Here is a 57,671-nt window from a genome sequence, read left to right on the forward strand (position 1 = left end):
CGAACATCATGACTTTAATCCAGTCAGCCAAGCTGAATGGTCTTGATCCGTATGCCTATCTCAGTGATGTGTTGAAAAGGCTGCCAACACATAAAATGAAAGATATCGAAGCGCTGCTGCCGCATAACTGGAAGCCTGCTTGAGTTCAAGTGGGCTTCACTGGATGCTTACTTTAAAAACGAGTGCCAGCCACTCGTTTTTTTCATCAAAACATAAGAGAATTTGCCTTTCTTAGAATTTTGCATACACTGAGCACGATTCAAATTGACTACAATTAAGATTATGCAAATAAGTTCATGGGTTCGTCTTGTTTTAGCCCTTATCGGTTCAATTCTGTTCTTAGATGGCGCTATTCTAATCGCCTTTAAAAAGATTCATATTGGAACAGTACTACCGCTACTACTTGGGCTATTTTTTTGTCTCTATGCTTATTTCTATTATCATATCGAACGTTTCTTCTTCTATCATTTTCGTCTGCATTCAATTTGGCGCTTCGGCTGGTTGTGCTTTTGGATTTGGGTCGTTAGCTTAGGCTATTTCTTTAATTACATTTCAGACAATAATACCAAAACTCAAAATATCCCTACGGTTAAAGCCATTATTGTGTTAGGCAGTGGCGTTGAAAATGGACAACCTTCTGCCACATTGGCGAAACGCTTAGACCGTGCTGCCCCTGTAGCTTTAGCACAACCTCATGCCAAATTAGTCATGACAGGTGGTATTGATTTTGGTGAAACTGATAGTGAAGCGATTGTCATGTCACGTTATGTACAGCAGCACTATCATATTCCTGCCTCACAGATCATCTTGGAAGATAAAAGCACGAGTACGGAGCTGAATCTTAGAAATAGCCAACACTTATTACAGACACAACAGATTGACATCCATCAACCGATCGCGATTGTAACCAGCGATTTCCACACATTACGCGCCGCCGCGATCGCAAAGAAACAAGGCTATCGTAATATCATTATGCTTGGCGCAACGACACCAGTGACCACACGCTATAATGCATGGTTAAGAGAATACTTTGCTTATGCCAGTGGTTGGCTTCTGAATGAATATTGATTGGGGTTGTCCCCCAATCAATTTATCTCATTTAATTGTGTAGACGAATATCTCTAGGCAAAGGTAACTTTAACTCAGCAAATACATCTGGTCGTTGTAAATAAATTTGGTAAAGGAAATTTTTTACATCCAATAAAAAAGTATCAGGTGAAACCAATAGATTGTTACCCTCTGGGGTAAGGTCTAAAGATAGAATCGTATTATTTTCTTTTAAAAAAGGAATCATCTTTTCAATGAAAACCCACAGTGATACTTCCTGAATCTCGTATTTAGCCCAATTATCTTTAATCAATAATTTTGCCAAACCTTTATTTTGCCAAATCGATAATGCGTGTTGACCAGATGGGGTTGAACATAAGGCCCACCCATCATGATAAAGCGCAATAACTTGCCTTTGTATAATAATATTTTGAATAAATTGACGATAAATATCTTTTGGTGAGGAACTAGAATTTGTTGTTTGTGATTTCGACGCAGCCTTGCGTTGATATGGATTTTTCATAAAATATTCAATATTAGAATCATTATTGACGCTAATAATAAAACAATTCTATATAAATTACAAGGATTTGAACTAGAAGAGAAATTATGGTGGGCGCTGACGGGATCGAACCGCCGACATTCTGCTTGTAAGGCAGACGCTCTACCAACTGAGCTAAGCGCCCTGAGCGAGAGTAAACTCGTATCAGAGATCAAGTATAAGTATACTTGTTAAAACAAACATTCTCAAAAAAGGTATTAAGAGAATGGCGCAGCGGACGGGGCTCGAACCCGCGACCCTCGGCGTGACAGGCCGATATTCTAACCAACTGAACTACCGCTGCACTGCTTACTTCTATTAAGAAGTATATGTCACTAATTATGGTGGGCGCTGACGGGATCGAACCGCCGACATTCTGCTTGTAAGGCAGACGCTCTACCAACTGAGCTAAGCGCCCTGAGCGAGGTAACAAATTTAAAGCAATGCTTTAAATATTGTTTAAGTATCAAAGAATATAAACTCTAATTTACTTAACTCTATCTATTCTTGCAATCTTAAAGTGGCGCAGCGGACGGGGCTCGAACCCGCGACCCTCGGCGTGACAGGCCGATATTCTAACCAACTGAACTACCGCTGCACAATAATCTTGCAATTATAGGGTAAAACGATATTAAAACTTAAGTGGCGCAGCGGACGGGGCTCGAACCCGCGACCCTCGGCGTGACAGGCCGATATTCTAACCAACTGAACTACCGCTGCACTTGAGTTTTAACGTAAAGGCTTGGTGGGCGCTGACGGGATCGAACCGCCGACATTCTGCTTGTAAGGCAGACGCTCTACCAACTGAGCTAAGCGCCCTTAACGTCTTCATCGTTTGTGAGGTGCATTATAGAGAATCTTTACAGCCTGTCAAACGCTTTTGCCATTCTTTTCTGAAAAAAGCGTACGAATGATTAAAAAATAAGTAATTCATTGAAAAAATCAAGATTTTCGTATTTTATTTAAGCACTTATTCATATTTTCATCATTCATTTTCTAAAGTATGTTCTGAAATATAAACCAGCGCCTGCTCAGAAATTAGCTCAAATAACTCAATAATCTCATCATTCTTCATCCGAATACAGCCATGTGACATCGGAATGCCCATCGGTTCTGTATCAGGCGTGCCATGAATATAGATATATCGTTTAAATGTATCGCAACCATTTCCATGATTGAATCCATCTTCTAAACCATCCAACCATAAAATTCGTGACAAAATCCAATCTCTTTGTGGAAATTGTTGTGCGAGTTGTTGGTTATACACTTCCCCTGTCGGCTGACGTGCAATAAAGACCGTATTTTTCTTTAGGTCTGCACCAATCTTTTGTGCGACTTGATGCCAACCTCTTGGCGTCTTACCGCTATTCTCTTGCTCACCAATACCATTCTTGCCAGAAGAGATCACATAAAATTTATTGTGCTTTGGCAAATGTAGAATTTGTTGTGCTAAATCTATGACGATGTCTGCCTGATCAAGGGTATAAGTCATTTTTATCTCAACAGATGATAGAACACAGATATTTCAACATACACCCAAAGCTTTTTCTTGTATTTTTCGGTAGTTTTGATTGTTGATTGATTTTAAATATAAAAAACAAAACAGCATAGTAAGATCAAACATGCTGTTTTAGATCAGCAAAAGTAGTGTTTTAATCAATTCTCAGCGCTAAGGATTGCTTTTCTTAACAACGTAACTCACGGCATATGGGTCATATTTGGTGCGAGGTCTTGCCATTAAGGAAAAACTTTAAGTTTGTTTATCCTCGTCACTCGCGGCATAGCTGCTCGTCTTGCGCTCGGACAAAGCGTTGCTTTTCTTAACTCGCCACTCGCAGCATAGCTGCTCGTCTTGCGCTCGGACAAAGCGTTGCTTTGTTTATCCTCGCTCAGGCTCGGGTCTTAACCACAACCACACAGAAACAATAAACATAGTGAGATCTGTAAAAATTTTGACAATGAATGGTGCGTTGGTAAACAGCATTAAAATACCACTCATTAGCATCATAATACTGGCTATCCATTTTGCTTTACGCGGTACTGTCCCATGTTCACGCCAATTGCGTAAGGTCGGTCCATATTTAGGATGATTCAAGAGCCAAGCATCCATTTCAGGCCATCCTTTCGATGCAGCCCATGCTGCAAGGATTAAAAACACAGTAGTTGGCATGCCTGGTAAAATTGCTCCAATGATTCCTAAAACAATAAAAATCACAACTAAACTACGCCAGAACAATGTTTTCATTGAGTAATTAACCAACACATGTTTACAACCATGCTAGTATAAATTGTTTTTATTGCTCTTTCTTAAACTTAACTTATTATTTCCATGATTGAGTAACAGCATGTCGAGCCTAATGAGTACGACCCTTTTTTTTGAACCTTGGTTGCAGTTTAAGAATCCTATAGTACGTCACTTGGCTTTTTGCATCGCCAGTCCAAATATTTTAGCTCGAATCCCGCCAGATTTAGTGATAAAGCATACTTTTGAGCTCCATTCTGATCAAATCTGGCAAACTCATTATGAACGCTATGAAGAACGCTTAAAGCAACTTGATCAACATCCGCAAGCCCTCATTGATTTTCTTGCTCAACTCAAAAGTACTCGCCTTGGGCTACGATTCGAGAACTTACTTTGGTTTTGGTTATTAGATGATGAGTATCATCCCTATCAACTTTTAGGTCATAGCATTCAAAAAATTGCAGGAGCGATTACGCTAGGTGAACTAGATTTCCTTATTTTAAATCAAGACACACAAGAAATTGAACATTGGGAAGTTGCACTAAAATATTACCTAGGCGAAAGTAACTTAGCCTTAGCGCAATGGTATGGGCTAAATCGAGAAGACACATTACAAAGAAAATTGAAGCATTTCACTCAACGTCAATTTCAGTTTACGGATGCAAATCATCATCAGATTCAACGAAAATTTGCAGTTATGAAAGGGCAATTATATTTGCCAACTGATTTGAATCAGTTGGCACTCCCTAACTGGGTCAACTCGTCCCGACGTTTGGGATTATGGGGAACTAATATTCCCACAACAGATTACTATCGATTACAACGTCATGAATGGTTATGTCCTAATCAGCAAGCATCCTCAAAAAATGCAACATGGTGGACAAATGGTCTTTATTATCATGACACACCTAGTCCCTCTTTTTATATGTTTCGCCAACCCTCTTTATTATTCATTAGATCTTCTTCATCAGATTATTTTTTATAAAGTAACATTTTATAACACTTCTACTATCAAATCATTATGTTTATTTTCTGCTTTTTTTCTTAGCCTCTAAGAACATCATAATTACATTTAAACGGAGAAGATGATGAAAAAAATCTTAGTTGCTTCAATCATGACTGCTTTTGTTTTAACTGGTTGTAATACATTTAAGGGTTTTGGGCAGGATGTATCTAAAGCGGGTGACAAAGTTACTCAAACTGCTGAAAAAACTCAGGATAAAATGTAATTTTAGTGAACACCCTTCGCAAAACCTTATCTAAACATAGATAAGGTTTATTTTTGCATACCTTTCTCTATCATATTCCCCTATTATATCGGTTCAGATTTCACCAGATTTAACCACATCTCGCATGAACCATTCCGACACTCTTGAACTTAGTTTACAGCTCCTACGCCAACCTTCTGTCACCCCTGTTGACCATGATTGTCAAAATATTATGGCCGAGCGTTTAGCAAAAATTGGCTTTAATATCGAAAACATGCGTTTTGAAGATGTTGATAACTTATGGGCACGCAGAGGCACTACAGCACCTGTTTTTTGTTTTGCAGGTCATACAGATGTCGTTCCTACAGGCCATTTAGATGCTTGGAATTCAGATCCATTTTTACCAAGTATTCGTGACGGTAAATTATATGGTCGTGGTTCAGCAGATATGAAAACAGCACTGGCTGCAATGGTGGTTGCATCTGAACGTTTTGTGGCGAAGCATCCGAACCATAAAGGTTCTATTGCATTTTTGATTACATCTGATGAAGAAGGTCCTTCAATCAACGGGACAGTGAAGGTCATTGAAACTTTAGAAGCACGTAACGAAAAAATGAACTGGTGCTTGGTAGGCGAACCATCGAGCACACATCAATTAGGTGATATCGTCAAAAATGGTCGTCGTGGCTCTTTGAATGCGATTTTGACTGTTCATGGCAAACAAGGACATGTGGCCTACCCTCATTTAGCAGAAAATCCTATTCATTTAGCATCGAAGGCTTTAACTGAACTGTGCGATACTGTTTGGGATAATGGCAATGAATATTTCCCTGCGACCTCTTTCCAAATTTCAAATATACAAGCTGGAACAGGTGCAACCAACGTAATCCCAGGCACACTAAAAGTTACTTTTAACTTTCGCTACTCAACTGAAGTGACAGCTGAAATTCTCAAACAACGCGTACTTGAGACTTTGGATAAATATAATTTAACTTACGATATTCAGTGGACACTATCAGGTTTACCTTTCCTCACCCCTGTTGGTGAATTAGTGAATGCTGCAAAAACAGCGATCAAAAATGTGACTGGTGTTGAAACTGTTCTATCGACAAGTGGAGGAACTTCAGATGGCCGCTTTATTGCACCTACGGGCGCTCAAGTTCTAGAATTAGGCGTATTAAATGCAACAATTCACCAAATCAATGAACATGTAAATGTCGATGATTTAGAGCCACTTGCTGAGATTTATGAGCAAATTTTAGTTGAATTACTTGCTTAACATACAAGTTGAGGCAATAAAAAAGGAACTCTTTTGAGTTCCTTTTTTATTTATAACCCTAGTTGGGTTTGAATATTTTGTAGATGAGGGACATAAAACTGTTTTTCCCCAATCTTGACATATTTAAATACGTTATTGTCATCAATGTCTTTTTCTTCATCTACAATTTCAGAAATACGTAAACGAATGGATTCAGGCATTTCATTACAAACCAAAGCAAATCGTTCTGAAACATCATCACCTTCAACCACCAACGCTACCCCATTTTTATTTGCTGGATCATTTACAGCATAAATAGGAAGTTTGAGATCATGCCATTCAACATGATCAATATTGGTTTGTGTATCCATCGCTGATAACACGATATTCTGCGGTAGCAGCATTGGAACTTTTTCATGACATTTAATAATATAAGCATCAATAAACCCTGTTGATACCGTAATTAAATGTTGTAACTCTTGTTGGTCAATTTGCCCCAAACCTGAGTTTGCGCTTTTTTTTACCATTAATTCTTACCTCATGAGCGCACTGTTAGTAAACTTTCAATATTTTCCAAGAGTGTTTCTTCTTGGAATGGTTTACCCATATATTGATTTACACCAAGTGATAAAGCACGTTCACGATGCTTTTCACCCGTACGTGATGTAATCATGATAATTGGTAAATCGCGATGTAATTCATGATGTCGAACAAGGTTTGTTACTTCGAAACCGTCCATACGCGGCATTTCAATATCAAGTAACATCAAGTCTGGCTTAATGGTTTCAAGCTGCTCAATCGCATCCACACCATCTTTCGCAGTCACAACATCATAACCTTGACGCTCTAATAGACGCGAAGTTACCTTTCGTACAGTTACCGAGTCATCGACGATCATAATCAAGCGACGTTCATCATAGCGCTGCTTGGTATAAGTTTCATCAGCCTGTTTACTACGTGCTGTAGACTGTGCTTGTCGAGCAATATTTTGACCGTCTAAGATCAAACATACCTGACCATCACCCATAATCGTCGCACCAGCAATCACCCCGATGCTTGAGAACTGTTGTCCAATAGGTTTTACAACAATTTGTCCACGAGAACCAATTAACTGATCAACAAGTAATGCTGTTGTTTGCCCCTGCGCACCTTTAACCAACAATACAGGCAATGAATGAACAACGCCATTTAAACGAGGAATCGGCTGCCCAGCAACAAATTCAGATAAATAACGTAAACGATAACTTTCTTGATCGATCTTGAAATAATCGTCTTTACTTTCAAAGTATTGTTCTAATGCCGCAGGTGAAATACGAACAATACGGTCAATTTGTGCAAGTGGGAAGGCAAACTGTTGATCGCCTGCTTTTACCATCAAGGCATCACTTACAGCTACTGTAGTCGGTACTCGAATGGTAAATGTTGTTCCTTTACCTAAAACAGAGTTAACGCTCACATGACCGCCAAGCGCTTTAATATCGCTCTGAACAACATCTAGACCAACACCACGCCCAGAAATTTGTGTAACTTGTGCAGCCGTACTAAAACCTGGATGGAAGATAAATTGCAGAATTTCTTCATGGTCAAGTTTCTGCTCTTTAGTCATTAAACCTGTTTGAATCGCTTTATCTTTAATGCGATTCACATCGATACCTTTACCATCGTCACTAAATGTCACAACAATATCAGTACCCTGACGACCAATATCTAAAGCGATATGTCCAGTTTCTGGTTTCTTCGCTTGTAAACGTTGCTCTCTGTCTTCAATACCGTGGTCAATCGCATTACGCAACATATGTTCAAATGGCGCAACCAATTTTTCCAAAATACTACGGTCTAATTCACCCTCAGTATTGTTAACAATTAATTCTGTTGGTCGGTTTAAAGTCGATGCTGTTTGACGAACAATACGTTGTAAACGTGGTAATAATCGAGAGAAAGGTACCAATCGGGTACGCATCAAACTTTCTTGAATTTCTGCTTGAATACGAGATTGTTGTAATAACAAACCTTCCGTATCACGGATCTTCTCAGAAAGTGTGGTCTTAAAGTCAACCAAGTCCGACGCGGATTCCGCAAGAGATTTTGACAACTGATTTAAAGATGAATATTGGTCCATCTCTAATGGGTCGAAATCTGCATAGCGAGAGTTCTCACCACCATGACGTGCGATAATTTGACTTTCTAACTCACCTTCCATTCGGCGTAACTGATCTGCCAAACGTTTGATCGCAAGCTCCATCTCCGTTAATGTACCGCCCAATTGACCAAGGTCCATTTCGATACGCGAACGGTTAATCGCATTCTCACCTGACAAGTCAATCATTTTCTCAATGACGTCAGCGGAGACACGAATCATCTCATTATTTTGTTCAATACGTTCGGTCGTTTCCCACTCACCTAACATTGATGGAGGTTCTGTACCATCACCTTGAACAAACTCCATTGTATATTCTGGAGTGAAAATATCTTTAGCTGAGAGCTTTTGTGGAAGTTGTGCTGAAACATCAACAAACTCCATATTCTCTAAACTTTGCTTTAAGCCGTCAAAGTTTGCATACTGACGTTTGAAAATCGCATCACTCAACCAAGCCAGTGCTGTATTGAGAAGATTATCGTAAACATTTGAATTGAAATGATGTACACCAAACTGTTCAAATGCATTCTCGAGATGATAAGCAACAATCGCAATTGCATCTAACTCAGCCATACGTGCACCACCTTTTAAACTGTGGGCATTACGTTGTAACTGTAAGAGCAAACTACGATTACCACGTTGATCAAACCATTGTCTTAATAGAACTTTGGCTTGTTCAAGTAGTTCTTCTGCTTCTTCTAAGAATGTTTGCTCAACAAGAGAACGAACATCATCATCAAGAGCAACTTCATGAACAATTTCAGCATTTGAAGTATCTTCTAGAACTTCTTCAGCTTCGACCAATGAGAATTCATCAATTGATAAGTCCGTGAGATCATCCGTTTCGATCACAGCGGCAACATGATTTTCGGCTACAGGCTCAAAAGTAACAGATGATGACGAAGTAAAATCAATAGATTGATCTGCTTGCTGAAGCAACTGAAGTACGTGTGTAGCTGGATAATCGACTTGTTTATCACGAATAGTTTGAATTCGATCTGCAATATCATCTTGTACTGCACGAATGATTGCGATTAATTGTGGGTTCGGTTGTAACTGCTGATTGATTAATTTCTCATAAATTGTTTCCAATTCATGTGCAATTAAACCAATATGACCTGCTTGAATCATATTTGAACCACCTTTTAAGGTGTGCAAATATCTCATCAAGTTTTTCAATGCACCTACATTTTGTTGATCAGCTGTCCATGTATTTAGATCAGCATCAATACCAACCAATAACTCATCAGCTTCTTCAAGGAAGATATCTAACAAGTCTGGATCAAAGTCACGATTTGAATCACTTGATTGCAAGCTTTGTTTATCTAAAGCGAATTGTGCAGCTAAATCACCCACATCAACAGCATGATGTGTTTGAGTTCTTAACGTATTTACAAAAACAGTCGAATCAACCGTGGTTTCCACTGTGGCTGTATTCAAACTATCCAATTCTTGAACGTCATCAACAGGAATAACCATTGATGCAACACTTGCTGAATCTTGGTTTGCTAATACATTCAACGCATGTGTAGCTGGATAATCGACTTGTTTATCACGAATAGTTTGAATTCGATCTGCAATATCATCTTGTACTGCACGAATGATTGCGATTAATTGTGGGTTCGGTTGTAACTGCTGATTGATTAATTTCTCATAAATTGTTTCCAATTCATGTGCAATTAAACCAATATGACCTGCTTGAATCATATTTGAACCACCTTTTAAGGTGTGCAAATATCTCATCAAGTTTTTCAATGCACCTACATTTTGTTGATCAGCTGTCCATGTATTTAGATCAGCATCAATACCAACCAATAACTCATCAGCTTCTTCAAGGAAGATATCTAACAAGTCTGGATCAAAGTCACGATTTGAATCACTTGATTGCAAGCTTTGTTTATCTAAAGCGAATTGTGCAGCTAAATCACTCACATCAACTTTATTACTAGACGGCTCAAATTCAGTAATAGATGCTTCAACCAAACCTGCTTTTTGCTCAGTTACAGGCGCTTCCAAGAACTCAATATTTTGCTGTGTAAATGAACTCAATTCATTTAATATAAGTTCATGTGCCTTTGTCAAAGTCACACGCTGCCCTGCAGCCAAGGTATCAAACAATTGAATGAACTGTTGATGTACCTGATAATACAGCTCAAAAGCATAATCAAGATTCAGTAAATCTGGCTTAAATAACAGATCTTGATAACTAGAACGTAACAAACTTGTATATTGATACATACCAATCGTCGCATGATGATGGGTATGTTCTAATAAAGTTTCAGTTTGCTGACTTAACAGTTGAATATATTGAGGAAATTCAGTACGTGCACGCTTCTCAAAATCAAACTCAACGTCAAGAAGATCATTGATATTCAATTCTAGTAATTGTGAAACTAAACCTTGTGGACGTAAAGATTCGCCTTGTTTTTCTTCTAATTGGAAATCGTAACTATCCCATGCAACATTGAAAGTATTATAAATTTCTTCAAATTTCTGTTGCGAACCTTGGTGTTTCAACGTGTGCAAATAGTCACGAACAAACTGTGCATAGTGTGTCAAAAGTGCCGTTTCATCAGAACTTGAATCAAGCTCTTCTTGCAATAATGTTTTGAATAAATTCTCAACTTTCGAACTTGCTTCAAACACATGCTCAACATGCGCCATAGCAGAACTGCCACGTAGAGTATGAAGCGCTCGAATTAGCGTATTATAATTATCATTTGTCGGACGATCATTTAGTAAAAATTGATCGATCGTAGTCAAATGATCTTCTGCTTCTTCCAAGAAAATCGATAATGTTTCTTTAATTAACGCTTCATCATCTAGCGGATGACCTATAAATACAGATTCTGAATCTGCGACATCAACAGTCTTCTCTTCTACGACAGTATCCACATTTACGGATATCAATTCGAGACCAGTTTCAGCGTTATCATTCAGCATATTCGATAATTGTAATAACTCAGCTAGCGCTGGTTCTATACTAAGTTGCTGCTGTAGTTGCTGACCTAATAAAACCAAAGGTTTTAAATCTATCTGATGTTTTTGAACCAATTTAAAATCATGTACAAGTTTAAAGCGGTAGATATTAAAAACCGCTTTTACATAATGTTGAATATCTGAATTCAACAACACTGTCCCTGCAAGTACTCGATTTAAAGTATCTTCAACCGTCCACGCCAATTCACCTGAAGATTTGGCGCCAACCATCCTTCCAGAACCTTTTAAGGTATGGAAATGTCGACGAATATCTGTGAGCACATCTTGTTGATTTGGCTGTTCAATCCATTGACCGATTAATGGCTCTAATTCAACAAAGATTTCATCTAATTCTTCAATAAAAATTTCAAGAATTTCTGCATCTTGCTCAAGATAACTATCTTCAGGAAGCGTCATCGTTTCAACTAACGTTTTTAATATTTCTTTCATAGCGGCTTCTTTCGTTTTTATCCACTAATTGTGGCTAAAAATTACGTGTATCTATCACACAAGATGTAGCTCCATGTCAGTCATCATCTTGTAGAGATATTCTACATCTCTTCAAAAAAGGGAAAGGACAGATATGCTCTGCCTCCCCTTTGCTGCTTATTCAGGTAGCTTAAAGTCAGTTACAGATTCACGTAATGATTCAGCCATATTTGCCAATTCAGAAACCGAACGAGCTGTATCAAACGTTGCTGTCGTCGTTTGTGACGTAATTTCTTGTACAACATTCATCGTTGTTGCAATGTGACTTGCTGATGCAGACTGAAGTTTTGCTGCATCAGAAATGCTCGCAATTAATTTAGCCAAATCACCAGATACCGTTTGAATCTCATCAAGTGCAATACCCGCATCTTTTGCCAAGTTCGCACCACGAACAACTTCTGACGTCGTTTGTTCCATTGAAATAACGGCTTCGTTCGTATCTGTTTGAATGGTTTTTACTAAGCTTTCAATCTGTTTCGTTGCTGATGCAGAACGTTCTGCAAGACGTTGTACTTCGTCAGCTACGACTGCGAAACCACGACCTGCTTCACCAGCCATAGATGCTTGAATCGCTGCGTTTAATGCCAAGATGTTGGTTTGGTCGGCAATATCGTTAATTAGGGATACGATGTTACCAATCTCTTGAGATGATTCACCTAAACGTTTAATACGCTTTGAAGTTTCTTGAATTTGTTCACGAATGTGATCCATACCTTCGATCGAGCGGTTTACAACTTCTGCCCCATTCGATGCAATTTGTACAGATCGTTGTGCTACTTCAGCAGACTCTGATGCATTCGAAGATACTTGGTCAATCGACAATGCCATTTCGTTCATCGCTGCTGATGCACCTGCAATTTCTTGCGCCTGATGTTCAGAAGCTTCTGCTAATTGGTTGGTAATATCTTGAGTATCTTGAGTATAACGAGCAACTTCTTGAGATGTTTCAGTGATTCGAGATACAAGGTCACGTAATTGATCGATCGCGAAGTTAATCGAGTCAGCAATCGCACCAGTAAAATCTTCTGATACTGTTGCATATGAACGTAAATCACCATCTGCTAAGTCGGCAATTTCATCTAGTAAACGTAAAATTGCATTTTGGTTACGGTCATATTCATCTTGTAGACGAGTTACACGCTCTTTATCTGTATTACTACGTAAAGCAAGTAATTGTAGTGCAGAGAAAATCAATAGACCTAACGCACCAATTAATACAACACCCGCAATAACGTTACCCCAGCCACCCTCTGCTTTATTAGATAAATCGTTTAATGACGTTAATAAGGCATCAGATTGAGAAAAGATTTGCGAAGATGCTTGGCGTACGCGAACAATTTGGTTTGCGTTTTGTAATACTGTTGCTGCCGCTGATTTCAATACTGCATCATAATCAGATTTAATACTATCTACAGACTCACGTAAATCAGGAGACGCAATACGATCTACACCAAGTTCTGTACTACCATTTAACTGTGCATTTAAATAAACACCAAAGGTATCAATATCCGCTCCAAAGTCGTTTGCCGAAACGTTTGAGTTATCGGTACCAACTAAAACAGAGTTAATCGAACGTAAAATACGTTCAGCAATAAACACTTGGTTTTTCGTGATAATTACCTGACTACTTGGCATGTTCTCACGAACCATCTGATCAACCATCAAGTTATATTCAGCCTGAATTTCAGGAATCGTTTCACTGATCGAGATATTTGTATCGTATAATTGATTGATGACTTTTTGTTGTGAAGCAATTAACTCAATGTTCTTCGAAACACTCGTCCAAAGTGCATTTGCTTTTTTATACTCCTCTGAACCAGTACCATATACACTTTCAACCGTCTCTAAATTCTCAGCAAAACGCTTTTTAGATTCAACTAAACTTTTCATTGCTTCAGGTGTACCAGATGCCGTTGCCTCAGTTGCCTGACGAGAAATCATCTGAGATAACAAGCGTAACTCACCCAAACTACGAGTTAACTGGTTATGACGAGGAACACTCACGAATAAATAAATTAAGAGGATAACTGCAAGAGCTAAAGCACCAATCGCACGGTATAGAATTGGTTTCGACTTTTCAGTTTCACCAAATAAGCGAGAAAACTGATCAATTTGCGTTCGAGCATTCTCTAAAAATGCGCCACCACTCTTAAGACCAGTACTATCACCACTACTACCATTTTTCTTTTTAAGTTTAAAGCCCATGTCAGCTTCTCCCCTGAATACGCGTTTATTTTCCGTAGCGTATCAAATTAGTTTATAAATTTTATTGATGCATTCATATATTGAGGATTTTGCAACAACCGACTCAGTAAAAACACATGCCATTGCTGATTATGTTGATGGAAGTATCCCTGACAATAATCTTTCAATTTATCATCTAGATCAGCACTTTGTGAAAAGAAACTCTTTTTATTAAAGTGCTGAATCCCAAGAACTTGGTCGACAACCAAACCCACATAATGGTCTTGATGGCTAATGCATATTACTTTTTGTGTTGGTGAAAACTGACTCCGTTGTCCTGAAATAAAATGTGTTAAATCAGAAACTGAAAGCAATCGACCACGAATATTTGCCAAACCACGTACCCATGCCTGAGTATTAGGAACAGGGGTATATTTTGGAGGATAAATCACCTCCGAAATCTCCCCTAATGGTGCAACGAAATATTGCCCTAACATCTCAAATGCGATACCAGACCAACGGCTGACTTCATTTTGAGTTGAAGCATATTGTTTGTTGCCTCGCTTGGATAAGCGAAGCAATTCGATAAATCCATTTGCTGCCATACCCTATCCCGTATTGAGTAATGAAAAGGCTCGTACGAATTAACTTAATAATTGTTTAATCACATCAATGAGCTGTTGCTCATCAATCGGCTTGGTCAAATAATCACAAGCACCTTGACGCTTACCCCAAACACGATCTGTTGCCTGATCTTTGGTACTTACGATCACAACAGGAATATGCTGCGTGTCTTTACCTTTGCTAATTTGGCGTGTCGCTTGGAAACCGTTCATTCCTGGCATTACCACATCCATTAATACGAGATCTGGTAGTTCTGCTTGCGCCATTGTGACACCGTCAGCGCCATTGGTTGCTTCTAAAACTTCATAACCGTGTTTAGTCAAAATTTCTCTAAAGCGAAATGTTTCAGTAGGTGAATCATCTACAATAAGTATACGAGCCATTTTTTCCTCAATTTAAATTTTATGCGCTAACGTGATTACGAATCGCATTTAACAGCTCATCTTTACTAAATGGCTTAGTTAAATATTCATCCGAACCCACAACACGCCCTTTAGCCTGATCAAACAAACCGTCTTTGCTTGACAACATAATCACTGGGATATTTTGGTAATTTAAAGAATTTTTAATCAGTGCACAGGTTTGATAACCATCTAAACGAGGCATCATGATATCGACGAACACGATATCAGGATTTGCTTCTGCAATTTTTGATAATGCTTCAAAACCATCAACAGCGGTGATCACCTCACAACCTTCTCGTTGTAAAAGCGTTTCAGCTGTACGACGAATCGTTTTTGAATCATCAATCACCATTACTTTCAAATTTTGAAATTTATCTTCCATTTAATTGTCCTGCCCCATTCACTCAATACAAATTATGGTTGGTTTAATTTGTTTTATACACATCAGTTGATATTTTTAACATATCTTTACTTGCATTATCAATGAAGTTTTTTGAACCAACCTATCAGTTTTCACCAACAATAACAAATTTCTCACACTTTTCGTCAAATTCCTAAATTTTTTGTATACTCACTATTTTTAATTATCTAAATAGCTACTAATATACAACTGATTATTATTTAAAAATAAGTGATTTAGTTAACTTTTTCCGGGGAATGTAATGACTGGTTCGTTAAAGTGCGGTTTCGGCATTAGCCACTTTACAACGATTGCTCGTAATTACATTTGCGCGTTTTTTTTATTGATTTTTTGCAGTTCAAGTTTTGCAGCCACAGAGCAACCCAAAGCTGTATGGTATCGTTATTATGATAAAAATGGTGTTGCTAATGTGAGTACATCAGTTACACCTGAACATATTCGTTATGGTTATGAAGCACTTGATCGTAATATGCAAGTGATCAAACGCAACCGTGCTTATAACGCAACAGTAGATGTACAACAATCTTCTCGTCGCGAATTTATTGCACGTCAACGCGAACAAGATATGAGATTAAAACGTGCTTATGGAAATACAAAAATAGCGGCAACAAAAAGAGATCAAATTTTGGCTAGTTTGAAAAAGCAACTTAATTATCAACAACAACAATTACAACAGCTTCAACAAGACAAAATTGGATTTAAGCGACAAGAGATGGAATATCATCGTAAGGGAGAAACGCCCCCCGCTCAACTCAAAAATAATTTAGACAATAATGCCAAGAATATTGAAAATGTAAAAAGAACAGTAGAAAGTTTACGTAATGCATATCATAAAACTGAAACAGATTATGCTGATATTATTAACCGTTTAAAAAATATTGAACAAAAAACACAATAGACTTAGAATTTTTCTTGCATGGTCTCTCAAAAATATTAATCCTAACTTTTCATAGTTTTAATTCATTCAGCTTGCTTTAGATTACACGAAATTCAATGATTCATGTCATAATGCCAATTGCTTAAAACCGAGTAGATAATTTTGCTCGTTTGAGTATTTCTAAATAACACTTAACTTTAGGATAGTTTCCATGCGCGCAAGCCGCTTTTTATTTGCAACGTTAAGAGAAACCCCAAATGATGCTGAAGTCATTTCGCACCAGCTCATGTTACGTGCGGGGATGATTCGTAAATTAGCTTCTGGTTTATACTCTTGGTTGCCCATGGGAACACGTGTTTTAAAGAAAGTAGATGCGATTGTTCGCGAAGAAATGAACCGTTCAGGCGCATTAGAAGTATTTATGCCTGTCACTCAACCTGCTGCGCTTTGGGAAGAATCTGGTCGTTTTGAACAATACGGTCCAGAATTACTTCGTTTCAAAGATCGTCATGATAATCCATTCGTGCTTGGTCCTACTCATGAAGAGGTCATTACAGATTTGGCACGTAATGAGCTGAAAAGTTATAAGCAATTACCAGTAAATTTCTATCAAATCCAAACTAAATTCCGTGATGAAATTCGTCCACGTTTCGGTGTGATGCGATCTCGTGAATTTATCATGAAAGATGCTTACTCGTTCCATGCAAATCAAGCATCACTACAAGAAACTTATGATGTCATGTATGACACCTATAGCCGTATTTTTACACGTCTAGGTCTCGATTTCCGCCCTGTACAAGCAGACACAGGTTCAATCGGTGGCTCTGCATCACATGAATTCCATGTACTTGCTGCAAGTGGCGAAGATGATATCGCATTTTCTACTGAATCTGATTACGCCGCTAACGTTGAAATGGCAGAAGCATTGTTAGTCGGTGAGCGTGCTGCGCCAGCTCAAACAATGACCTTAGTCGATACACCAAATCAGAAAACAATTGCCGATGTTTGCCAATTTTTAAACAGTGATGCAAAACAATCTGTAAAAGCTTTACTTGTACAAGGTCAAACAGATGAAAATGGCAATACACCCGTTGTTGCTCTATTTTTACGTGGCGACCACGAATTGAATGATATTAAAGCTGAAAAGCACCCTTTAATTGCTGCACCTTTGGCATTTGCAACTGAAGCACAATTAGAACAACATGGTTTAACAGCAGGTTTCTGCGGTCCACAAGGTTTAGTTGAAAAAGGCTTAACCGTGATTGTGGATCGTGCTGCATCCGTATTATCTGACTTTGTTGCGGGTGCAAATGAAGTCGATAAACATGCGACAGGTGTGAACTGGGAGCGTGATGCAAAATTCACCGAAGTTTATGATTTACGTAATGTTGTTGAAGGCGACCCTTCTCCAGATGGTAAAGGTACACTTCAAATCAAACGTGGTATTGAAGTCGGTCATATCTTCCAACTCGGTACAAAATACTCAGAAGCTTTAGGGTGTAAAGTACTTGGTGAAGATGGTAAACCATTTACTGTTACAATGGGATGCTATGGAATTGGTGTAACACGTGTGGTTGCAGCAGCAATTGAACAAAACTTTGATGACAAAGGAATTATTTGGCCTCAAGCGATTGCTCCATTCGACATTGCGATTGTGCCAATGAATGCGCATAAATCACCTCGTACCCTTGAAGCAGCTGAAGCGCTTTATGCTGAATTACAAGCTCAAGGCTATGATGTATTGCTTGATGATCGTAATGAACGCCCTGGTGTGAAATTCTCTGATCTTGAATTAATGGGTATTCCTCATCGTATTGTTATTGGTGAGAAAGGTCTTGATGCAGGTACTTTTGAGTACAAAGGTCGTCGCGATCTTGAAGCAAGCAATTTAGGTAAAGAAGAACTCTTAGCTAAACTTATAGGCTAATCTTCATCCTAGCAATAAAAAAGCCGTTTAATAATAAACGGCTTTTTTATTGAAAACTGTTGTTTTGATTGTTATAGCTTTATTTATAGATTATTTTTTATACCAATAGAAAATGATTTATTGTTCACTTTTGGTAAGTTTTTGAATAGCAAAGGGGCACTGACATGCCCCCTTAAATGATTTGGATTAGATCTTTTTTACAAATTCAGATTTCAATTTCATTGCACCAATCCCATCGATTTTACAATCAATATTATGTCCATCATTCGCATCGATTAATAAACGAATACTTTTCACTTTCGTCCCGACTTTAACTACAGATGATGAACCTTTGATTTTTAAATCCTTTATGACAGTGACGCTATCACCATCAACTAAAATATTACCGTTGGCATCTTTAATAATCTCTTGTTGTTCTGAAGCAGATGCCTCACCTTCTTTCCATTCATGTGAACATTCAGGGCAAATCAATAAGTCGCCATCTTGGTAAGTATATTCTGATTGGCATTTTGGGCAGTGTGGAAAAGACATAAAAACATCTCAAAAGCACTATTATGATCGATAGACGCATTTTTTCAAAATTTAAGCTTGAATCGCTTGTCCAATTAAATAATTTTTAAGTACTAGGGCATGACTAAGCTTAATATCTTTAGTTGCGTAAATGAGCGTTACTTACTGTTGCTGTACCATGTCTTTAAGCTGATTTACATAAGGGTTTTCTTTAAGCTCTTCATAATATTCTTCCTGAAAACTCAGCCAATGTTCAACCTTATGACAAAACGCTTTTTCTCAATTCAGTTGAGGGTGCAATATCTTTAAGCCATAAATCTAAATGTGCCTGCTATTTCGATATTCCCCTTGGCCATAACCGATCTACGAGTACATGCTGTCCATCCGTCGGCTCAACAAGATCAATAAATACGTTTAATTTCAATTCTCACATCAGCCTCCCCCATATCTCACAAATTTTTCAGCTTTCCATTGAAATATTAACAACTTGCCCTTTTGAATCAAAACTAACGCAGATAACGTAATTTGTGATCTCATCTGGTAAGGTGAAATCTAAAATTTCATAACTTTCCAGATCCCCCTCATCCCAACGTGAATCTAATACCAGTAACTCTAAAATTTGTAATAAATTAGGTTTTGATGTGTCAAAGTATTTTTCCCAATATTCAGGTTCAACTTCTTCAAGATGATGTTGAATAAATAACTCCACACTATCTTCTGCTTGTTGATTTTCTAAAGCTTCGCGCATGGCAACACGAGCCAATTGTTCTCTGTGTTCAAGAATTTCTTCAGACATAATATTCCCCAATATGATTAAATATTAAAAATTTAGCTAGTTTGAATTAAGCTAAGGAGTTGTTATTCATTTGGAATTTCAGCTTGAATCAGAAATCCCAATAAATACAGAGATTCCTGCCAACCAAAATAACACGCTTCAACAGGAATAACATCAGGTATTCCCTCTTGAGTAATATGCACTTCGGTTCCTACTACCACTGATTTTAATTTTATTTTGACCTGAATTTCACCTAGTAAATTAGGATCATCAAACTTATCGGTATAGCGTAATAATTCATTCGGGATAAGTTCAATATACGTCCCTCCAAATGAATGAATTTGTCCAGTTGAAAAGTTAGTAAATGACATTTTGTATGTTCCACCCTCTTGTGGGTCTAAGTGATGGATTTTGGCAGTAAAACCATGAGGTGGCATCCATTTTACCAAGGCATCTGGATCGAGAAAGGCTTTAAAAACACGAACTGGTGGTGCATTAAATACACGATGTAGTTGTACTGTTCCACTCATTATTATTCTCAGGTTAAGTTATTTTTAATTCGTGCCTCTATCATACCGATTTAGTCATGAAATACTATTCCTTCAATCGCTCAATTGAACCCGAATATCTAGAATCTAAAGCTGCTTTTTTGTAAAAAATGGCGCAAAATAGCACTCCATATTTAGTGATAAGAACGCAGCTTTGGGATTAATCTATGAGTCAGCTTGCTTTTACTGCTTTTAGCTTGAATGGTGTAGATGCGCAAAAATTTCTACAGGGTCAAGTGACTGTTCATGTAGAACGTCTCCCTGAAAATGAAAATCGCTATACCGCTATTTGTGACTTAAAAGGACGTATTCATTTTGGGCTATGGATTAAAAGATTAAATCCAGAAAGTTTTGAACTTGTAATCACCCAAGATCAAGCCGAAGAGTTTTCCAAACATATTAAAAAGTTTGGTGCTTTTTCAAAAATGAAATTAGAAGAAATAGGATCTGTTTTTCCTTCATTAAATGGCATTCAAACTGAGTTTTCTTCTGTGGAGACAGACATCAATGCTTGGCAAATTCAAGCGATTCAGTCAGGTCAAGCATGGATTAGTCAAAGTACAGAACATTTGTTTCAACCACAAGAACTACGTTTGCATCAACGTGATGGTGTACATTTTGACAAAGGTTGTTATTTAGGTCAGGAAATTGTGGCACGTCTATGGTTTAAAGCAAAACCAAAACATTGGTTACATTTAATCCAAGGCAAAGATACTGTGCCTTCTCCTGCTAGCCAGCTAAGTAAAGATGTTGAGGTTGTGAATAGTGCTGCATGTGAAGATGGCTATATCGCACTTGTAATTGCAAAACCAGTTGCTTTAGAAGAACTTGGTGTAAAGGTTTTGGATTTACCAGAAGTATTAAATGGTGATGTAGCACGACCACAATAATCATTTTAAACAAAAGCCCTTTTACTAGGGCTTTTTAATTATAAATAAGATCCTTTAATTAAAATTAAGCATATACTCCTATTTAAAACAAATACTTTTTTTATTTTGTTCAATTTATCGGAATTAGTTGTACTCAAGTCTACATTACTTTTTATGATTACGATGGCTACCGCTTTATTTAATATGCAATCTAGTTTTGCTAACACAGAAAAAATTAATTAAAGAATCCAAAGCCTTCCTAATGAATTAAAAACCAGAATTTATAGATAAAACACCTATTCCAGATCTTTATACTCTTTCAAACATCAGAGGCTCTATATGGATAGATGCTTCTGGTCGATATAGAGATGGATCCCGAACTGATTGAATTACTGCAATTGGCAATGCAGCCTTATTTGAAATAAAGTTTAATGATCATTCTTGTCGAGAATCGAAATGAAGGTTATTGTTCACCTATTCTCAACAATATCTCTCTCAAATGAAAATAACCATGAAAACTTGGCTATCAGCCTTATCACTGAGTCTATTAAGCTTACAAATAGTACATGCTGATAGCAGAACCTTAGAACAAAACTTTAAAAAAAATTATCCAGATATTCCCATTACTTCAGTCACCCCATCTCCACTAAGTGGAATTTATGAAGTCTATGTGTCTGGTAAGATTATCTATACAGATGAAAATGCTAAATATCTTTTTTTTGGCAATTTACTCGATGTAAAAAATCAGAAAAACCTAACAGAAGATAGTATCTCTGAACTGAGTAAAATTGATGTAAAACAACTTCCTCTCAAACAAGCCATTAAGCACATCAAAGGTAAAGGCGAACGTACTCTATATGTCTTTACCGATCCCGATTGCCCATATTGTCAAAAACTTGAACAATATATGACCTCTATCGACAATGTAACGGTCTACATTTTTTTATTCCCACTTAAGAAATTGCATCCACAAGCTGAAACTGCAGCAAATAAAATTTGGTGTGCCAAAAACCAATATGAGGCTTGGGAAGATTACATGCTACATCGTAAGTTAGCCCAAAATTCAGGTACATGTGAAACACCTGTACAGAAAAATATTGCTTTAGGACAAAATCTAGAAATTAGTGGGACACCTACAATCTTCCTTGAAAATGGCACTAGAGTCGCGGGCTTACCACAAAATGCTCAACAAATTGAACAACTTCTATTAGAAGCACAAACTAAAAAATAGTATCTAATTAGGTGGTGGCTTTTCAGTTGACTGGCAAGCCACCACTTACAACATAAGATTCTGATTTATATTAAATAATATAAAAATTAAAATAAATTAATTAAGCAAGATTTATACAAAATCCATATTTACATTTCACAGCAAACTTTTATGATGAAGGCATTCAAAACTGCCATGTAATGGATTAAAGCAGATATCTGTGAAAGGAATAAATAAAATGAAAAAGTTGCTGATTGCCAGCTTAATTCTTGCTACAAGTCATTCAACATTTGCGGCTGATAGTAAAGTAACTGCAAAACCAGATACATTTGCTCAAGCAACTAAACTATACGAAGCAAAAAACTACCCTGCCGCGTTTCAAGAAATGCAGCGTCTCGCAGATACAGGGAATGCCCAAGCAATTTATAACCTAGGTTATATGACTCAAGTTGGTCAAGGCACAGTAAAGGATGAAAAGAAAGCCGCACAGCATTATCAAGATGCTTCAAATAAAGGCTTTGCTCAAGCCAGTTATACATTAGCACAGGCTTATCATAAAGGTGATTTGGGCATCACTAAGAATAATCAAAAATACAAAGAATATTTAGATAAAGCTTCTAAACAAGGCTCTAATGAAGCCATTGTTGAAACTGCAAAAATTTTATTTGAGCAAGGTAAACCTGAATACGATCAGATCGCTGTTCAGAAACTATTACCATTGCTACGGAAAGATTATTATCCAGCAAAACATCTCAAAACAATCTACGATTTGAGTGTTGGTGTTAAAAATAAAAATCCTATTATGCAAGCACAGGCGATTGATAGCCTTAAAGATTTAGCTAAAAAAGGTTATGCACCATCTTTAATGGTTCTCGGCAATATGTTAGCAAATGGAGGTATTGTTGACCAAGATTTAGAGCAGGCAAAAAATATTTTTACTCGCTTAGCAGCAGCTAACTATCCAAATGCGAAGGAATCATTGGCTAAAGTTGAAGAAGCAATTGCTGCAAAAAAAGCAACTTCAGTAAAAACAAAGAACTAATAATCAATTCAGCAGCACTCCACCTCTAAAGAGTGCTGCTTTTTATTTAAAATTGTTTGCTTAACTTAATCCAAGCACTCCAATTGCGCCCATCTGTAGGTTCAAAGAAGCGATTATTTCCTTCGTTCACAATCACTGAACCGATATATTGTTTATTAAATAAATTATCTATAGGGGTAAATCCATTTAAACTCCAATCCGTATAGCAAAATATATATCCTGTATAAGGCGATGCAATTGTTTAAGTTGTCATTAAAAAGTAAACATGTATTTTTTTCAGAATTGGTTTGATACTTTCTGTACTGCTATGATCGCGATAACCATCTGTATCAAAATAGGATGAGTTAATCATATAACTTGGTTCATTTTGATTTTTTAAACCGTCTTGTAAAACTAAACCAGCATGATTTTTGTGATGACTACCGCCCGCATAACTCATCTCTATCGAATCTTTACCCTGTCCTTCCTTTGTTTTTACTAAAATCGTACCTCCTGAAGAATTTCCATATAACGAAGAAAATGGACCTTTTAATACTTCAAGATGACTTAAACTCCTTAAATCAATATTTGAGGTTTGCCCTTGTCCATCTGGCATTGTGGCATTGTGGCATTGTGGCATTGTGGCATTGTGGCATTGTGGCAGGAATAGCATCGCTATATAAAAGAATTCCACGAACTTCAAATGTGGGACGTGCACCAAAACCACGCATAGAAAGTTGCAAATCTTGGGCATAATTCTCTCGATTGCGCAGTTGAACACTCGGTATCCCTTTCACAAGCTCAGTTAAATCAACTTCTAAGCTCTGATCGTTTTTAGGCATATCTACCCTAAAAATTGATGCTGGTGTTTCAATATAAGCTGTGTCAGTAGGAGTTGCTCGGACCTTAATTATCCGGAAGTTGTATGGGCCGATCGACTTCTGATTCAACAGTCCAAGCAAAAGAACCATTCAAACCCATGCTTATTGCAACACTACCATATAAAAATTTTTTTTTACTAAAGATATGAAAATTCCTTGTTTCACAGAATTTAAGGGCAAGCTTTTTAAAGTAAGTATTTCATTATTTTATAATTAGATTAGATCTTTAACCTTAGCTAAAAAACCAAAAATCAATTTTAATGATGATTAGCCAATCAAATTAAATATCGTCATAATTGTAAGTTAAACATTTACCCTCATTGTATTGTTGTTGAAACAACTTGAGCTCACTATGCCCGAACTTCCTGAAGTTGAAACCACAAAAACCAGTTTACTGCCGCTTTTAGAGCAACGTGTACAAGCTGTAAGAGTACACAATCCTAGTTTGCGCTGGCCTATCCCTGATGATCTTGAAAAATTAATTGGTCAACGTTTAACTCAACTCAAACGTCGTTCCAAATATATTTTGGCTGAATTTGAACAAGATCAAATGCTTTGGCACTTAGGTATGTCAGGAAGCTTTCGCCTATGTCAATCCAGTGATGAATTAAAAAAGCATGACCATCTTGTGATCGAATTTGAAGATCAGCAACTCCGCTACCATGACCCACGGCGCTTTGGGTGTATTCTATGGTTAGATGAAACTAATCAAAGTAAATTGATTGATTCGCTAGGGCCAGAACCATTAACTGAAAATTTTAATCCAACCTATTTGCATGAAAAATTAGCTAAAAAAAATGTCGGCATTAAAATTGCTTTAATGGATAACCATATAGTGGTTGGTGTGGGCAATATTTATGCAACTGAAAGTTTATTCAACATTGGGGTTCATCCTGCGCAACCTGCTTCGACGCTGAGCAAAGCACAAGTGGAAAAGTTAGTCATCGAAGTAAAACGCATCTTAAAACAAGCAATTGATTTAGGTGGATCAACTTTGCGTGACTATAGTAATGCCATGGGTGAAAATGGTTACTTTCAGCAGACACTTTTAGCTTATGGTCGCGCAGGTGAAATGTGTGTTAATTGTGAAACTACATTAGAAAACTTAAAGTTAGGTCAACGTGCTAGTGTATTTTGTCCACAATGCCAACCTTTGAAACTAAGCAAAGTATAGACCATTTAAGATGCAATCAAGGAGAATAACCTTATGCAAACCGCAATTGTTCGACATATTCTCGTCAAAGATAAAGACTTAGCCGAACAGCTAAAAAAACGAATTCAGTCTGGTGCTGATTTTAGCAAAATCGCCAAACAATACTCTACTTGCAACTCAGCTAAACGTGGAGGCGAACTCGGTGAAGTGAAAAAGGGGCAATTGGTCCCTGTTATTGATAAATTAGTTTTTACAGCAGCAGAACGAATCTTACACGGCCCGATCAAAAGCCAATTTGGTTTTCACTTAATTGAAGTGAAATTTCGCATGGATGGCTTAAGATAATGGTTTGAGCTTAATTATTTTAAGCTCTCTCCTCTTCTCAGTTATTTTAATTCTTGCGGTTTCATCACATAAGTCCATGCATGTATTTTTTTACCAGATTCCAAGATAACCTCAGCAACAACTCGCTCATATTGGAATCCTTCAAACTCATCTAACATTTGCCAGTTTTGTTCTAATTTTTCCGTGCTGAATAAATATCCCATGATTAATGGATCTTGTTCAGCCAAAACTAAGGCAGGTAAACCTTTGTCTGGTCCCCAATCTAAAATATGAATTGTGCCGTGTACCGATGCTTTTTGCCAATCTCCACCGATTCCACCCAAAATATGCGCATTTTCTCGGTTTGGGCAAAGTGTGCCATAGACAAATAGTTGGTTCATGATTGCTGTTCCATTCAAATATGCAAATATTTTAAAGTCAAATCTTGCAATTTTCCATGTAAAAGCTTGCGTTCCAAATATGGAATTATCTATTTCCAATAAAAAACGGCATTTTTAAATGCCGTTTTTTATGAAAATAATAAGTACTTATTTTTTCAAAGAGTCTCTAATTTCACGTAATAATTGAATATCTTCAGGTGTAGGCGCTGGTGCTGCTGGCGCTGCTTCTTTTTGTTTACGCATACGATTCATTACTTTCACCATAAGAAACACAACCCATGCCAAAATAATGAAATTAATAAAGATGGTTAAGAAATTACCATAGGTTAAAACATTGACACCTGCTTTCGTTAATTGATCTAAAGACTGTAAATTATTTGGATTGTCTCCGAGCACAATAAACTTCTGTGTAAAATCAACACCCCCACCAGTAATAACTGAAATAAGTGGCATGATGATATCTTTCACCAATGAATCAATAATTTTACCAAATGCACCACCAATGATGACACCAATGGCAAGATCCATCATATTGCCTTTGATGGCAAATTCTTTAAATTCTTGAATAATACTCATTTATAACTCTCCAGAGTTGAACTTAATCGCAACCCATTTTGCATTGTTTATTACACAGTTGCGGCTATCCACATAATGCTCATAATTTAATATTTTCATCAAAAAAAGAAAGCTATTTCACACTTTAACAACACTTTTTTATTTTAATAAAAATATATGTTTAAGGATGTCCCTACCCTGAAATTTATGCAATAAAAAACCGCTAAATAAATTTAGCGGTTTTGTCATTTTTCAGTGAAGAAAAATTATTTATCACGGTTACGCTTACGTTCGTTTTCAGTTAAGTAACGTTTACGAATACGGATCGATTTTGGTGTTACTTCAACTAACTCATCATCTTCAATGAATTCAAGTGCTTGTTCAAGCGTATATTCAATTGCAGGCGTTAAAGTTAAAGCATCATCCGTACCAGACGCACGAACGTTGGTTAATTGTTTTGCTTTAGTTGGGTTAACAACCATATCGTCCGAACGTGAGTTAATACCCACGATCATTCCTTCATAAACTTCTAACTGAGGTTTAGCGAATAAACGACCACGGTCTTGTAAGCTGAATAATGCATAGCCCAAGCAAGTACCTTGAACCATAGAAATCAATACACCGTTTTGACGCTTCGCAACAGTACCTTGCTTAACAGGACCGTAGTGCGAGAAGCTTGATGTCATAATCCCTGTACCAGAAGTCATGGTTAAGAACTCAGAACGGAAACCGATTAAACCACGTGAAGGTACAGTTGCTTCAATACGGATACGACCTTTTCCGTCAACTTCCATATTGGTCATTTCGCCTTTACGGTGACCCATTTGTTCCATTACTGAACCTTGATGTTGTTCTTCAACATCAAACGTTACGTTTTCGTATGGCTCTTGTCTTTCGCCATCGACTTCTTTCATGATCACTTGTGGACGTGATACGCCCATTTCAAAGCCTTCACGACGCATATTTTCAATCAATACTGAAAGGTGAAGTTCACCACGACCAGAAACTTTAAAACGGTCTGGACTATCAGTATCTTCAACGCGTAATGCCACGTTGTGAATCAATTCACGATCAAGACGTTCACGAATATTACGTGATGTTACAAATTTACCTTCTTTACCAGCAAACGGTGAGTTGTTTACTTGGAATGTCATCGAAACCGTAGGTTCATCTACAGACAATGGTGGCAAAGCTTCTACATTTTTTTGATCACAAATTGTGTCAGAAATATTGAGTGCATCAATACCAGTGATACAAACGATATCACCTGCTGATGCTTCTTCAACATCAATACGCTCTAAACCGTGGTAACCCATGATTTTTAAGATACGACCGTTACGTGTATTGCCTTCTTTATCAATCACAGTAACAGGAGTATTCGTTTTTACACCACCACGCTGAATACGACCAACACCGATAACACCAACGAAGCTGTTATAGTCAAGTGAAGAAATCTGCATTTGGAATGGACCATCAACATCAACTGCTGGTGGTTCAACGATATCAACGATAGTTTGGAACAATGGTGTCATATCTTCCGCTAATTCTTCAGGAGAAGGACCAGCTACACCACGTAAACCAGAAGCATAAACGATTGGGAAATCTAACTGTTCATCAGTTGCACCCAAGTTATCAAACAAGTCAAATACTTGATCGATTACCCAGTCGCAACGTGCACTTGGCTTATCAACTTTGTTGATAATTACGATTGGCTTCAAACCACGCGCGAACGCTTTTTGCGTTACAAAGCGAGTTTGTGGCATTGGACCTTCTTGAGAGTCAACAAGAAGCAATACACAGTCAACCATCGACATTACACGTTCAACTTCACCGCCGAAGTCCGCATGTCCTGGGGTGTCTACGATATTGATACGGTAAGTTGTGTCAGTACGTTGATCTAACCACGTAATTGACGTATTTTTTGCAAGAATAGTAATACCACGTTCACTTTCAAGCGCATTCGAGTCCATGACACGCTCAATCTCGCCTGCACGGTCACCTAAAGCACCAGATTGTTGAAGTAATTTATCGACAAGCGTGGTTTTACCGTGGTCGACGTGCGCAATAATTGCGATATTGCGGAGATTCTTAATATCAGACATAGAATTCGATACGCTTAAAATTTGAGGGCAGATTATATAGAAAAATCCTAAACTTTAGTAGTGACAGTTTGTTGACATGAAACTTTTTTTCGGACGAACTGTTTCAGAATCGTTGGTAAAGTAGCCTAACTCTATTAGAATATTCCACTATTGCTTATCGCTTTTCTTATACTCCCATGTCAAATTCTCAACCCGAACAGCCACTTGATCTCGTCTACGGACTCAATGATCGTCCAAAACCGTTCATCGCATTTTTAGCGGCTTTACAACATCTTTTAGCAATTTTAGTCCCGATTGTCACTCCAGGATTATTAATTTGCTTAGCACTTGGTGTATCTCGTGAAGACACCAATATGATCCTTTCGATGTCTCTGATCATCTCAGGAATTGCAACCTTTTTACAGTGTAAAAAGGTCGGTCCTTTCGGTGCAGGACTATTGATTGTTCAAGGGACAAGTTTTAACTTTATTGGCCCAATTATTGGTATTGGTAGCGCCATGGTTGCTGCAGGTACGCCTGTTGAGCAAGTGATGGCTGCTATTTTCGGTGTGGTAATTGCAGGTTCATTTATTGAAATGGGCGTGTCTCGGATTCTACCTTGGGTAAAACAATTAATTACCCCTTTAGTTACAGGTATCGTTGTTTTCTTAATTGGTTTGACACTGATTAAAGAAGGTCTGATTAGCATGGGAGGTGGTTATATGGCCATGCAAGATCATACTTTTGCCAATACAGACAATCTGATCATGTCCTGTACAGTACTGGCGGTCATTATTTTATTGAATCGTGTTCAAATTATTTGGGTAAAAAGTTCAGCAATTTTAATCGCATTGGTGATTGGTTACATTCTTGCAGGCTTTATGGGTCATTTAAACTTTTCCGTATTGCAAGATGCACCATTAATTCAGATTCCTACCCCTATGCATTTTGGTCTAAGCTTCTCTTGGAGCTTGTTCATTCCAATGGCATTCATCTATCTCGTTACTTCACTTGAAGCCATTGGCGATGTGACAGCGACAAGCAAAATCTCCAACCAACCTGTAGACGGCCCCATTTGGATGCAACGCATTAAAGGTGGTGTACTTGTGAATGGTGCCAACTCATTTTTAGCAGGTATTTTCAATACCTTCCCAAGTTCAGTGTTTGCACAAAACAATGGCGTGATTCAACTCACTGGTGTGGCAAGTCGCTATGTCGGGATCTGGATTGCGATCTTATTGATCATTTTAGGTCTCTTCCCTGCTGTAGCTGCAGTCATTCAAGCTGTTCCCCAAGCAGTGCTAGGTGGTGCGGTAATGGTAATGTTCGGTGCGGTGGCTGCATCTGGAATTAACATTCTTTCAAGTATTCATCTTGACCGCCGCGCTTTACTGATTATTGCGATTTCTCTTGCATTAGGTTTAGGTGTAGCACAAGTTCCACAAATCCTTGAACATCTTCCTGAATTATTCAAAAATATTTTCAGCTCAGGTGTTGCAACGGGTGGTATTGCAGCGTTGATTTTAAATATTGTTTTACCTGAAACTCAAAAATAGTCTTTTAACCATCGTAATTGTCCAGTTTCACCACTGGGCTTTGTTTTTGATGAGAGATCAAAATGGATCCACGTAGTGAAGTCGTTATACGACAACAAGATTATTTAAATGGGCAAATCTTACTGATTAATGCGCCCAATGATCAACTCGCCAAAAATTTACCTCACCAAGTACAAGCGTCTGTCTGGACTTGGAATTATGCTGATCATCAAGGTTTTCAAAGCACTGGTATAAATTCATATTTCTCAGTTGAGTTTCCACAAGCAAGTTTTGATCAGGTTGTTATTTTCGTTCCAAAATCTAAAGAGTTATTGAATTATATTCTTCATGTCGTGGTGAGCCAGTTAACACTCGGTCAAAGCGTATTTCTAGTGGGTGAAAAAAAAGGCGGTGTTGAACGTGCTGCAAAACAACTCCTGCAATATGGTAAAGCCTTTAAAATTGATAGTGCACGCCACTGTCAATTTTGGCACATGAAAATTGAAAAGAGAGAAATACACAAACCACTTGACCATTGGTTAAAAAACTATATTGTGCAAGTCAATCAAGAACAGCTCGAAATCTGTGCTTTACCGGGTGTATTTAGTCAAGACCATTTAGATATTGGAACAGCCGTATTACTCCCTTACCTGAGCCAAGTAAAATCAGGTAAGATTGCCGACTTTGGTTGCGGTGCTGGAATTATTAGTGCTTATTTAGCCAAAATAAATCCAAACCAGCACATTTTTGCACTTGATGTTGATGCATTTGCATTACGGTCTACTGAGTTCACTTTTCAAAAAAATCATCTGAACTTAGCACAGCTACATCTACAGCCTGTCACAAGTTTTGTTGATGCGCCTAAAGATCTAGATGCCATCGTAAGTAATCCACCTTTTCATCAAGGCATTCATACCAATTACGATGCAAGTGAAGAGCTCTGCCAATTGGCGAAAAAGCATCTGAAAAATTCAGGTGAACTATGGATCGTGGCGAATCGTTTTCTAAACTATCCACCTCTGATAGAGCAGAGCTTTGGTCAATGTCTTGTGAAGGCAGATCAACAGGGATTCAAAGTGTTATATGCCTGTGCGAAATAAACAGTTTAAGGAATTTTTATGAGCGATACATCTGCTCCTCAACACCTTCAGCGTCAGCTCGGAGCACGCCACCTGAATATGATTGCCATTGGCGGATCAATTGGTACAGGCTTATTCCTTGCTTCAGGTTCAACAATCGCAACAGCCGGTCCCGGTGGTGCGTTATTGGCCTATGCTCTCATCGGGATCATGATTTATTTCTTGATGACGAGTCTCGGTGAATTAGCCACGCACAATCCAACTTCAGGTGCATTCTTCACCTATGGCAGTCGTTATGTCGAAGATGGTTTTGGTTTCGCCTTAGGCTGGAACTATTGGTATAACTGGGCAATTACCGTTGCTTTTGAATTGGTCGCAGTTCAGTTCATCATGAAATTCTGGTTCCCAGATATTCCTGGGTTTTATTGGAGTGCAATCTTCCTTACCATTATTTTTGCGATTAATGCATTGACGGTAAAAGGCTTTGGTGAAAGTGAATTCTTATTTTCTTTGATTAAAGTGCTTGCAATCATTGTGTTTATTGTCATCGGTATCTGGATGATTGTTAAAATTATGATGACACCGAATGTATCAACCTTTCAACACTGGCATTATAAAGATGCACCGTTTGTTGGTGGCTTACAAGCCCTGATTGGTGTTGCCATGATCGCTGGATTCTCCTTCCAAGGAACTGAAATGGTTGGTGTTGCCGCAGGTGAATCGAAAGATCCAAAGAAAACGATTCCTTTGGCGATTAAACAAATCTTCTGGCGTATTTTACTGTTTTATATCTTATGTATTTTTATCATTGGTACATTGGTAAGCTATGATGATCCGCTTCTATTAAAAGCTGCACAAAGTGAAGATATTGCACTCTCACCATTTACCTTATTGTATGAAAAAGCAGGCTTTGCCTTTGCTGCAAGTTTGATGAATGCCGTTATTCTCAGCGCGATTTTATCTGCAGGTAACTCTGGGATGTACTCATCTACGCGTATGCTGTTCGATATGGCAAAAGAAGGTCGAGCGCCAAAATGGTTCTCAAAACTTGATGGTCGTGGCGTACCCATGAATGCACTTTATGCAACAACAGCAGTTGCTGCATTATGTTTCTTGACCACCTTTATCGGGGAAAAACAAGTATTTAACTGGTTGTTAAATATGTCTGGGATGTGTGGTTTTATCGTTTGGTTAGGAATTGCAATTTCACATTATCGTTTCCGTAAAGGTTATATTGCTCAAGGTTATAAATTAGAAGATTTGGCTTACCGTGCCAAGTTTTTCCCATTTGCACCATGGTTTGCCTTTATTCTGTGTTCAATCATTATTTTAGGACAAAACTATCAAGCTGTGCTAGGTGGCAAAATTGATTGGTTAGGCTTAGTTTCAACCTATATCAGTATCCCATTATTTTTGGCGATCTGGTTGGGCTATAAATGGAAGCACAAAACTAAGTTGATTGCATATAAAGACATGAACGTGAAAGAAGGCGAATAAAAAGCCAAAAATTCACTTGACCCTTAACTAAATATCAGTAAAATTATTTGCTCATATTTTCAGCTACACTATTATATAGGAGTACGACATCATGCCAGCACTACAAGGAACAACACGCTAAGATTTGGCACTGTCGACTCACGGACAAGTGTACAAATCCAATCATCACTTGTCCGAATGCTCTACTTAACCTAGCATTCGCTAGGTTTTTTTATGTCTATTCGGACACAATATTAAAATAACCGAGCAAACAAAATGGGCATACAAAAAATACTTAATGCTGATGCTGATGCTGATGCTGAATATGGTGTTCCAATAAAAATATTCACTAATGATATTGATAGCGAAAGCATTGAACAACTAAAGAAAATGGCACAACTGCAATTTGTGTATTCACATATTGCCGTGATGCCTGATGTGCATGTCGGTAAAGGCGCAACTGTTGGCAGCGTCATTCCAACCAAACATGCAATTATTCCTGCTGCTGTCGGTGTCGACATCGGTTGTGGCATGAATGCTATCCGACTCAATCTCAAAGCATCACAGTTGCCAGATAATCTCGCACCTTTACGCCATGCAATTGAACGTAAAGTCCCTGTAGGCTTTGAATTACACAAACAAATTAAGGCGAAAGCCTCAAGTATTATTCCACTGGAAAAACGCTTGCAGCCGATCATTAAAAAGCACCCTGGCTTAGTTCGGATGCTCAGAAAGTTTGATGCGACATGGAAAAAACAACTCGGTACCTTAGGCGGTGGCAATCACTTTATCGAACTCTGTTTAGATGAAAATCAGGACGTTTGGGTCATGCTCCATTCGGGTAGCCGTGGTTTAGGTAATGTGATTGGAACTTATTTTATCGAGCTAGCAAAGAAAGAAGCTCAACATCGATTTGGGCATGTCCCAGATCAGGACTTGAGTTATTTTGCAGAAGGCTCAAATAGTTTTAATGACTATGTTGAAGCCGTGCAATGGGCACAAGAATATGCATTTGAAAACCGACGTGAAATGATGCGTCTGATTTTAGAGGCAATCCGCCCACTGCTACCACCTTTTCAAATGACCAAAGAAGCGATTAATTGCCACCATAATTACGTCAGTCAAGAAACTCATTTTGGTGAGCATCTCTTAATCACACGTAAGGGGGCAATTCGAGCGGGCCAAGATGAATTAGGCATCATTCCTGGTTCTATGGGGGCTCGCTCTTATATTGTGAAAGGCAAAGCGAATCCTGATTCATTCTGCTCATGTTCACATGGCGCAGGACGAAAAATGAGCCGTAGTAAAGCCAAATTACTTTTTGGTCAAGAGGATTTAATTCAACAGACCCAAGGTATTGAATGTCGTAAAGACGGTGGTGTAATTGACGAAATACCAAGTGCATATAAAGATATCGATCAAGTCATGGCAAACCAATCAGATTTAATCGAAATCGTGCACACCCTTAAACAAGTTCTATGTATAAAAGGTTAAATAGATGAAACTTAAAGCAATGCCTAAAATCAAAGTTCGTAATCCTGTTGCGCTCTCCCCTTTACTACAAAAAGGAGGGATCCATGAAACAGAAAAACCTAGAGCTCAGCACCGTCGAGAAAGACAAAACACCAAACAACAGCTTAGAAAAGAAGTTTGGTAAATTCTAGAAAATATTAATCAAACACATCAGTCAAATTATTTTGTAGGAGTAATTAAAATGTTTATATATTCAAATCACTTGTATGCAAACCCATATAAAAAAGCGACTCATCAGAGTCGCTTTTTTATTCAGTTCAAAAACTCAAATTATTGAGCTTGTTGACCTGGCTGTGCAAGAACAGTACGGCTACCAGTGATCGCAGCGAATACGCGACGGTTCATGGCACGACCTTCTTTAGTCTTGTTGTCAGCAATCGGTTGATCCCAAGCAAAGCCTTGAGTCGTCAAGCGAGATTCGTTAACGTTATATTCGTTAACAAGCGCTGATTTAACAGAGTTAGCACGAGCTAAAGATAAACGTTCGTTTAACTTACGTGGACCAGTGTTATCAGTGTGACCTTCAATACGTGCAGTCGCATTCGGGTATTCAGCTAATTTCTCAGCTACTTTCGCGATTTCAGACTTGTATTGTGGCTTGATGTCAGACTTGTTCGTATCAAAGAATACACGAAGTTCCATGTTAAGGTCTTCAGTCAATTCTTGTGGCTGTGGCTGTGGCTGTGGTTGAACTGGTACTGGTTCAACTGGAGCAACTTCTACTACTGGAGCAGCTGGCTTCAAGTGACCGCCAAGAACTACGTTTAAACCAGCAAGAGCTGTGTAGTTCCAGAAGTCTTCATCGATGTTATAAGTACCACGAGCTTCTGTACGAAGAGATAAAGCATCATTTAAGCGCCAGAAAGCACCAAAACCAGCATTACCTAAAGTACCTTCTTCTTTCAAACCACGACCAACACGACCCAATTGAGCTTCGTTAGCATCAGTGAAAGAATATTTATAATGACCAGCACCTAATAATACGTATGGCTTGATTTTGCTATCGTAGTTTTTAGTGATTAGATCAGAAGTAACATAGAAGTTACCGTTGATTTGTTGTTGCTTGTATTCACCATTCGGTGCTGCACTAGTAACGTCACCTTTAACTTGGTTGTATTCAGTTTCAAAACCCAACCAAGGTGTTAATTCAACACCAAGAGCTGCACCAACGAATAAATCGTCCTGTAACTCACCAGCATTTGTTAAGTTTTCAGTGCTGTTGTTGTGCTTAGAATCTTGGAATGTGTAACCAAGCATTAATGGAGTTACTGTTACACCCGCATTAGCAGCAGCTAAAGGAGCAGCAACAAGCATAGCAAGTGCGATACGACTCAATTTCATGGATATCCTCCAGAGATAACAATTGTTTGTTGTTCAAGCTTAGCCTATGATTTTTGGCCCCATAAACACGGAAGTGTTCACAGTATTATTTTTAAGCTATTCACTTCACTTTGAATCATACAAACACTTGATGAATTTTCCAAGTGCTTGATAACTTTAACCTCGTAAATTATTGACAAAATTTCTTACAATTTCCGTTGTAGTTCAGTAAATTTTCAATTCAACTTTAAAGCTCGAATAGCTTATTGTTCGCTTTCTTCAATTTTAGCAGTATTTGCTTGATTAAGTAATGGTTAGTTTTCTAATACTAAACTTAATTTAATAAATACAGTAATTACTTAACACTTTGTTAATAAAAAAATTACAAAATTATCAAAAGGTAAAAAAATGTTAAAAGTTAGAGGATTCACTCTGAGTGAATTAATGGTCACACTTGCTATTTGTGCGATTCTAGCATGCCTCAGTTTACCTTATTTGAATCAATTATTGATTTCAAATGAAGTAAATCATATGAAAAGAACACTCACAATTTACATACAAAAATCCAAATCTGACGCACAGATTCATCATAAAAATGTGACTTTATGCGCAAGTAAAGACTTAACTAGCTGCGATTCAGATTGGAACAGTGGACTAATCGGATTCCTTGATTTAAATGCTAACCGGCAACGTGATTCAAATGATCCTTTATTGTATTCCACAGCATTTCATTATAAGTATGGGAAATTAGATTGGAGGGGTACATTAAGAATAAATTCACTTACTTTCCAAGGTGATACAGGGCTACCAAGAGGCTCAAATGGAAGTTTCTTTTATTGTATGAATGATTCTAATCATCATACTCAATTAATTCTCAGCAATATGGGGCACATACGTAGTAAAGAAATTACCACGTGTTAAAAACTCTTCAGTCTAGCCTAAACGACGTAAAATACTTTATTCGCATGCTTTTTTTAATATACTGCATAGGTTTTGAACATTCTCTGCAAATTATAAGTCTGGAGACACACAATGACTGACATCGTAATTGTCAATGGCGCTCGTACAGCAATGGGCGGCTTCCAAGGCGCATTATCAAGCGCAACTGCACCCGAATTAGGTGCAATCACCATTAAAGAAGCAATTGCTCGTTCGGGATTACAGCCTACTGATGTAGAAGAAGTAATCATGGGCTGTGTGTTACCAGCAGGTTTAAAACAAGGTCCAGCTCGTCAAGCTATGCGTAAAGCAGGTTTGCCTGATTCTACTGGTGCAGTAACCATTAACAAACTTTGTGGTTCTGGCATGAAAGCTGTGATGCAAGCTGCAGATATGATCAAAGCTGGTAGTGCTGAAATCGTGGTTGCGGGTGGTATGGAGTCAATGACCAATGCTCCTTATGTTTTACCTAAGGCACGCGCAGGTTATCGCATGGGTCATGGTGAAATTAAGGATCATATGTTCCTTGATGGTTTAGAAGATGCAGAAACTGGCCGCTTAATGGGATCATTTGCACAAGATATGGCAAATAAACGTAGCTATACACGTGAACAAATGGATGATTTCGCTATACGTTCTCTACAACGTGCACAGAAAGCAATTACTGAAGGTTATTTCAAAGATGAAATCGTTCCAGTAACAGTGTCTAGCCGTAAAGGTGATGTTGTTGTTGATCAAGATGAACAACCATTAAATGCAAAAATTGACAAAATTCCAAGTTTGAAACCTGCTTTTGCAAAAGACGGTACGATTACTGCGGCAAATGCGAGTTCAATTTCTGATGGCGCTTCTGCTTTAGTGTTAACCTCTAGTGAAGTCGCTACTCAACGTGGTTTACAACCTTTAGCAAAAATTATTGCAACCGCATCAAACTCTCAACATCCTTCTGAATTTACGATTGCTCCTGTAGGGGCGATTGAAAAAGTTTTGAAAAAAGCTGGTTGGGATGCACAAGATGTTGATCTTTGGGAAATCAATGAAGCTTTTGCAATGGTTACAATGTGCCCAATTGATGACTTCAAATTAGATACAGAAAAAGTCAATATTAATGGCGGTGCTTGTGCACTTGGTCATCCAGTTGGTTCTACGGGTTCACGTATCATTTTGACGTTGATTCATGCACTTAAACGCACTGGTGGTAAAAAAGGTGTTGCGGCGCTTTGTATTGGTGGTGGTGAAGCAACAGCAGTTGCAATTGAATTGATCTAATCATTAATTCGATTAACTAAAAATCCTGCCAAGTGCAGGATTTTTTATTTTCATAATTACAAAAAATAATGCACCAATTATCAAAATCCCGATAAGTTATGGGCTGTATAAAAAAACAACAAGGAGTTTCCTCATGCAGCTCAACCATTACCTCAATTTCAAAGGACAAGCTGAACAAGCATTTATTTTTTACCAATCTGTTTTTGGCGGTGAGTTCGCAATGATCAGTCGCTATGGTGATATGCCACCTACAGAAGGGGTTATGTTATCAGAAGCAGATAAATGCTTAATTCTGCATGTTTCCTTACCTATTAATGAATATACCGTACTCATGGGTTCAGACGTTAATGATCAGTTCTGCTCTCCGAATAGTATTTTCACTCAAGGCAACAATCATTATATTTCAATCAATATTGAACACGATGAAATGGAGGCACGACGTTTATTCAACCAGCTTTCTGTACGTGGCCATATTGAAATGCAATTAGAAAAAACCTTTTGGGGCGCACTGTATGGTGCTTTCACTGATCAGTTCGGAATCAAGTGGATGGTCAATTGTCAGCTTGAAGATATATAAGCAGCATATCAGGTACTATCAAAATAATCTTTTCTGATAGTACCCTTAAACATCAATATTAGAATACTGAGCAATAATCATTAATCCGATAGTGATAAATCCAATCCCAACCCACCCTGCTAAATCAATATGCTGCCCCAGAAATACCTTTGCCAACGCGGCTGTCGCGATCACGCCAATTCCTGACCAGAGCACATAGAGAATGCCTGCCTGCATATATTTCAAGGCGATGGCCGCACAAGTAAAAGAAACAATATAGAGAACCAAAGCGATACCCTGATCAAGCTTATTGACCAATCCATTGCCTTTGGCAGAATAAAAAGTGGAAAGCACATCAGTTGCGATGGCGAAAAGCAGCCATATCACGCCAGGATTTATTTTTGCAATAAAGGTCAGCATTGTTTTTCTTCAATTTATTGGATTCAATCATCATCAATAAAAAAGCTGAACCGTAGTTCAGCTTTTTCACTTAAATGAGCTTAAGCACCTGTTTGGTAACTGGCTTGTGGCACTGCGGTTGAAGCCTGATAAGGATGGGTAAAATCCTGAAGTCCAGCAGCCGCTTCGTGAATATCCTTGCCCTCTTTGATAACAAAGCTATCAAAGCCAGAACGTTTTAAATAGTTTAAAACATCTTTAAAGATATCACCGACAGCACGTAACTCGCCTTGATAACCTTGACGGCGTAATAATGCTGCAAATGAATAACCACGTCCATCATTGAAACCTGCGAACTCAATGAAGATCGCATCTAATTCATTTAATGGAAATTGATGAGTTTCAGGTGAATCATTAAAAGTAATGTATAACGCTTTTTTGCCCTGTACATTTGGCAATTGATCAAGTTGTGCTGTTGTTAAAACAACATCACCTGCTGGAACACCACCCTCTTCAGCAATCACTTGATAGCTGTTGTCTGTAATTGTGCCATCTTTAAAAAGCACTTGTAGCGATGTATTAAGCATAAGCACGCTCCTTAAATGGCTGGATACCAACACGGCGATACGTGTCGATGAAACGCTCACCCTCAGTACGTAAGTCAAGGTAGGTATTGAGGATTTCCTCAATCACATCAGGAACGGCATCAGCAGCAAACGATGGTCCTAAGATATCACCGATAGATGCATCATGATTCGCGTTACCGCCTAGCGTGATTTGATAAAATTCTGCACCTTTTTTATCTACACCAAGGATACCAATGTTACCCACATGGTGATGACCACAAGCATTCATACAGCCTGAGATATTCAGATCAAGTTCACCAAGATTATAGATCGTATCTAAATCATCAAAACGACGGCTAATCGCTTCTGAAATTGGAATTGATTTCGCATTTGCCAATGAACAGAAATCACCGCCAGGACAGCAAATAATATCGGTAATAAAACCAATATGTGCACGTGCCATATTGTTCTGTTCTAAGGTTTGCCATAATTCAAATAAATCTTTTTGTGGTACATCCACAAGTGAAATATTTTGTTCATGTGTTGTACGGAACTCACCAAAAGTGTACTTATCTGCTAAATCTGCAATTAAGTTCATTTCTTCACTGGTGACATCACCAGGGGCAACGCCTGCTCGTTTTAGGGAAATCGTCACAATACGATAGCCTTTGACTTTATGCGCATTGGTGTTGACGTTAAACCATTGTTTAAATTTAGGATATTCAGCAAACAATGCTGTGAAATCTTGATCTTCTAACTCTTGATAATCAAACGGAGTGAATTCTTCATCTAATTTTTTCAAGATCTCAGGCTGAATCTTCAATGCTTCACGTGTGTGTTCAAATTCGGCTTCAACTTTTTCGGCAAATACCTGTGGTGTTAATGCTTTCACCAAAATCTTAATACGTGCTTTGTATTTGTTATCACGACGACCATGCAAGTTATAGACACGTAAAGTCGCTTCTAAATAAGCAATCAAATCTTCACGTGGCAAGAACTCACGGATTACGCTACCAATGATTGGGGTACGGCCCAAGCCACCACCAACCATGATTTTATAGCCCATTTCGCCCGCTTCATTGCGAACGATATAAACACCAATATCATGGAAAGCTGTTGCAGCACGATCTGTTTCTTCTAAAGCAGAAACTGCAATCTTGAACTTACGTGGCAAGAACGCAAATTCAGGATGGAAAGTACTCCACTGACGAATCAATTCACACGTCGGACGTGGGTCTGCAATCTCACCTGCAACCACACCTGCAAACTGATCAGTCGTGGTATTACGAATACAGTTACCTGAGGTTTGTACTGCATGCATTTGTACTGTTGCTAGCTCAGCAAGAATATCAGGTACATTTTCTAAAGCAGGCCAGTTCAACTGAATATTTTGACGAGTTGAAACGTGGGCATAACCACGATCATATTCAGTCGCAATTTCAGCAATTTTTCTGAGTTGTTTAGTATTCATCAAGCCATACGGCACAGCGATACGGAGCATAGGTGCATAACGTTGCACGTACAGACCATTTTGCAAACGTAATGGACGATATTCGTCTTCTGTTAATTTTCCTGCTAAATAGCGTTCTGTTTGATCGCGAAACTGAGCAACACGTTGGTTAATCAGTTGTTGATCGAAATCCGTATATAAATACATGGCGTATGGCTAGTCATTCATTATAAAGGTGACTAGCATAGCGAGCTTTTATTCATCAACAAAATGCTTTTTTTGCATATTTAATAACGATTTTATTGATAAGCCTATCTAATTGCCGCAAATAGAAAAAGCTCAGACAAATCTGAGCTTTTACAATCATTTTCTAAATGAAATTAGTTCTTATCTGGCAATGTGTAAGCGACTAAATAATCACCTTTTTTCGTCCCAAATGAACCATGCCCACCCGCTATAATCACCACATATTGCTTGCCATTGATTTCATAGGTTATTCGAGTCACCTGTCTACCCGCAGGTAAACGTGCTTCCGATAACTTATCGCCATTTGAAACATTGAATGCACGAAGATAATTATCTTGGCTTACTGCAACGAACATCACTGCGCCTCAGTATCTTGTCAACCTAGAATTTTATTGAGATCGAAGTAGATCTATACAACATCTTAACAATCCAGTGATAAATATCACATATTACCTACCACTTACCCTCACCTAGACCCTGACCAATAAAGGCATATTTAATTTGTGAACGTGAGAACTTAATTGGACATGCCAATTGCGCTTCGGTTTGTTCACTATTTTCAGATAATGGTACATCCACGACCCAACCACGTTGTTCAGCAATTGGAGAAACCAATGCTTCGTCAAGGCTCAAGACAGGTTCCACACAAATATCTAAGGTTTTAAAAAGTTGCTGCCATACTACAAAATCTTGGCTTTTAAACTTTTCTTGTAATGCTTGTTTCACCGCTTGGCGGTCTTCAGAGTCAAATGAAGCACCTTTTACCATTAAGATTGGCAATTCCAAAGCTGCTGATAAACCCGCCATAAATTGTGGTTCTAAACTTCCGACTGAGAAATAACGCCCATCTTTGGTTTCATAATAATCATAAAAACTCGCACCATTTAACATCCCTTGTTCTGGTGCTTGCGGTGTTTGCCCTGCCAAACTTGCAGAAGCAGCCATACTGTTTAAACTTGCCACACAATCTGTCATGGAAATATCAATATATTGTCCAAGACCACTACGTTGACGCTCAACAACCGCAGCTAAGATACCAATCACCGCATGCAAAGAACCACCTGCCACATCCGCAATTTGAATTCCAAGTGGTGGTGGGCCACTATCTTGACGGCCACTATGCCCAGAAATCCCTGCAAGGGCCAGATAGTTAATATCATGCCCAGCACGATCTTTATAACTTCCTGTTTGGCCATATCCCGTAATCGAGCAATAGATTAAACGTGGATTAATCTCTGCCAAAGTCTCATAGTCCAAACCTAAACGGCGCATGACATCAGGACGGAACTGTTCCAAGACAATATCAAACTCAGAAATTTTATTTTTGATCAGTTCAATATTGTTTGGCTCTTTTAGATCAAGCGCAATCGACTGTTTATTTCGATTCAGATAACTGTGTGCTGTGGCTTGCCCATTGGCATAGGGTGGCATAATTCTCACGAGATCTGGACGCGTTGGAGATTCCACATGGATCACTTCTGCACCCATGTCGGCAAGGTACATGCTGGCAAATGGTCCAGGCAATAACGTTGAAAAATCCAGAACTTTCAATCCCTTTAAAGCGGTTGGCATAATAATTTTTACTCGATTTGTTCAAATTTTCTTTTATACTAGGTTCGGATAAACACAAAAACAATGTCATGTTCAGCCATTTACCTTGATCGTTTCGGCAATTTAACATGTACTTAGTAAGCAATATTTTTTCTTGTCAATTGCTCAATTAGATATTTTAGACGGTTATTTAGGTCAATTATCGTGAATAGTAAAGAAACTGAAGGATTCAATATGAGCCGTGATACGATCAGCATCCACTTCGTGAATGCGGCTTTAACAGGTGTTAAACGCCTTGGCATGGACGTTGAAACATTACTTTCACATGTTGGAATTGAGGCAGAACTGTTGCGTCAACCCAAAGCGCGAATCTCCCCTGAGCAATACACCCGCTTTGTTAAAATGTTATGGATGGTCACTCAAGATGAACACGTAGGTTTTGATGTACAACCTCGTCGTTTAGGTACATTTGCCATTATGTGCCAATTAATCATACATTCGAAAACACTTGGACAGGCACTGGAACTCTCCTCCCAGTTCTATAAATTGTTTGGAGATGAATGGTCGGTAAGCTTGGAACGTGACAAGCATGAAGCACGTTTAGTGCCTCACATTCCTAAAGCGCTTGACCCTGATCATTTTATTACTGAAAGCATGCTGATGATTTGGCATGGACTTGCATCATGGTTAATCGAACGCCGCCTGCCACTGGAACGTGTTCATTTTGGCTATGAACGCCCTAACCACGCCGATGAATATGATGCGCTGTTCTTTGCGCCTGTGATGCAATTCGATGCACAACGTACGGAAATCACATTTGCTGCTGATTATCTAGATTTACCAATACGCCAAGATGACAAAACCTTAGAAGAGTTTTTGAAAGCGGCACCTGCACAATTACTGGTAAAATTCAAGAATACCAACTCACTCACTTCACGTATCCGTGATGTATTGAAGAGCCAAATTGGTGAAGAAATGCCAACCCTCAATGATGTTGCATCAATGTTGTATTTATCACCTCAAACATTGCGTCGTCGTTTGGCTGCGGAAGGTAAAAGCTATCAAGGGGTCAAAGATGCCTTACGTCGTGATGCCGCAATTCATTTATTATTAACACCAAACCTTACCCTTGAAGATGTTGCTCAACAAGTTGGCTTTAGCGAAACCAGTACCTTCCACCGTGCCTTCAAGAAATGGACAGGTGTTACGCCTGGTTTATATCGCCAGCTACACGGACAGCATTTATAAATCACTGCATATAGATAGTCTGAAAGCTCAGGCTATCTACTCCGCTGACTTTGAGAATACGGACCGATCTCTTTATTATTCAACAATCTCTTTCAATAAAATAAAACTGAGTGTGATAAATTTTGCCATCACTCGCAGTATGTTCCAAAATGGAACATACTGAACTTTGTTCAAGTTCACCAACTTTAAAGATGTTTCCCAAATGTTTGGTAATTGCAGGGCGTTTTGTGCCAAACAACTCTGCCATCTGTGCCTGACTTAACCAAACAGTCTCCTGTTCCAGATTAACCTCTAACTGTATTCCCCCCAACCTGACTGCTAAAAAACTGGATTTGACTCATGGTGTTTTCCTTATTTTATTTATGCATGCCATTTTAACGATTAAAATTGGCGAAAAACATCACACTTGCCAATGTTTATCATCATTGCACTGCCAGTTAAATTGAGTACACTCGAAGCACAATGATTTTAATTTAAGGCAATACAAGGAACAGCTATGAGCGAGGCCTATATTATTGATGCCATTCGCACACCACGCGGAAAAGGAAAAAAAGACGGCTCATTACATGAAGTAAAACCAATTACTTTACTCACAACATTATTGAATGAATTACAACAACGCCATCAACTCGACACATCTAAAGTCGATGATATCGTTCTCGGTTGTGTGACACCGATTGGTGATCAAGGTGGGGATATTGCCAAAACTGCTGCGATTGCCGCAGGTTGGAATGATGATGTCGCTGGCGTACAAATCAACCGTTTCTGTGCTTCTGGTTTAGAAGCGGTGAACTTGGCAGCACAAAAAGTTCGTTCAGGCTGGGAAGATGTTGTGGTTGCGGGTGGTGTAGAATCAATGTCACGTATCCCGATGGGTTCTGATGGTGGTCCATGGGCGCTTGATCCAGAAACCAATTTGAAATCGTCTTTTGTCCCACAAGGTGTGGGTGCTGACCTGATTGCGACTTTAGATGGTTATAGCCGTGCAGATGTGGATGCTTTCGCAGTTGGTTCACAACAAAAGGCTGCTGCTGCTCAAGCAAATGGTTATTTCGATAAATCCGTTGTGCCTGTGAAAGATCATTCAGGTGTGATGATTTTAGAAAAAGATGAATTTATCAAGGGCAATACCACCGTTGAAAGTTTAGCAAAACTGAATGCTAGCTTTGAAATGATGGGTCAAATGGGCTTTGATGCGGTCGCATTACAGAAGTATCCTGAAGCACAAAAAATTAATCATGTTCATCATGCAGGCAACTCATCAGGGATCGTTGATGGTGCTGCGGTGGTGTTATTGGCTTCTGAGAAAGCAGTTAAAGAGCAAGGCTTAAAACCTCGTGCCAAAGTGCTGGCAACCGCATTGGTCGGCACAGATCCAACCATTATGTTGACTGGTCCTGCCCCTGCTGCACGTAAAGCATTAGAAAAAGCAGGCTTGAACATCGACGATATTGATTTATTTGAAGTGAATGAAGCTTTTGCTGCCGTGGTAATGCGTTTTATTACAGAACTGAAAGTTCCTGCTGAGAAAGTCAACGTCAATGGTGGTGCGATTGCGATGGGACATCCATTAGGGGCAACTGGTGCCATGATTCTAGGAACTTTGTTAGATGAATTAGAGCGTCAAGGTAAAAAACGTGGTCTAGCAACATTATGTGTCGGTGGTGGTATGGGGATTGCCACCATCATTGAGTTGGTATAAAAACTGGCTGCATTGATCTTGCCACGTTGGAAACACTTTCAAAAATGCTCATTTACACCTCGTAAACTGCGCTTTTTTCAAATATTTCCGCCTCGCAAGCGCTGCTTCGCCAGCGTTTTTAAGAAATAAATTTAGGACGATGATGTATGAGCGCTATTAAATACGAAAAAAACGCTGACAATATTGTAATTCTTACCCTTGATTCATCGGGTCAATCTGCAAATACCATGAATGCAGAGTTCCGTGATGCTTTAGATGAAGTCAGTCAAAAACTGAAAGCTGAAACTGATCTGCAAGGCATTATTTTCCGCTCAGCTAAGAAAACCTTCTTTGCTGGTGGTGACTTAGATGAGCTGATTCAGGTACAACCTGAACATGCCACTGAATTTTTCAAGATGATTGAAAAACTCAAAGGTGACTTACGTACAATCGAAACTTTAGGTGTGCCTGTTGTTGCCGCATTAAATGGTACGGCGCTTGGCGGTGGCTGGGAAATCGCTTTAGGTTGTCATTATCGTATTGCGATCAATGATCCAAAAACTAAATTTGGTTTACCTGAAGTGACTTTAGGTCTACTTCCTGGTGGCGGTGGTATCGTGCGTATGGTGCGTCTGCTCGGCTTACAAAATGCATTTCCTTTTCTTATGGAAGGTAAGCAATTTGGTGTCGATAAAGCAAAATCTCTCGGCTTGGTACATGACACCGCCGAGAATGAACAAGAGCTGTTGGAAAAAGCGATTGCTTGGGTGAAAGCTAATCCAAAATCACAGCAACCATTTGATGTGAAAGGCTACAAAATCCCTGGTGGTGATCCTAAAACGCCTGCGGTTGCACAAGTGCTTGCAATTGCCCCTGCCATGCTACGTGACAAAACCAAAGGTTGCTACCCTGCACCTGAAGCAATCATGGCTGCCGCAGTTGAAGGTGCGCAAGTCGATGTAGATACCGCGCTTCGTATTGAATCACGTTACTTTACACAACTGACAGTAGGTCAGATTTCCAAGAACATGATCGGTACATTCTGGCATGGTCTAAATGCAATTAAATCAGGTGCGAGTCGTCCTGCTGAAATTGCTAAATGGCAAGCGAAGAAAGTCGGTGTTTTAGGTGCAGGTATGATGGGTGCAGGGATTGCCTACTCAACCGCAATCAAAGGCATTCCTGTCGTACTCAAAGACGTATCTGTAGAAAATGCTGAGAAAGGCAAAGCTTACTCGCAAAAGCTACTTGATAAACGTGTTTCACAGGGTCGTATGTCAGCGGAAAAACGCGATCAAGTGTTAGCACTGATTACAGCAACAGCCGATGCGGCAGACTTGCAGGGCTGTGATTTAATCATCGAAGCTGTGTTTGAAAATCAGGAACTCAAAGCTAAGGTGACTCAAGAAGCTGAACAGTATTTAGCTGAAGGTGGAATCTTTGCATCGAATACGTCTACCTTACCAATCACAGGTCTAGCAACAGCAAGTAAAGATGCCAAAAACTTTATTGGCTTACATTTCTTTAGCCCTGTCGACAAAATGCAATTGGTCGAAATCATCAAAGGCAAAGAAACTTCTGCTGAAACATTGGCGAAGGCTTATGACTTTGTACAACAAATTGCTAAAACGCCAATTGTGGTGAATGATAGCCGTGGTTTCTTTACCAGTCGTGTCTTTGGTACATTCATTCAGGAAGGTATGCGCCTACTTGCTGAGGGCGTGCATCCAGCGAAAATCGAAATGGCAGCGCTCAAAGCAGGTATGCCTGTGGGGCCTCTTGCGATTCAGGATGAGGTTTCTTTGACTCTGACTGAACATGTTGCGAGTGAAACCCGTAAAGCCTTACAGGCTGAGGGTAAGGAATTACCAAAAACTCCTGTAGATGAAGTGGTTCACACCATGATTCACGAGCTGAATCGTAAAGGTAAGGCAGCGGGTGCAGGCTTCTATGAATATCCCGAAAATGGCAAAAAACATTTGTGGGATGGACTCAGCCGCTGGACGAAAGCCAATGATATTTCCGAACAAGATATGATTGATCGTTTCTTGTTTGTTCAGGCACTCGATACTTTACGCTGCTATGAGGAAGGCGTTCTAGAATCAGTCATTGATGCCAATGTCGGCTCGATTTTTGGAATCGGTTTCGCACCGTGGACAGGAGGAGCGATTCAATTCCTCAATCAAAACGGCGTTAAGCAATCTCTACAGCGCTCAGAAAAATTAGCTTCTAAATATGGCGAACGCTTTATAGCACCTGCATTACTTAGAAAACATGCTGAATCAGGTGAAGTATTTAAATAGTATGACGCTTCTAAACTAAGCTGTTTGTATGTCCTCCCTCTTTGATCAAAGGGGGAGGAATATTTATTTTAGATCTTTAAAAAGTAAGGTTTAACCTAAGAACCAAACTCTTTGAGGCACAGGTCGTTCCACAACTTGCTCAGGTTGTTCTACCACAACTGGCACTTTCACGAGATTAAAAGATCGTGTGAGATGATTCACATGGCTTTGCAACTCAGTATCATCTATTGTTTTAGCATAATCAATGAGATGCTGTGCATATTCTTGATTTTCCACCATATAAAGCACATCAACCACACGCCCCGTTACCCGTCTTAAACGTACATAAAACTGCGTAACAGCTGCAAAAATATCCGTATCCGTTGAATCCAAAATCATTCTTTTCTCCATCACATTTTGTTTTTCATCAATATTATTATGATCTTCAAAATAGATAATTAGCCTTTAAAAAGGCTCAATTTCTTATCTACCTTGAAAGAATCTGTGTTCATTGTATTGAATACTATGACTATTTTAACAATCCGATCCTGTAATCCATATTGGACAAAAGTCGATTTTTGATTTGCTTATTAACATCTGCACACGGAGTGAATTATACTTTTATGCTATAAGGCTATTTATTTTCTCTCTTTAGGAAAAATCCTATGTCTGAAAAACTCTGTCCAGAAACCTCACCTTGGGGTTGGAAAGCACTCATTATCACCTGTATTTTAAGTTTTCTTTTTATGGTGATTTTTTACTTGGCGATGAACAACGAACCAGACTATATGCCAATGAATCAGAAGAAAGCAGCAGCTCAATCTGAAATGTCAGAGTCATCGATGACAACAGAAACAATGCATGCGGAGCATGAACATCATCACTAAAATATTATTGTCGATCATGATGAATCCGTGTTAAACAGGGATTTATCATGTTATTCGAGATTTTCAATGCTTCACCAAAATCGTCAGGCACTGGTTGTTGAAGGTGGTGGAATGCGTGGTGCATTTACCAGCGGTGTCTTAGATGCATTTTTACAGCAACAATTTAATCCTTTTGACCTATGTGTTGGTGTTTCTTCTGGTTCAACCAATGTCGCAAATTACTTGGCTGCTCAGCAAGGCCGTACTCTACAAATCTATTTAGATCATTCCCTTCGCTCTGAATTTATCCATTACGGTCGCTTCTTTAAAGGCGGTGATTTATTGGATTTAAAATGGATGTGGGATGTAGTTGAAAAAGAATATCCTTTAAATCAGACACATCTATTTGAAAATCACCCTGAATTTTATATGGTGCTCACCCATGCGATTTCAGGTGAAGCCACTTATATCAGAGCATCTAAAGACAATATTTTAGATGGATTAAGAGCATCTAGTTCTATCCCTGTCCTCACACGTCAAGCCGTTGACGTATTTGGTGAGCCATACTTTGATGGCGGCGTTGCGGATGCCCTCCCAATACATTGGGCTGCTCAGCAACATGATGTTTCGAAACTTATGGTATTGCGAACACGACCAAAGAATTATTATAAAGCTAGCAGCAAAGGTGATCAGTTGCTTGCTAAATATGTGTTTAAACAAAAACGTGGTTTTGCACAAAGCTTGCTCAACAGAACTCAACGTTACAATGATTCGGTGCAATTTGTTCGCTCAGCGTCAAAACAACAAATTCTTGAAGTTTGCCCCCCTGATCTAAAAAACATGGCAGGTCGACTTTCTAAAAATAAAGCAAAAATCCGCTATAGCTACGATGTCGGGATCGAAACAGGCTTAAAAGCGATTGAGGATTGGAAGCGCCTCTGAGGCTGCACGGTCAAATCTTGAATGAATCATGATTGAATAATTTGGTTATTTCTATCCCCAATTATTCAATCATTTATGCTTTTTTCTATTTTTAATATCTACAATGCGATTTTTTTAACTGACTTTTGCAGACCTCTTACGCATTGAATCCAATACAAAATATAAATAAATTCCCCAAAGTAATTTTAAAACCATATAATATTTAAGGCTTTATTAGTTTTATTGATTAATGCTGCAACCTTAAAATTTTAATTTTTGGAATTTATTATGAGCAATCAACCATCACCACAAAAAAACTCAAATGAAGAAACGGTATTAGGATGGAAGTTTGTCATTATTGTGGGCGTATTAAGTACCATATTTCTCAGCTTTTTTTATTTAGCAATGTCTCAAGAACCTGATTACATGCCTAGTGCACAACGTAAAGCCCAACAAGAGAAAGAGCTTGCTCAACATGAACATGCTTCTGCTGCATCAGAAGTTATTGAGCATAACCAACAAAAGTAGCATCAAAATATGAGCTTATATCATCTTGATCACGATCCGTTGAGTAAGGCCTCTCAACACGATTTTCATTTATAAAGTATTTAGATTCATCGTCATTTCAATGTGCGAAATTCCGCACTCATCATATGGATTACCTTGTACAGTAAAACCTAGCTTTTCATAGAATGAGATCGCATGGACTTGAGAGGATAATGTCAATACTGATAGACCTTGCTTTTGAGCATAACTAATAATTTCTAGCATAATCATTTGTCCAAGACCTTACCCCCGATAGACTTTAACAACAGCCACTCGCCCTACACTGTGGTTCTGCAACAAACGCGCTGTGGCAATCGGCTGATCTTGATCATAGATTACAAAATGCTGAGAAATCACATCTTGATCATCCCACTCATCTGCTTCGGTGATGCCTTGTTCACAAATAAAAACCTGCGTTCGGATCAATTTAGCATCTTGCTGTAATTGATCCCAACATCCGTGTTTGACCTGATACATACAATCCCCAGACTCGATTAACATTTGCAGCCAATATTTTCGACTGGCATCTGATCCTGCAATAATAATTCTAGGCTTTGTTTTTCAATGCCATACATGGCTTTTAAGGCTTGGATTTGTTGCATAATTTTTGGATCAGGCTGTTGAAGTGCTTTACGTTTCGTCGCCAAAATCATTTTATTTTTACTGGTATGTTCTAAGGCAACAAACTCGAATACTTTGGTTTCATAACCATATGCTTTCAGTAATAAGGCACGTAGGGTATCCGTCAACATTTCAGCCTGTTGCCCCGCATGAATACCAAATTGCAGCATCGGCTGTAATACTTCTGGGCTATGTAATTGTGGGCGAAGTTCTTTATGACAACATGGCGCACACATAATCATTGAAGCATTCAGACGAATACCCGTATGAATCGCAAAATCGGTGGCAATATCACAGGCATGTAAAGCAATCATCACGTCCAATTTCTCAGGTTGATAACTACGTACATCACCTTCAAAGAAATCAAGATGATTGAAACCTACCTGATCAGCTACATTCTGACAAAACTCGACTAAGTTGGAACGCAATTCCACTCCTGTGATCAATGGTGTTTTTTGTTGCGACTGTAAATAATCATACAATGCAAAAGTTAAATAACCTTTACCTGAACCAAAATCAACGATATTTAATTGCTGTTGCGAAGCGTCAATCTGTTCATAGGCATTTGAAAAGATTTCAATAAATTTATTAATCTGCTTCCACTTACGTGCCATGCTTGGAATGATCTGTCCTTTTTCATCGGTAATACCGAGATGCTTTAAAAACGTGCTTTGCTGTTGTACATAACGTTGTTTTTCACGGTTATGCTGTTCCACCTTCACTGCTGAAGCCTGTTTTTTCTGGATATTCAGCATGGCTTTCTTTTTATTTTTTTTCAGTTGCATATCCTGATCCAGCGTAAAAAGATTTGCCTGTTTAGACTGCGCCAATAAGTCTGCTATTTTCTCCAGCCCCTCAGCAATTGCATAGTTTTTGGTGATGTCCTGAGTGGTGTGGTGATACAGGCAAGACAAGGTTGCCTGCCCCTGCAACTCAATCATGCGAAAAGTCATTTTTTCCAGATCTGCCAGATCACCCTTGTACTGACTGAGAATCAGCCGTTCAAAGTTTTTATTTTCAATAGATTGCTGGATATCCAAGAAAAACTGCTGTTCCTGTTCAAAAGAAAATTTCGGCGCAAACATAGTGAAAACCTGACAAATAGAAACTAAATTCTAAAGCGTCTTACTTTAAAAGGGAAATTGCATTACGATACAGTTGTATTTTTATTCAGATGAGCTATAAATGGCTTCAACCTCTCCACTCGATTATGATCCACAGGAAGAACTGATCAATGCCTATAGTCATGGCCTGGGTGCAGTACTGGCATTGATTGCCGCCATTTTTCTGATTGTGAAAGGCTATGGTTTACCTTTGGGACAATGGATCAGCTTATGGGTCTATGGTCTGAGTCTGGTGTTATTGCTCAGCAGCTCCATGTTGTATCACTTTGCTCAGGACGAACGTAAACGTTATTGGTATAAAAAACTGGATCATACCGCCATTTATTATTTAATTGCTGGAACCTACACGCCTTTCCTTAGTATTGGTATTCCAACGGCGAAAGCACATTACCTACTGATCGCCCTCTGGATCATTGCACTGATTGGAACATTGTTTAAGCTGGTGTTTATTCACCGCTTCCAGAAAGTATCACTGGCAGCCTATCTGATCATGGGTTGGCTGGCCGTTCTGGTGATGGATGACATGCAACGCTATCTTTCCAGAGATGCAATACAACTTCTGATCGCAGGCGGACTGGCGTATACGGTTGGCACATTGTTTTATGCCTTAAAAAAGGTAAGATATAGCCACGCAATTTGGCATGTTTTTGTGCTATTAGGGGCAGGTTTACACTTTTTAGCGATCTATTGCTATGTATTATAAATCCATGCATCGCAGGCAGCTTGCTGGGTAAATTCCGCATTCAAAAGAAATTTCAGGACAGGTTTTACTGTTTCCTGAATAAATCACATTAAGGTTTTGTATGTCGTCAAACGCTACGACTGTCACCACTGAAGTGGCCAGTAATTCAAAGGTACGGGTATTATTTGCCAGTCTGGTGGGTACTACGATTGAGTTTTTCGACTTTTATATCTACGCCACAGCGGCAGTGCTGATTTTCCCCCATTTATTTTTTCCTGAAAGCAGTGATGGCGCTGCGGTACTCAAATCACTGGCAACCTTTGCCATCGCCTTTATTGCCCGCCCGATTGGTGCGGCGATTTTTGGACATCTGGGTGATCGGATCGGGCGTAAAGCCACACTGGTTGCCGCCCTGCTCACTATGGGAATTTCCACTGTCTGTATCGGGCTGCTTCCAACCTATGCCCAGATTGGCATTGTTGCCCCATTGCTACTTGCCTTATGCCGTTTAGGACAAGGCTTAGGCTTGGGCGGTGAATGGAGTGGCGCGGTTCTACTTGCCACTGAAAATGCCCCAGAGGGTAAACGTGCATGGTATGGCATGTTTCCACAGCTTGGCGCACCGATTGGCTTTATTCTGGCAACAGGTTCATTCCTCCTGCTGAATGCCTTTATGTCTGAACAGGCCTTTATGACATGGGGCTGGCGTATTCCATTTATCTCCAGTGCAATTCTGGTGTTGGTCGGTTTGTATATCCGTTTAAAACTGCATGAAACCCCTGCTTTCCAGAAAGTGTTGAATAAGCAGAAAGAGGTCAATGTCCCTTTCAAAGAAGTTATGACCAGACATTTCCCGATGTTGGTATTGGGCACCATTGCCGCAATCTGTACCTTCGTAGTGTTCTATCTCACCACCGTGTTTGCATTGAACTGGGGAACCACTCAACTCGGTTATGCGCGCGGTGATTTTCTTGGCTTACAGTTGATTGCCACGCTATGCTTTGCAGCATTTATTCCACTGTCTGCGATTTTTGCAGAGAAGTTTGGCCGTAAAAATACCTCGATTGCTGTCTGCGTACTTTCAGCACTGTTCGGATTATGCTTTGCGCCATTACTAGGTTCAGGCAACCCAATACTGGTGTTCCTGTTCCTCTGTATTGGCCTTTCCATCATGGGACTGACTTATGGCCCGATTGGCACTGTACTTTCTGAAATTTTCCCAACCTCAGTACGCTACACAGGTTCAGCCTTGACATTCAATTTGGCAGGTATTTTTGGTGCGTCTTTTGCCCCTTATATCGCCACCAAACTGGCAGAAAACTATGGTCTGGGTGCCGTTGGTTTATATCTCAGTTTGGCATCCATTCTCTCTTTAATCGCGTTTTTACTGATTCGTGAAACCAAAAATGATGATGTAAATAACCAAATTTAATCATACCTCTTATTCTCGGATGATTTACTTAATTAATCATCCGATAACCATTCATCGGGCAATTTCAAACCTTTTACACTTGGTCTAACAACAACATTCTGCAAAATATTTTTTGTGCTAAAATACCTACCTCCTATTTTTTAGACGACTGTATATATGTACGCAGTGATTATCGTTGCCGTATTTTTAGTCAGCTTCCTATACACTTATTATCGTGGCAAGGAACGATTAAAAGCATCTCGACAATTATTCGACCATTCTACATTCCTAGCCCCAGTTAACATGTTTATGACGGGTTTTTCAAAACTCCCAAACCAACCGTTCTTTGATGTGGCGCAATTCCCAGAACTGAAACCATTACAAGATAACTGGCAAGTGATTCGAGAAGAAGCGATCCAACTTCAAAATCAAATTAAAGCTTCAGAAAAAAATAATGATGCTGGTTTTAATACTTTTTTTAAACGCGGTTGGAAACGCTTTTATCTGAAATGGTATCAAGATAGCCACCCATCAGCACAACAACTCTGCCCTAAAACAGTCGCTCTGTTGGAAAGTATTCCCTCTGTCAAAGCTGCCATGTTTACTGAATTACCATCTGGTAGTTATCTTGGGAAACATCGTGATCCTTATGCGGGCTCTGTTCGCTACCACTTAGGTTTAGTCACACCGAATAGCGATGACTGTTTCATTGAAGTCGATCAGGAGCGTTATTCTTGGAGAGATGGTGAAGCCACTGTTTTTGATGAAACTTATGTTCATTGGGCACATAATCAAACAGATGAAACACGTATTATCTTATTCTGTGATATTGAACGTCCAATGAAATGGGGTTGGGCACAGAAAGTAAATCATTGGTTCGGACGAAACGTAATGTCTGCTGCAAGTTCACCCAATGATGATCAAGATAAAACTGGTTTCATTAATCGCATCTTCAAATATGGCTATGCTGTACACGCCTATGGTCGTGAATTAAAACAACGTAATCGTCGTTTGTACTATGTGTCTAAATGGTTATTATTCGGCATTATTATTGGTCTAATACTTTTACCTAGCTTTTTATAAAAAAAGAGATGCTGAGCATCTCTTTTTTTGACATTAAATATTTATTTGGGTGGATGAGCACTCGCCGTTTGCACTGCCGCTTCACCGATTAAAGCAACTTTTGCTTTCTCTTGGCTTCTTGCTGATAAAGCAGGATTAGATGCAACAATACGATTAATATTGGCAGAGTTTGCAGGTGCAATTGCCGCAGTTTGCAACACGATTGGACGATTACCTGTATCACCTAGAGTATAACGAATACCAGTACGTGGGCTAATCACAGTGGTAACTTCACGTTTAACCTGTGCATCAGCAGTAGTCGCTCCTTTTGCTGCAAGCACTTTATCGACCGTAGTCGTTTGAGGAACGTTGTCTGCAAGTGCAACGCCAGATAATGCAGCACTCGCTAAAATTAAAAGTTGTAATGGCTTTTTCATTGTCTTCCCGCTTTTAATGCGAATCCAATTAAGGAGGATAATTCTCATAATAAAACTACAAAGTTGCTCTAGACACAAGTTACTTCTCGTAAAAAAGCAGAGCAAATGCTCTGCTTTTCATTTGAATACAAACTAAGTCAAAATTTTAAATTTTACCGTGACATTGTTTATATTTTAAACCTGAACCACATGGGCATGGCGCATTACGGCTTTCTGGCACTGGAAATACTGCATTTCCAGATAAGCTACCACTCTCTTCAGAAATCGTCACTTCACCTGTTAAACCATCAACATCATCATGTTCAAAAGAAAGACGCATAGATTCAGCTTGACGTTGTTGCTGAGCTTCTAATTCAGCCAACTCTTCTGCTGTTGGTACGTGAACGCGGGATAGATCAGTTACAACATCTGATTTAATAATACCCAGCATATTCACGAACAAATTAAACGCTTCTTTCTTATACTCTTGCTCAGGATTTTTCTGAGCATAGCCACGTAAATGGATCCCTTGACGTAAATAATCCATCGCTGCTAAATGATCTTTCCAATGACGATCAAGTGAATTCAACATAAAGTGACGTTCGAGCATTGCGGCTGACTCATCACCCATTTGCTCACGGCGTTGACGATAACGTGCAATTACTTCATCAGAAATACGCGCAATCAAACCTTCCTCATCCAAGCGGCGATCTTGATCTAACCACTGCTGTACAGGAAGCTCGATACCTAGATCCGTGCGTAAAGCAGTTTCTAGACCAGGAATATCCCATTGATCATGGATTGATTCAGGTGGAATGAAGTTCGCAATTACCCCTTTCATCACCTCTTTATGCATCTCTTCGATATAATCTTGTAATGTACTTTCTGCCAAAATCTCATCACGTTGTGAGTAAATAATTTTACGTTGTTCATTATTTACATCGTCGTACTTCAATAGATTTTTACGAATATCAAAGTTACGTGCTTCAACTTTGCGCTGCGCATTTTCAATCGAACGACTCACCATTTTGTGCTCAATGGCTTCATTTTCTTGCAAGCCCATTGCACGCATCATCGCAACGACACGATCGCCCGCAAAGATACGCATCAAATCATCTTCAAGTGATAAATAGAAGCGTGATACACCTGGGTCACCTTGACGACCTGCACGACCACGAAGCTGGTTATCAATACGACGAGATTCATGACGTTCCGAACCGATGATATGTAAACCACCAGAATTTAACACATCTTCGTGATCTTTTTCCCATTGTGCTTGTAAATGAGCTTCGTCTTCAGGGGTAGGATTTTCAATTTTGGCAAGTTTTGCTTTCCAGTTACCACCCAGCAAAATATCCGTACCACGACCCGCCATGTTGGTTGCAATCGTGACGGCATTTGTGCTACCTGCTTGCGCAATAATATCTGCTTCACGCTCATGTTGTTTTGCGTTCAAAACTTCATGATGAATCCCTGCTTGCAGCAGTTTTGAAGATAATATTTCACTTGCTTCAATCGTTGCCGTACCAATCAAAATCGGCGCAACACCTTTTTGACGAATATTACTGATCTCTTCAATAATGGCATTGTATTTACCATTACGATTTAAATAAATTAAATCGTTATGATCCTTACGCACCATCGGACGGTGAGTTGGGATAATAACAACATCTAAACCATAGATTTCTTTCATTTCAGCAGCTTCAGTATCAGCTGTACCTGTCATACCTGAAAGCTTTTTATAAAGTCGGAAATAATTTTGGAAAGTCGTGGTTGCCAAAGTTTGGTTTTCTGGTTGAATTTCCATGTTCTCTTTGGCTTCAACTGCTTGGTGCAAACCTTCAGACCAACGACGACCCGGCATAGTACGACCAGTACTTTCATCCACAATAATGACTTCTTCTTTTTGAGTCTGTGGATTTACGCCAATAATATAATGTACGTTCTTTTGATATAAGTAATGCGCGCGAATTGCAGCAGTCACATGGTGAACCAAATTCAAATTGGTCGCTGAGTAAAGACTCTCACCCTCAGCCAACAATCCCATACGAATTAATTCTTGTTCAACAGTCTCGTAACCCACTTCAGTCATTTCAACTGTACGCTGTTTCTCATCTACCCAGAAATGTCCACCATCAGCCACTTTTTCTTCTTTCTGTGGACGTAGTATTGGTGGAATACTATTAATCAACTGATACAAATGAGATGAATCTTCACTTTGTCCAG

At 38.9% G+C, this 57,671-nt stretch carries 53 protein-coding genes, 6 tRNA genes and 7 pseudogenes (1 of these 66 running past the window's edge); 30 read left to right on the forward strand and 36 right to left on the reverse strand.

The genetic code is table 11. The features are described 5' to 3' along the window. A partial coding sequence (locus HYG88_RS03400; RefSeq protein ID WP_178882603.1) for a transposase domain-containing protein occupies positions 1-143 on the forward strand: 143 nt, incomplete at its 5' end. A gap of 139 nt (positions 144-282) precedes the next feature. After that, on the forward strand, positions 283-1,068 hold the full coding sequence (locus tag HYG88_RS03405) for a YdcF family protein (RefSeq protein ID WP_005161991.1): 786 nt from the start codon (positions 283-285) through the stop codon (positions 1,066-1,068). 31 nt (positions 1,069-1,099) lie between these two features. Here HYG88_RS03405 and HYG88_RS03410 read toward each other — a convergent pair whose 3' ends face one another. The 9 genes from HYG88_RS03410 to HYG88_RS03450 all read right to left on the reverse strand — a co-directional run bounded on the left by HYG88_RS03410 (position 1,100) and on the right by HYG88_RS03450 (position 3,833). Then, positions 1,100-1,570, reverse strand: coding sequence for a DUF2750 domain-containing protein (locus HYG88_RS03410; RefSeq protein ID WP_005161994.1), 471 nt, complete (start codon positions 1,568-1,570; stop codon positions 1,100-1,102). An 87-nt stretch (positions 1,571-1,657) separates the two neighbouring features. Then, positions 1,658-1,733, reverse strand: a tRNA-Val gene (locus HYG88_RS03415). Positions 1,734-1,815: 82 nt separating this feature from the next. Further along, a tRNA-Asp gene (locus HYG88_RS03420) sits at positions 1,816-1,892 on the reverse strand. A 38-nt stretch (positions 1,893-1,930) separates the two neighbouring features. After that, positions 1,931-2,006: transfer RNA gene (locus HYG88_RS03425), tRNA-Val, on the reverse strand. 103 nt (positions 2,007-2,109) lie between these two features. Further along, positions 2,110-2,186 (reverse strand) — tRNA-Asp (locus HYG88_RS03430). A 45-nt stretch (positions 2,187-2,231) separates the two neighbouring features. Next, positions 2,232-2,308, reverse strand: a tRNA-Asp gene (locus tag HYG88_RS03435). A 23-nt stretch (positions 2,309-2,331) separates the two neighbouring features. Next, positions 2,332-2,407 (reverse strand) — tRNA-Val (locus tag HYG88_RS03440). Between the two features lie 166 nt (positions 2,408-2,573). Further along, on the reverse strand, positions 2,574-3,080 hold the full coding sequence (gene elsL / locus HYG88_RS03445; protein WP_005161998.1) for a cell wall-recycling L,D-carboxypeptidase ElsL: 507 nt from the start codon (positions 3,078-3,080) through the stop codon (positions 2,574-2,576). A gap of 387 nt (positions 3,081-3,467) precedes the next feature. After that, on the reverse strand, positions 3,468-3,833 hold the full coding sequence (locus HYG88_RS03450; RefSeq protein ID WP_005162002.1) for a YbaN family protein: 366 nt from the start codon (positions 3,831-3,833) through the stop codon (positions 3,468-3,470). A gap of 100 nt (positions 3,834-3,933) precedes the next feature. Here HYG88_RS03450 and HYG88_RS03455 point away from each other — a divergent pair, with 100 nt between their 5' ends. The 3 genes from HYG88_RS03455 (at position 3,934) to dapE (ending at position 6,317) form a co-directional block, all read left to right on the forward strand. Beyond that, positions 3,934-4,815, forward strand: a complete 882-nt coding sequence (locus tag HYG88_RS03455; RefSeq protein WP_005162005.1) for a DUF1853 family protein — start codon at positions 3,934-3,936, stop codon at positions 4,813-4,815. A 100-nt stretch (positions 4,816-4,915) separates the two neighbouring features. After that, positions 4,916-5,059, forward strand: a complete 144-nt coding sequence (locus HYG88_RS03460; protein WP_017196706.1) for an entericidin A/B family lipoprotein — start codon at positions 4,916-4,918, stop codon at positions 5,057-5,059. Positions 5,060-5,183: 124 nt separating this feature from the next. After that, the gene (gene dapE, locus HYG88_RS03465; RefSeq protein ID WP_005162009.1) at positions 5,184-6,317 is read left to right on the forward strand and encodes a succinyl-diaminopimelate desuccinylase; all 1,134 of its coding nucleotides are present in this window, start codon (positions 5,184-5,186) and stop codon (positions 6,315-6,317) included. Between the two features lie 50 nt (positions 6,318-6,367). On the opposite strand, the gene HYG88_RS03470 is transcribed toward dapE, so the two are convergent. The 7 genes and pseudogenes from HYG88_RS03470 to pilG form a co-directional block, all read right to left on the reverse strand. After that, positions 6,368-6,823 (reverse strand): hypothetical protein, encoded by a 456-nt coding sequence (locus tag HYG88_RS03470; protein ID WP_004664651.1) that lies wholly within the window; start codon positions 6,821-6,823, stop codon positions 6,368-6,370. Between the two features lie 11 nt (positions 6,824-6,834). After that, a pseudogene (locus HYG88_RS15405) lies at positions 6,835-9,225 on the reverse strand (response regulator); the annotation flags it as partial. A 116-nt stretch (positions 9,226-9,341) separates the two neighbouring features. Continuing rightward, positions 9,342-11,862 (reverse strand): annotated as a pseudogene (locus HYG88_RS15410) (Hpt domain-containing protein); the annotation flags it as partial. Between the two features lie 156 nt (positions 11,863-12,018). After that, entirely contained in the window at positions 12,019-14,106 is a 2,088-nt protein-coding gene (locus HYG88_RS03480; protein ID WP_005162015.1) for a methyl-accepting chemotaxis protein, read from the reverse strand. A gap of 47 nt (positions 14,107-14,153) precedes the next feature. Further along, positions 14,154-14,690 carry a chemotaxis protein CheW gene (locus HYG88_RS03485; RefSeq protein WP_005162018.1) on the reverse strand — a complete coding sequence of 179 codons (537 nt, stop codon included), beginning with the start codon at positions 14,688-14,690 and terminating at the stop codon, positions 14,154-14,156. A gap of 39 nt (positions 14,691-14,729) precedes the next feature. Further along, the gene (locus HYG88_RS03490) at positions 14,730-15,092 is read right to left on the reverse strand and encodes a PleD family two-component system response regulator (RefSeq protein WP_004664659.1); all 363 of its coding nucleotides are present in this window, start codon (positions 15,090-15,092) and stop codon (positions 14,730-14,732) included. Between the two features lie 19 nt (positions 15,093-15,111). Continuing rightward, positions 15,112-15,495, reverse strand: a complete 384-nt coding sequence (gene pilG, locus HYG88_RS03495; RefSeq protein ID WP_004652356.1) for a twitching motility response regulator PilG — start codon at positions 15,493-15,495, stop codon at positions 15,112-15,114. Between the two features lie 280 nt (positions 15,496-15,775). Between pilG and HYG88_RS03500 the strand changes: the two genes are divergently transcribed. Together HYG88_RS03500 and HYG88_RS03505 are read left to right on the forward strand one after the other, a co-directional pair. Continuing rightward, entirely contained in the window at positions 15,776-16,432 is a 657-nt protein-coding gene (locus HYG88_RS03500) for a hypothetical protein (protein WP_005162020.1), read from the forward strand. A gap of 190 nt (positions 16,433-16,622) precedes the next feature. After that, entirely contained in the window at positions 16,623-18,338 is a 1,716-nt protein-coding gene (locus HYG88_RS03505) for a proline--tRNA ligase (protein ID WP_005162024.1), read from the forward strand. A 186-nt stretch (positions 18,339-18,524) separates the two neighbouring features. Here the strand turns inward: HYG88_RS03505 and HYG88_RS03510 are convergent, their stop codons facing one another. From HYG88_RS03510 to HYG88_RS03520, 4 genes and pseudogenes are all read right to left on the reverse strand, one after another. After that, entirely contained in the window at positions 18,525-18,869 is a 345-nt protein-coding gene (locus HYG88_RS03510; RefSeq protein ID WP_005162025.1) for a zinc ribbon domain-containing protein YjdM, read from the reverse strand. Between the two features lie 51 nt (positions 18,870-18,920). Further along, a pseudogene (locus HYG88_RS15225) lies at positions 18,921-19,279 on the reverse strand (DUF488 domain-containing protein). A 29-nt stretch (positions 19,280-19,308) separates the two neighbouring features. Next, positions 19,309-19,644, reverse strand: a complete 336-nt coding sequence (locus tag HYG88_RS03515) for a DUF2004 domain-containing protein (RefSeq protein WP_004664670.1) — start codon at positions 19,642-19,644, stop codon at positions 19,309-19,311. A 62-nt stretch (positions 19,645-19,706) separates the two neighbouring features. Continuing rightward, on the reverse strand, positions 19,707-20,153 hold the full coding sequence (locus HYG88_RS03520) for an SRPBCC family protein (RefSeq protein ID WP_005162026.1): 447 nt from the start codon (positions 20,151-20,153) through the stop codon (positions 19,707-19,709). A 185-nt stretch (positions 20,154-20,338) separates the two neighbouring features. Between HYG88_RS03520 and HYG88_RS03525 the strand changes: the two genes are divergently transcribed. The 4 genes and pseudogenes from HYG88_RS03525 to HYG88_RS03535 all read left to right on the forward strand — a co-directional run bounded on the left by HYG88_RS03525 (position 20,339) and on the right by HYG88_RS03535 (position 23,292). Beyond that, positions 20,339-21,061: a folate-binding protein YgfZ gene (locus HYG88_RS03525; protein ID WP_005162027.1), complete on the forward strand. Its 723-nt coding sequence runs from the start codon at positions 20,339-20,341 to the stop codon at positions 21,059-21,061. Positions 21,062-21,214: 153 nt separating this feature from the next. Next, a pseudogene (locus tag HYG88_RS15230) lies at positions 21,215-21,404 on the forward strand (DsbC family protein); the annotation flags it as partial. 135 nt (positions 21,405-21,539) lie between these two features. Continuing rightward, complete coding sequence (locus tag HYG88_RS03530) at positions 21,540-22,271, forward strand: DsbC family protein (protein ID WP_034602751.1); 732 nt, start codon at positions 21,540-21,542, stop codon at positions 22,269-22,271. 217 nt (positions 22,272-22,488) lie between these two features. After that, positions 22,489-23,292, forward strand: coding sequence for a tetratricopeptide repeat protein (locus HYG88_RS03535; RefSeq protein ID WP_005162029.1), 804 nt, complete (start codon positions 22,489-22,491; stop codon positions 23,290-23,292). A 289-nt stretch (positions 23,293-23,581) separates the two neighbouring features. Here the strand turns inward: HYG88_RS03535 and HYG88_RS03540 are convergent. After that, positions 23,582-24,252 (reverse strand): annotated as a pseudogene (locus HYG88_RS03540) (TonB-dependent receptor plug domain-containing protein); the annotation flags it as partial. A gap of 252 nt (positions 24,253-24,504) precedes the next feature. Here HYG88_RS03540 and mutM point away from each other — a divergent pair. Beyond that, positions 24,505-25,326 (forward strand): bifunctional DNA-formamidopyrimidine glycosylase/DNA-(apurinic or apyrimidinic site) lyase, encoded by an 822-nt coding sequence (mutM, locus tag HYG88_RS03545; RefSeq protein ID WP_005162035.1) that lies wholly within the window; start codon positions 24,505-24,507, stop codon positions 25,324-25,326. A 33-nt stretch (positions 25,327-25,359) separates the two neighbouring features. Then, positions 25,360-25,650, forward strand: a complete 291-nt coding sequence (locus HYG88_RS03550) for a peptidylprolyl isomerase (protein ID WP_004664683.1) — start codon at positions 25,360-25,362, stop codon at positions 25,648-25,650. A 41-nt stretch (positions 25,651-25,691) separates the two neighbouring features. Here the strand turns inward: HYG88_RS03550 and HYG88_RS03555 are convergent, their stop codons facing one another. The 3 genes from HYG88_RS03555 to typA form a co-directional block, all read right to left on the reverse strand. Beyond that, positions 25,692-26,030, reverse strand: coding sequence for a gamma-glutamylcyclotransferase family protein (locus HYG88_RS03555; RefSeq protein ID WP_005162038.1), 339 nt, complete (start codon positions 26,028-26,030; stop codon positions 25,692-25,694). A gap of 147 nt (positions 26,031-26,177) precedes the next feature. Further along, a complete protein-coding gene (gene mscL, locus HYG88_RS03560) occupies positions 26,178-26,606 on the reverse strand; it encodes a large conductance mechanosensitive channel protein MscL (RefSeq protein WP_005162040.1) in 429 nt (142 codons plus the stop codon). Between the two features lie 245 nt (positions 26,607-26,851). Further along, positions 26,852-28,687 (reverse strand): translational GTPase TypA, encoded by a 1,836-nt coding sequence (gene typA, locus HYG88_RS03565; RefSeq protein WP_004664688.1) that lies wholly within the window; start codon positions 28,685-28,687, stop codon positions 26,852-26,854. A 176-nt stretch (positions 28,688-28,863) separates the two neighbouring features. Between typA and HYG88_RS03570 the strand changes: the two genes are divergently transcribed. The 5 genes from HYG88_RS03570 to HYG88_RS03590 all read left to right on the forward strand — a co-directional run bounded on the left by HYG88_RS03570 (position 28,864) and on the right by HYG88_RS03590 (position 34,413). Beyond that, positions 28,864-30,222, forward strand: coding sequence for a uracil-xanthine permease family protein (locus HYG88_RS03570; protein WP_005162043.1), 1,359 nt, complete (start codon positions 28,864-28,866; stop codon positions 30,220-30,222). A gap of 62 nt (positions 30,223-30,284) precedes the next feature. Then, a complete protein-coding gene (locus HYG88_RS03575) occupies positions 30,285-31,301 on the forward strand; it encodes a class I SAM-dependent methyltransferase (protein ID WP_005162059.1) in 1,017 nt (338 codons plus the stop codon). Positions 31,302-31,319: 18 nt separating this feature from the next. After that, entirely contained in the window at positions 31,320-32,777 is a 1,458-nt protein-coding gene (locus HYG88_RS03580) for an amino acid permease (protein ID WP_005162062.1), read from the forward strand. A 255-nt stretch (positions 32,778-33,032) separates the two neighbouring features. Further along, entirely contained in the window at positions 33,033-34,250 is a 1,218-nt protein-coding gene (locus HYG88_RS03585; RefSeq protein ID WP_178882605.1) for an RtcB family protein, read from the forward strand. Between the two features lie 4 nt (positions 34,251-34,254). Next, positions 34,255-34,413: a hypothetical protein gene (locus HYG88_RS03590; RefSeq protein WP_005162067.1), complete on the forward strand. Its 159-nt coding sequence runs from the start codon at positions 34,255-34,257 to the stop codon at positions 34,411-34,413. 146 nt (positions 34,414-34,559) lie between these two features. Here HYG88_RS03590 and omp38 read toward each other — a convergent pair whose 3' ends face one another. After that, positions 34,560-35,630 carry an outer membrane protein Omp38 gene (gene omp38, locus HYG88_RS03595; RefSeq protein WP_005162068.1) on the reverse strand — a complete coding sequence of 357 codons (1,071 nt, stop codon included), beginning with the start codon at positions 35,628-35,630 and terminating at the stop codon, positions 34,560-34,562. Positions 35,631-36,017: 387 nt separating this feature from the next. On the opposite strand from omp38, the gene HYG88_RS03600 reads away from it, so the two are divergent. The 3 genes from HYG88_RS03600 to HYG88_RS03610 all read left to right on the forward strand — a co-directional run bounded on the left by HYG88_RS03600 (position 36,018) and on the right by HYG88_RS03610 (position 38,394). After that, complete coding sequence (locus HYG88_RS03600) at positions 36,018-36,530, forward strand: GspH/FimT family pseudopilin (protein WP_005162070.1); 513 nt, start codon at positions 36,018-36,020, stop codon at positions 36,528-36,530. Between the two features lie 111 nt (positions 36,531-36,641). Next, positions 36,642-37,817: a thiolase family protein gene (locus tag HYG88_RS03605; protein ID WP_005162073.1), complete on the forward strand. Its 1,176-nt coding sequence runs from the start codon at positions 36,642-36,644 to the stop codon at positions 37,815-37,817. Between the two features lie 133 nt (positions 37,818-37,950). Further along, positions 37,951-38,394, forward strand: a complete 444-nt coding sequence (locus tag HYG88_RS03610) for a VOC family protein (RefSeq protein WP_005162075.1) — start codon at positions 37,951-37,953, stop codon at positions 38,392-38,394. A 45-nt stretch (positions 38,395-38,439) separates the two neighbouring features. Here HYG88_RS03610 and HYG88_RS03615 read toward each other — a convergent pair whose 3' ends face one another. The 5 genes and pseudogenes from HYG88_RS03615 to HYG88_RS03635 form a co-directional block, all read right to left on the reverse strand. After that, on the reverse strand, positions 38,440-38,793 hold the full coding sequence (locus HYG88_RS03615) for a multidrug efflux SMR transporter (RefSeq protein ID WP_005162078.1): 354 nt from the start codon (positions 38,791-38,793) through the stop codon (positions 38,440-38,442). Positions 38,794-38,873: 80 nt separating this feature from the next. Beyond that, positions 38,874-39,359 (reverse strand): DUF934 domain-containing protein, encoded by a 486-nt coding sequence (locus HYG88_RS03620; protein ID WP_005162082.1) that lies wholly within the window; start codon positions 39,357-39,359, stop codon positions 38,874-38,876. After that, positions 39,352-40,995 carry a nitrite/sulfite reductase gene (locus tag HYG88_RS03625; protein ID WP_005162090.1) on the reverse strand — a complete coding sequence of 548 codons (1,644 nt, stop codon included), beginning with the start codon at positions 40,993-40,995 and terminating at the stop codon, positions 39,352-39,354. The genes HYG88_RS03620 and HYG88_RS03625 overlap by 8 nt, the downstream gene beginning before the upstream one ends. Positions 40,996-41,168: 173 nt before the next feature. Then, positions 41,169-41,399, reverse strand: a pseudogene (locus tag HYG88_RS03630) (hypothetical protein); the annotation flags it as partial. A gap of 88 nt (positions 41,400-41,487) precedes the next feature. Next, complete coding sequence (locus HYG88_RS03635) at positions 41,488-42,606, reverse strand: CaiB/BaiF CoA-transferase family protein (RefSeq protein ID WP_178882606.1); 1,119 nt, start codon at positions 42,604-42,606, stop codon at positions 41,488-41,490. 213 nt (positions 42,607-42,819) lie between these two features. On the opposite strand from HYG88_RS03635, the gene HYG88_RS03640 reads away from it, so the two are divergent. Next, complete coding sequence (locus HYG88_RS03640; RefSeq protein WP_005162097.1) at positions 42,820-43,833, forward strand: AraC family transcriptional regulator; 1,014 nt, start codon at positions 42,820-42,822, stop codon at positions 43,831-43,833. Positions 43,834-43,912: 79 nt separating this feature from the next. On the opposite strand, the gene HYG88_RS03645 is transcribed toward HYG88_RS03640, so the two are convergent. Continuing rightward, entirely contained in the window at positions 43,913-44,143 is a 231-nt protein-coding gene (locus tag HYG88_RS03645; protein WP_218647829.1) for a hypothetical protein, read from the reverse strand. A 186-nt stretch (positions 44,144-44,329) separates the two neighbouring features. On the opposite strand from HYG88_RS03645, the gene HYG88_RS03650 reads away from it, so the two are divergent. After that, positions 44,330-45,535, forward strand: a complete 1,206-nt coding sequence (locus tag HYG88_RS03650; RefSeq protein ID WP_178882607.1) for an acetyl-CoA C-acetyltransferase — start codon at positions 44,330-44,332, stop codon at positions 45,533-45,535. Positions 45,536-45,681: 146 nt separating this feature from the next. After that, on the forward strand, positions 45,682-47,817 hold the full coding sequence (locus tag HYG88_RS03655; RefSeq protein ID WP_178882608.1) for a 3-hydroxyacyl-CoA dehydrogenase NAD-binding domain-containing protein: 2,136 nt from the start codon (positions 45,682-45,684) through the stop codon (positions 47,815-47,817). Positions 47,818-47,907: 90 nt separating this feature from the next. Here HYG88_RS03655 and HYG88_RS03660 read toward each other — a convergent pair whose 3' ends face one another. Further along, positions 47,908-48,195 (reverse strand): hypothetical protein, encoded by a 288-nt coding sequence (locus HYG88_RS03660; RefSeq protein ID WP_005162108.1) that lies wholly within the window; start codon positions 48,193-48,195, stop codon positions 47,908-47,910. Between the two features lie 266 nt (positions 48,196-48,461). Between HYG88_RS03660 and HYG88_RS03665 the strand changes: the two genes are divergently transcribed. The 3 genes from HYG88_RS03665 (at position 48,462) to HYG88_RS03675 (ending at position 50,111) form a co-directional block, all read left to right on the forward strand. Then, entirely contained in the window at positions 48,462-48,683 is a 222-nt protein-coding gene (locus tag HYG88_RS03665; protein WP_004664735.1) for a hypothetical protein, read from the forward strand. A gap of 66 nt (positions 48,684-48,749) precedes the next feature. Beyond that, complete coding sequence (locus HYG88_RS03670; protein WP_005162111.1) at positions 48,750-49,604, forward strand: patatin family protein; 855 nt, start codon at positions 48,750-48,752, stop codon at positions 49,602-49,604. Positions 49,605-49,871: 267 nt separating this feature from the next. Next, a complete protein-coding gene (locus tag HYG88_RS03675; RefSeq protein ID WP_005162113.1) occupies positions 49,872-50,111 on the forward strand; it encodes a hypothetical protein in 240 nt (79 codons plus the stop codon). Positions 50,112-50,180: 69 nt separating this feature from the next. Here the strand turns inward: HYG88_RS03675 and HYG88_RS03680 are convergent. Together HYG88_RS03680 and HYG88_RS03685 are read right to left on the reverse strand one after the other, a co-directional pair. Beyond that, positions 50,181-50,606: pseudogene (locus HYG88_RS03680) on the reverse strand (GNAT family N-acetyltransferase). Positions 50,607-50,623: 17 nt separating this feature from the next. Continuing rightward, positions 50,624-51,835 (reverse strand): SAM-dependent methyltransferase, encoded by a 1,212-nt coding sequence (locus HYG88_RS03685; protein WP_005162120.1) that lies wholly within the window; start codon positions 51,833-51,835, stop codon positions 50,624-50,626. Between the two features lie 100 nt (positions 51,836-51,935). Between HYG88_RS03685 and HYG88_RS03690 the strand changes: the two genes are divergently transcribed. The 3 genes from HYG88_RS03690 (at position 51,936) to lpxO (ending at position 55,050) form a co-directional block, all read left to right on the forward strand. After that, entirely contained in the window at positions 51,936-52,577 is a 642-nt protein-coding gene (locus tag HYG88_RS03690; protein ID WP_005162123.1) for a hemolysin III family protein, read from the forward strand. A 100-nt stretch (positions 52,578-52,677) separates the two neighbouring features. Further along, positions 52,678-53,988, forward strand: coding sequence for an MFS transporter (locus tag HYG88_RS03695; protein ID WP_005162126.1), 1,311 nt, complete (start codon positions 52,678-52,680; stop codon positions 53,986-53,988). A 156-nt stretch (positions 53,989-54,144) separates the two neighbouring features. Continuing rightward, a complete protein-coding gene (lpxO, locus tag HYG88_RS03700) occupies positions 54,145-55,050 on the forward strand; it encodes a lipid A hydroxylase LpxO (RefSeq protein WP_005162128.1) in 906 nt (301 codons plus the stop codon). Positions 55,051-55,091: 41 nt separating this feature from the next. On the opposite strand, the gene HYG88_RS03705 is transcribed toward lpxO, so the two are convergent. Both HYG88_RS03705 and secA read right to left on the reverse strand, forming a co-directional pair. Then, entirely contained in the window at positions 55,092-55,466 is a 375-nt protein-coding gene (locus tag HYG88_RS03705) for a hypothetical protein (protein ID WP_005162130.1), read from the reverse strand. Between the two features lie 145 nt (positions 55,467-55,611). Further along, positions 55,612-57,671 carry the 3' portion of a preprotein translocase subunit SecA gene (gene secA / locus HYG88_RS03710; RefSeq protein WP_178882609.1) on the reverse strand. Its footprint extends 676 nt past the window's final position, so only the last 2,060 of its 2,736 coding nucleotides appear in the window; the start codon falls outside the window, past its right edge; the stop codon is at positions 55,612-55,614.

The sequence above is a fragment of the Acinetobacter sp. SwsAc4 genome (assembly GCF_013391535.1).
Classification (GTDB): Bacteria; Pseudomonadota; Gammaproteobacteria; order Pseudomonadales; family Moraxellaceae; genus Acinetobacter.

Excerpts from the sequence above, each read along its gene's own strand:
- HYG88_RS03705 (WP_005162130.1), bottom strand. The coding sequence starts at position 55,466 with ATGAAAAAGCCATTACAACTTTTAATTTTAGCGAGTGCTGCATTATCT.
- HYG88_RS03605 (WP_005162073.1), top strand. The coding sequence starts at position 36,642 with ATGACTGACATCGTAATTGTCAATGGCGCTCGTACAGCAATGGGCGGC.
- HYG88_RS03695 (WP_005162126.1), top strand. The coding sequence starts at position 52,678 with ATGTCGTCAAACGCTACGACTGTCACCACTGAAGTGGCCAGTAATTCA.
- HYG88_RS03530 (WP_034602751.1), top strand. The coding sequence starts at position 21,540 with ATGAAAATAACCATGAAAACTTGGCTATCAGCCTTATCACTGAGTCTA.
- HYG88_RS03480 (WP_005162015.1), bottom strand. The coding sequence starts at position 14,106 with ATGGGCTTTAAACTTAAAAAGAAAAATGGTAGTAGTGGTGATAGTACT.
- HYG88_RS03535 (WP_005162029.1), top strand. The coding sequence starts at position 22,489 with ATGAAAAAGTTGCTGATTGCCAGCTTAATTCTTGCTACAAGTCATTCA.
- typA (WP_004664688.1), bottom strand. The coding sequence starts at position 28,687 with ATGTCTGATATTAAGAATCTCCGCAATATCGCAATTATTGCGCACGTC.
- HYG88_RS03485 (WP_005162018.1), bottom strand. The coding sequence starts at position 14,690 with ATGGCAGCAAATGGATTTATCGAATTGCTTCGCTTATCCAAGCGAGGC.
- HYG88_RS03575 (WP_005162059.1), top strand. The coding sequence starts at position 30,285 with ATGGATCCACGTAGTGAAGTCGTTATACGACAACAAGATTATTTAAAT.
- HYG88_RS03615 (WP_005162078.1), bottom strand. The coding sequence starts at position 38,793 with ATGCTGACCTTTATTGCAAAAATAAATCCTGGCGTGATATGGCTGCTT.
- pilG (WP_004652356.1), bottom strand. The coding sequence starts at position 15,495 with ATGGAAGATAAATTTCAAAATTTGAAAGTAATGGTGATTGATGATTCA.
- HYG88_RS03660 (WP_005162108.1), bottom strand. The coding sequence starts at position 48,195 with ATGATTTTGGATTCAACGGATACGGATATTTTTGCAGCTGTTACGCAG.
- dapE (WP_005162009.1), top strand. The coding sequence starts at position 5,184 with ATGAACCATTCCGACACTCTTGAACTTAGTTTACAGCTCCTACGCCAA.
- HYG88_RS03570 (WP_005162043.1), top strand. The coding sequence starts at position 28,864 with ATGTCAAATTCTCAACCCGAACAGCCACTTGATCTCGTCTACGGACTC.
- HYG88_RS03590 (WP_005162067.1), top strand. The coding sequence starts at position 34,255 with ATGAAACTTAAAGCAATGCCTAAAATCAAAGTTCGTAATCCTGTTGCG.
- HYG88_RS03685 (WP_005162120.1), bottom strand. The coding sequence starts at position 51,835 with ATGTTTGCGCCGAAATTTTCTTTTGAACAGGAACAGCAGTTTTTCTTG.
- HYG88_RS03555 (WP_005162038.1), bottom strand. The coding sequence starts at position 26,030 with ATGAACCAACTATTTGTCTATGGCACACTTTGCCCAAACCGAGAAAAT.
- HYG88_RS03635 (WP_178882606.1), bottom strand. The coding sequence starts at position 42,606 with ATGCCAACCGCTTTAAAGGGATTGAAAGTTCTGGATTTTTCAACGTTA.
- mutM (WP_005162035.1), top strand. The coding sequence starts at position 24,505 with ATGCCCGAACTTCCTGAAGTTGAAACCACAAAAACCAGTTTACTGCCG.
- HYG88_RS03500 (WP_005162020.1), top strand. The coding sequence starts at position 15,776 with ATGACTGGTTCGTTAAAGTGCGGTTTCGGCATTAGCCACTTTACAACG.
- HYG88_RS03610 (WP_005162075.1), top strand. The coding sequence starts at position 37,951 with ATGCAGCTCAACCATTACCTCAATTTCAAAGGACAAGCTGAACAAGCA.
- HYG88_RS03510 (WP_005162025.1), bottom strand. The coding sequence starts at position 18,869 with ATGTCTTTTCCACACTGCCCAAAATGCCAATCAGAATATACTTACCAA.
- HYG88_RS03410 (WP_005161994.1), bottom strand. The coding sequence starts at position 1,570 with ATGAAAAATCCATATCAACGCAAGGCTGCGTCGAAATCACAAACAACA.
- HYG88_RS03525 (WP_005162027.1), top strand. The coding sequence starts at position 20,339 with ATGAGTCAGCTTGCTTTTACTGCTTTTAGCTTGAATGGTGTAGATGCG.
- HYG88_RS03550 (WP_004664683.1), top strand. The coding sequence starts at position 25,360 with ATGCAAACCGCAATTGTTCGACATATTCTCGTCAAAGATAAAGACTTA.
- HYG88_RS03600 (WP_005162070.1), top strand. The coding sequence starts at position 36,018 with ATGTTAAAAGTTAGAGGATTCACTCTGAGTGAATTAATGGTCACACTT.
- HYG88_RS03580 (WP_005162062.1), top strand. The coding sequence starts at position 31,320 with ATGAGCGATACATCTGCTCCTCAACACCTTCAGCGTCAGCTCGGAGCA.
- elsL (WP_005161998.1), bottom strand. The coding sequence starts at position 3,080 with ATGACTTATACCCTTGATCAGGCAGACATCGTCATAGATTTAGCACAA.
- HYG88_RS03490 (WP_004664659.1), bottom strand. The coding sequence starts at position 15,092 with ATGGCTCGTATACTTATTGTAGATGATTCACCTACTGAAACATTTCGC.
- HYG88_RS03625 (WP_005162090.1), bottom strand. The coding sequence starts at position 40,995 with ATGTATTTATATACGGATTTCGATCAACAACTGATTAACCAACGTGTT.
- HYG88_RS03690 (WP_005162123.1), top strand. The coding sequence starts at position 51,936 with ATGGCTTCAACCTCTCCACTCGATTATGATCCACAGGAAGAACTGATC.
- HYG88_RS03505 (WP_005162024.1), top strand. The coding sequence starts at position 16,623 with ATGCGCGCAAGCCGCTTTTTATTTGCAACGTTAAGAGAAACCCCAAAT.
- HYG88_RS03455 (WP_005162005.1), top strand. The coding sequence starts at position 3,934 with ATGTCGAGCCTAATGAGTACGACCCTTTTTTTTGAACCTTGGTTGCAG.
- mscL (WP_005162040.1), bottom strand. The coding sequence starts at position 26,606 with ATGAGTATTATTCAAGAATTTAAAGAATTTGCCATCAAAGGCAATATG.
- HYG88_RS03675 (WP_005162113.1), top strand. The coding sequence starts at position 49,872 with ATGAGCAATCAACCATCACCACAAAAAAACTCAAATGAAGAAACGGTA.
- lpxO (WP_005162128.1), top strand. The coding sequence starts at position 54,145 with ATGTACGCAGTGATTATCGTTGCCGTATTTTTAGTCAGCTTCCTATAC.
- HYG88_RS03515 (WP_004664670.1), bottom strand. The coding sequence starts at position 19,644 with ATGTCTGAAGAAATTCTTGAACACAGAGAACAATTGGCTCGTGTTGCC.
- HYG88_RS03520 (WP_005162026.1), bottom strand. The coding sequence starts at position 20,153 with ATGAGTGGAACAGTACAACTACATCGTGTATTTAATGCACCACCAGTT.
- HYG88_RS03640 (WP_005162097.1), top strand. The coding sequence starts at position 42,820 with ATGAGCCGTGATACGATCAGCATCCACTTCGTGAATGCGGCTTTAACA.
- HYG88_RS03620 (WP_005162082.1), bottom strand. The coding sequence starts at position 39,359 with ATGCTTAATACATCGCTACAAGTGCTTTTTAAAGATGGCACAATTACA.
- HYG88_RS03450 (WP_005162002.1), bottom strand. The coding sequence starts at position 3,833 with ATGAAAACATTGTTCTGGCGTAGTTTAGTTGTGATTTTTATTGTTTTA.
- HYG88_RS03670 (WP_005162111.1), top strand. The coding sequence starts at position 48,750 with ATGCTTCACCAAAATCGTCAGGCACTGGTTGTTGAAGGTGGTGGAATG.
- HYG88_RS03585 (WP_178882605.1), top strand. The coding sequence starts at position 33,033 with ATGGGCATACAAAAAATACTTAATGCTGATGCTGATGCTGATGCTGAA.
- HYG88_RS03470 (WP_004664651.1), bottom strand. The coding sequence starts at position 6,823 with ATGGTAAAAAAAAGCGCAAACTCAGGTTTGGGGCAAATTGACCAACAA.
- HYG88_RS03460 (WP_017196706.1), top strand. The coding sequence starts at position 4,916 with ATGATGAAAAAAATCTTAGTTGCTTCAATCATGACTGCTTTTGTTTTA.
- HYG88_RS03405 (WP_005161991.1), top strand. The coding sequence starts at position 283 with ATGCAAATAAGTTCATGGGTTCGTCTTGTTTTAGCCCTTATCGGTTCA.
- HYG88_RS03665 (WP_004664735.1), top strand. The coding sequence starts at position 48,462 with ATGTCTGAAAAACTCTGTCCAGAAACCTCACCTTGGGGTTGGAAAGCA.
- omp38 (WP_005162068.1), bottom strand. The coding sequence starts at position 35,630 with ATGAAATTGAGTCGTATCGCACTTGCTATGCTTGTTGCTGCTCCTTTA.
- HYG88_RS03655 (WP_178882608.1), top strand. The coding sequence starts at position 45,682 with ATGAGCGCTATTAAATACGAAAAAAACGCTGACAATATTGTAATTCTT.
- HYG88_RS03650 (WP_178882607.1), top strand. The coding sequence starts at position 44,330 with ATGAGCGAGGCCTATATTATTGATGCCATTCGCACACCACGCGGAAAA.